Below are 57,068 nucleotides of genomic sequence, written 5' to 3' on the forward strand. Positions count from 1 at the left end.
CACAAGACCTTCGCCGAGGACCACCAAGAACTGGTCCTGGTGCGCGATATCCCTATCTATTCCACCTGCGAGCACCACTTAGTGCCGTTCTACGGCGTGGCGCACATTGGTTATATCCCAGGTAAAGACGGCCACGTCACCGGCTTGAGCAAACTCGCCCGCCTAGCGGATATGTACGCCAAGCGCCCCCAGGTCCAAGAGCGCCTGACCCAGCAGGTCGCGGATGCCCTGGTGGAGGTCCTTGGCGCGCAGTCCGTCATCGTGGTCATCGAGTGCGAGCATCTGTGCATGGCCATGCGCGGCATCCGTAAGCCCGGTGCGACGACGACCACCTCCGCGGTGCGTGGAGGCTTCAAGAATAATGCCGCCTCTCGTGCAGAGGTGCTCAGCCTGATTCGTAGCTAAATTCGGTTCACCATTAAAAGCCTTAAGGAGCACGCCATGCAGCAGGCAACCTCGGTTTCGGATCTGACCCGGAGCAATCGCACTCTGGTGATGGGCATCGTCAACGTTACGGAGGATTCCTTTTCCGATGGCGGCCGGTGGTTGGACTTTGATGCCGCCATTAATCACGCCCGCGAGCTCGTGGCGCAGGGTGCTGACATGATTGACGTCGGCGGCGAATCCACCCGCCCAGGCGCGGTCCGCGTGGAGGCGGACGTCGAGGAGCGCCGCGTGGTGCCCGTCATTCAGGCCTTGAGCAAGCTCGGCATCCGCACCTCCGTGGATACGATGCGCGCCTCGGTGGCACGTGCGGCGGCAGCGGCCGGCGTGGACATGATTAATGATGTCTCTGGTGGCCTGGCGGATCCTGAGATGTATCGCGCGATGGCCGAGGCCGGCGTGCCCGTGTGCCTCATGCACTGGCGTACGCTGCAGGAGGGCGCATTCGGCTCCGCGGCCGGCAGCGCGGATCACGGCGGCGATGTGGTGCGCGATGTGCGAGAAACCCTAGAACGCCTGGCGAATAACGCGCTAGACGCCGGCGTGCGCCGCGATAATATCGTGCTCGATCCGGGCTTGGGCTTTGCCAAAACCCCGCAGGATAATTGGGCGTTGCTCAAGGCCCTGCCGGAGTTCCTCGGCGGCGAATTCCCCCTCCTGGTAGGAGCATCCCGTAAACGCTTCCTGGCCGCCATTCGGGAGGATCGCGGCGTGGAGTCCAGCCCGCTGCTGGCCGATCCCGCTACCGCGGCCGTAACCTCCATTTCCGCCCAGATGGGGGCGTGGGGTGTGCGCGTGCATGAGGTTGCCGTCTCCCGCGACGCCGTGGATGTGGCGGCCGCTTGGAACGCCGGCAATGACTACACAGGCGGGGTCAACGCCAGCGGCAGCTATAGCAATGGCGCTGATGGCAATGGAATTATGAAGTCCACGGCTCTATCACGTAAACCTGAGGAGTAAATCATGGCAGACCGCATTGAACTCACCGGCCTGGAATGCTTTGGCTACCACGGCGTCTTTGAGGAAGAAAAGCGTACCGGCCAGCCTTTCATCGTGGATATCACCTGTTGGTCCGATTTCGCCGAGGCCGCCGCTACCGATGATCTGACCAAGACCATCAATTACGCCGAGCTTGCCGACGTCGCTGCAAACATCATCGAAGGCCCCGCCCGCGACCTCATCGAGACCGTCGCTAGCGAGGTGGCCGATACCATCATGGCCATCTTCGAGGGCCTGCACGCCGTCGAGGTCACGCTTCATAAGCCGAAGGCACCGATTCCGCGCACTTTTGCCGATGTCGCCGTGGTCGCCCGCCGCTCCCGCAAGCACGCGAGGACGCTCTAATGCGCGCGGTGCTATCCATCGGATCCAATATGGATGACCGCATGAAGCTATTGCGCACGGTATTCGACGAATTCGCCGGCGACATTGTTGCCGCCTCGCCGGTCTATGCCACCCCGCCGTGGGGAGTAACGGACCAGGATGAATTCCTCAATGCCGTGCTCATTGTGGATGTGGACGAGTCACCCAAGGAACTGCTGCGCCGCGGGCAGAAGCTCGAGGAGGCCGCGGAGCGGGTGCGGTTGCGTCACTGGGGCCCGCGCACGTTAGACGTAGACATCGTGGACATCGAGGGATACACCTCCGATGACCCGGAGCTCACCGTCCCGCATCCTTATGCCCACGAGCGCGCCTTCGTGCTGATTCCCTGGTTGGCGGCCGATGGTGGTGCTAGGTTGAGTGGGGAGGGCGTCGCCAAGCGGGTGGCAGCACTCGACCCGAAGGAGCGCGCCGATATTCGCCGGTTGGGCATGATGGAGGAGCTATGAAACGGACCTCGTTGGGTGCCCTCATTGGCACCGGGGTCTTCTTTGCCGCCGCCGCGGCCATCCTCACTACGCGCTTTTATGGCTCCATGCTGCACATCCCAGTGACGGTTTCGGCCACGCTGTGGCTCATGGCGGTCATCTGCTTAGTGCTGACCTGGAAGGTGGACCAAGCCACCGAGGACGAGCATGGCATCGGCCTAGATAGTTCGCAGCTTAATCCCATGACCATCACGCAGTTCATGCTGGTGGGCAAGGCCTCGGCGTGGACCGGAGCCATCGTGGGGGGAATCTATGCAGGCGTGGCCGTCTACGTTATCCCCAACGCCGGCACGCTTGCGGCCGCCTCCGATGACCTGGTGGGGGTCATTGCCTCGGCGCTCGGTGGCCTTGCCATGTGCGCTGCTGGCCTGCGGCTGGAGCGACACTGTGAGACCCCGCCCCCACCAGATGGGGTACAAACGGTACATTAGTGAGCATGACTGAGCCGCGCTCTTCTTCTCACACTACTTCCGCCAAGACGTCCAAGCCGGATCTGGGCCAGATCGGGCTCATCGTCCTCGTGGTGCTGGCCGTCCTAGCCAGCATCGTCATGCTGATTTCCGGCTCTGCCGCAGCGCTAAAGATTGCGCTCATCGCCGCCCTATGGGCCGCTGTGCTCGGCTTCTTCCTAGTGATGCGCTACCGCCGCCAGGCCGAAGAATCCGTGACCAAGCTGGAACTGCAGGAGCGCGCCCACCGCGCCGAGCTGAAGCAAGCCCGCGCGGCCGATGGCCAGCCCCTACCGGACCAGGAACTGCTCGATGAGATCCGCACCGAGCTGGCGTCCATCCGCAAGCAGATTGAGGATCTTTCCGGCCACGAATTCACCTATGAGCCGGCCGCCCTACACGCAGAAGCCCGCCGCATCATGCAGCTGGAGGCCCAGACCGCGGCCGCCGCGCGCCCGGATGCGGAGGAAGGCAACGTGGACTTCACCCAGTCTTCTTCCGGCGCCCCGTCCGCCGATGCTATCGCCGGCCGCCTGGGGAACCAGCCGTCCGCGGCGCACGCTGAGTCCAACCCACTCAATGACATCATTAGTGAAAAGACGCGCGCGCAGCGTACCTCCGGCAAGTCTTCTGGCGCCTCTACCTTTAATACCGGCGGTTTCCAGGCCGTGCGCTGGGATACCGGTGGCGATGACTCCCTGAAGACCACCCACGCTTCCGCCTCCAGCGAGCACCACGGCAGCCACCGTAAGCCGGAGGCTGCGACCACGGCCAATGACGAGACCCAGGACATCCCGCAGCAGCCGGCATCGCAGCGCGATGAGCGCGCGGAGTACCCGGGCTCCGGCCAGCACGTGGCCCCAGAAAAGTCCGAGCCAGTACGCCAGAAGGCGGCCCGCTCGCATCATCGCGCGGCTGCTGAGGAGCCGGAGTCGCGTGGCCGCCGCCGCAGCGACGATAAGCGCGAGGGCGCGGTCTCCGTGGCCGAGCTGCTGGCCCAGGCAAAGAATAAGAAGGATAAATAAATGCGCCCGCCACGCATGCGGGTAGCCCTCTTTGGCCGTAGCTTGGCTGGTATCAACCTGGCCGAAGAAATGGCGCGTGCCGGCCACGAGGTTGTTGAGATTTCCGATCCAGCAGAGCTTTCTTCCTGTGAAGCGCTCATCATTGCGGTGGGCGATGCCCGCCTAGATGCCGCAGTAGAATTACTGGAACCCCAAGTTCACCGCGGCCTCATTGCTATTCACACCTGCCTGTCGCGCGGCGTACAGGTTTTGGATCCGCTAGAGACTCGCGGCTGTGTGGTAGCCGCGCTTGCCCCTATCGTCTCTGGACGGTGGGCTGCAACCACATTGGATGAGCTAGGTGAAACCATCGTGGAACTCATCGCCGGGGAGTTTCATGCCGATGTTCTCGCATTATCGGACGTCGATCGTGCCCCCTTTGCTGCACGCGTCTACTACGCCGACATGCTGCACCGGCTACAGGTACCCGCGGCACGGGAAGCAGAATTTTTCGCCCCCACTGAGGAATGGCCACCGGTAGGCATTGGCTTTGATAGCCAAGAAGCCATCGCCGCTTACCGCGGCGCCACTGACCCCGGCTTGCGGCGCAGCTACGTGGAAGTTGCCCGCCGCCTAGGAGAGGTGGACGGCCGCGAAGAGCTAGAAATGTGGGCCCTACAAGAGGAGAGCCGATGAGCCTAGAGCTGGGAAACGCTACCGTCATCAACGATATTGAGCGCATCCGCATGGTCGGTAGTGCTTTTCACAAGACTGGCCGGCCGGTCGCCTTCGTGCCGCTGACTACCGGTGTGCACGCCGGTCATATCGCGCTGGTGCGCGCGGCGAAGCGCATCCGGGGCGCCGTTACCGTCGTGGCCCTGCAGTCCCCGCAGAAGGAGGACCTTGAGCTTCTGCGGGCCGAAGGAGTGGACATCGTGTGGGAGTACTCGCCCGAGTCCTTGTGGCCACACGGACGCCGCATCGCCGTAGCACCGGCCGACGCCGCCACCGCTCTCGAGCCGGATCTCAGCGGGGATCTCACGCTTTACCTCGCGCTCATTTTGACGCTTGCGCCAACCGACGTCCTTTTAGGCGAGAAGGACTACGAGCTTCTCCTTGCCATCCACCATGCGGTCCAGGACTTCCACCTAGGAGTCCGTGTGCAAGGCGTACCCGCTGTGCGCATGCCCGACGGCGTGGTAATGAGCCTGCGCAATACCCACGTGCCGGCCGAATCCCGCGAGCAGGCCGCGGCACTATCTGCCGCGCTCACCGCTGGCGCGCATGCCGCCGAGACCAGTGCGCAGAAGGTACGTGAGGTTGCCGCGGAGGTGCTTCGCGCCGCGGGGGTTGAACCCGAGTATCTCGAGGTGCGCGGTCGCGATTTAGGGGCCCCTCCCGTAGAAGGTGATGCCCGCCTGCTTGTTGCCGCGACAATCGGTGGCGTCCGGCTCATCGATAATGTGGGCCTGCCGCTGGGCATCGGTTTTAATAATATTGAAGAACACGAAGCCAAGGCCGAGCTCGAACGCGAACAGCAACGCGAGCAACAGCGCGCAGAAGATGCCGCTTCCCAACAGCTATCGGAGGACTAATGACCGATATCCAGATCCGCGACCTTGACCCGCGCGATGAGCCCCAGGCCATTTCCTTTGCCATTGAAGGCATGCATCTGCACTGGTTTGTGAAAAATCCTCGCTTCGAGCGCGCCTATGGCCGCTATTTTTGGGATTTAGAGCGCGCCAAGGCCACCGATATCTTGGCCGCTTACGATGGCGACCGCTTCCTCGGCGTGCTGCTGGCCTCCATGAAGGGCAAGCCCGCGTTGCCATATCCGTGGTGGCGCAAGGCATTTGTCCGCGCGGTGGAAATCTTTAATAATCTGCGCCCGGGCGGGCACCGCGATGATTACGATGCCGCCAATCAGGACATGCTGCTCAAGTACTTGGGCAAGCACCCCATTGATGGCGAAATCGGTTTCCTCGTCGCGGATCCCAATTCCGGCGTGAGCGGCGTGGGCACGGCACTACTTGAGGCCTTCGAATCCCGCCATTCCGGGAAGAATATCTACCTGTTTACCGATGACGGCTGTACGTACCAGTTTTATGACAGCCGCGGCTTTAACCAGGTAGGCGAGCGCACCATCGCGGTCAACGAGGACCGCGACTTGGTGTGCATGCTCTATGTGCGGCGCTTGGGCGCACCGCAGACCTAGCGCGCCAAGGCCCCCATCGGGTCCCAGGCCGGCAGGGTAGTCACGGACTCGGACTGCAAAGCCGCTTGGTATTGTTCCGGCAGTCGGGAAGGGTGTACGGCAATTTCGAAGACGAACTCGTCGAACCAGTCATCGGCCATGGTCCAAAAGCCCTTATCGGCCTTCTTTGGACCCCAGGAATTCTCCACGCGCCAGCTTTGTACTGCGCCGCCTTCGGCGATATCGGCGCCGGTAAACACCATCGCGTGGGTCATCATGGACTCGTGCAGGCGCAAACGCTGTGCCTTGTCCAGATCCATCTCCACGCCGTAGAAGGCCTCATAATCGTGCAGGTGCTTGGCCCACACGCCGTGCTCATCATCAGATTGCTGGTCAGTATCGCAGCCGAACCACACTGGCTGGCCATCGTTGATGGAGTCACGCGCGGCATCGCGCAGCACCTCCACCGGCGCGTTCAGATAGGTTACGCGCTCGCCGGCCACATTGCCCAGGTATTCCACGGTGTAGAGCTTGCCGTAGGCATTGCGGGGATCATTGACCACGCACACGTACTCACTGAGGTCTGCGGGCAGGTATTCCTTGGCAAACTCCTGCGGGGTAAAGGTGCCCGCGCGGTGGAACTCATCATCCTTATCGCGATATTGCCAGACAAAGTCCTCCGGCGGCAGGCCCAGGTTGGCGGTGAGGATACGGTAGACGTCGGCAAGCGCCTGCTTGTGCGCGCCCTCTTCGCCGCTGCGGATCCGGTGCGCGGCGCGGCGCAGCACGGTCTGCAGGTTACGGTTCAACATCGCCGTGGCCTCCGAAGAAGCGGTTTCCGGCATGGCGTACTGCGGTACTACACCGTATTTTTCCACCAGTGCGACAAACATGGACCACTGGCCGCCGTCATCGATCGGATCATCCATGAGCTTGGTTACGGTGCGGTCCGTAATATCGCGGTCCTTCAGCTCAGCCATGGCGCTAAGGAACCAATTGGCCTTCTCGAGCTTGTCAAAGAAGTAAATATAGGTCTGGGAAAGCTCAAAATCTTTAAGCTTGGCCTTGTCCATCAGCCCACCGCGCAGGGAATTCAGGCCGGCAAAAATCCAGCAGCGGCCCGAAGCCTTCTGGTCGGCCACGCCCCAGGAATCTAGCTTATGGCTGGTCACCCGGTTAAGGGTGTGCAGTACCTCGCGGTCGAGGCTGAGCTTATCGACGCCTTCCTGAGCCACCCCATTGCGTACCAAGCGCAGCGTGGCATCACTGGCGAGCTCAGCATTGGCGGCATGAACCTCGTTCGGGTTAATCTCGGTCATTTCTCGATTCTCCTTAGTTCATCCGGTCCCAGAGGGGAAGCTCAATCGGTTCGGTATCTAGCGCCTGAGAAAGCTCATCGCTCAGGTGCTCCTTGCGCACGGCGATGTGGAAGACGTTCTGGTCAAACCAGGCATCGGACATGGTGGCAAAGCCCTTGCCGGGCACATCCTCGCCGTCTTCCTTGCGTGGTGGCTTGGAGCCCCAAGAGTTCTCCACGCGCCAAGCTCGGTCCCCATCCACACCGGTGAGCGCCATCGCGTGGGTAGGCGCGGTCTCGCCGGAGGTAAAACGCTCCTCCTTAGTCATGGTGGAATCGATGCCGTAGAGGCCATCGGTATCCACCAGTCCCTCGTCCCATACGCCGTTGAGGAAAGAGAATTGACGGTTGACGTCGCAGCTAAACCACACCGGCTCGCCGGCGGCTAGGCTGCGTTTGGCGGTCTCCTTGAGCTCTTCCACGGTGACGTTTAAGTACTCTTGTGGCGCGCCACCCAGCACATTGCTTTCATCAGCGCTGCTAAATACGCGATGCTTGGGGTTGGTGGAACGGGGGTCATCAGCCAGCACCACGAACTCGTCGAGGTGGGGTAGGTATTTCTTGGCAAACTCGCGCGGGGTGGAGTGCAGGCGCACGAATTGCTCGTCCTTGGTGCGATACGCCCAGGTAAATTCCTCGGGCGGGGTGCCCAGGTGGATGGCCAGGATGCGGTGGAAATCTTTGCGTGCCTGAGCAAGGATGTCCTCGCGCGGGCCATCTAGCGCGGCGGCGCGACGCACCACCGTGGCGAGATCGCGGTTCATTTCCGCGGTATGTCCAGACGAGCGGACCTCCGGCATGACCTCGGCAGGTACCACGCCGTACTTGGCCACCAGGTTGCTAAAGAAGCACCACCAGCCGCCGTCGGCTCCAGCGTGGTCGAGCACTGCGGCCACGGTGCGCTCATCCCAACCAGCGTCCTTTTTATCCAGCAGCTGATTGAGAACCAGGTTGGCCCGCTCCAGCTTGTCAAAATACTGCAGGTAGGTGAAGGAAAACTCGAAATTATCTACGTTGAGTTCCTGCGCAGCGCGGTGGCGGAAGACGTTTAACGCAGCGAACATCCAGCAGCGGCCGGAACGCTTTTGATCCGTTACATCCAAGCTATCCAGCTTGGTTTCCGTGGTGGGGTATAAGGCGGTAATGCGGTCGCGGTCAAGCGCCGCCTTGGCCGCGCCAACGTTGGTGATGGCGTTGCGGGCCAGCCGCTGCCGTGAATCGGCCGCAGCCTCCTTGCGCAACTGGGACAGGTATTCCTTGGTGAGCAAAGTCATATTTCGGTTTTAGCAGACTAGAAATCCTGATGGGGCTGGTTGGGGGAAGAGCTAGAGAAATTCCGCCAGCTTTTCGACGGCCCCCGGAGTCCCCACTTCCTCCGGCAGCCACGGAACCTCGCGCACTGGGGTCTGCGGGAGCTTGGCGCGGAGAAGTGCGAGCGCCTCATCTTCGGCCGCGCGACGGGCGGCGAGGAATTCTCCCTGGTTGGCAGGGGTACGGCGGTTAACCAGCATGGACCCCACGCGCACGCCATTTCCGGTGAGGTCCGCGTGGAACTCGGCTGACTCGAGTACGGGCAGGCGCTCGGCGGTAAGGACAATATGGAAGACCGTGCGCGGTGAAGTCAGCGCCGCGCGCAGCTGGGAAAAGCGCTCGCGCCGCTGGAAAAGAGTGGCGCGAATTTCCTGATTGCGCCGGTCCACGGGGTCATTATTCGCGCTGTTGCCGGGCGACATTCCGCGTACTAGCGAGCCGAATTTATCGGATTTCTCGCGCCGGGAAAGTAAGCCATCGGTATAGGCGGCCATGATTTCTGGCAAAGCCATCAGCCGCGAGGTATGCCCAGACGGGGCGGTATCGAAGATGAGGAAATCGACGTCGGACTCTTCGCCGACGAGCGCCGCGATACGCTCCAATAGTGCTGCCTCCTGCGTGCCGGGCGATTGCCGGGCCAAGTCCAGGTGCTTTGTGACCTCGCCATGCAGATGCTCGGGCATGAAACGGCGCATCGCAGAACCTACCTGCGCAAGATGTTGTTCCGTGGCGCGCGCCGGGTCGAACTCGATGGCGGAGAGGGAAGGGGTGAGGGCCACGGGGGCATCGCCAAGCGCGGTGCCAAAGATGTGCCCCAAGTTGTGCGCTGGGTCCGTAGAGACCAAGCAGACGCGGTGATCGCGGGACAGGCGCAGCGCGGTGGCGGTAGCCAGGGTGGTCTTTCCCACCCCGCCCTTGCCCCCAAAGAACATGATGGGTGCAGTCTCTAACAACATTGAATATTCTCCAGCGGGGATCTTTCCATTCCCATGCGCGTATGCCAGGCGTGGAAATCCTCATAGACCAACGGCAAAAGCTCCAGGGTGTAGTAACTGGCCGGGTTGGGAATGCCCAGGGCCTCCGAGACCACCAGCATCATGAAGAGATCGTCTTCCTGCTGCTGGGCTTTGGCAAAACTGGCGCGGTACGGGGCCTGGTAGAACTCATTGAGACCAGCCCCGAACGCCCTAAGCTTGTCGAGCATGCTCGGGCAGCGGGGCGTCAAGATCATCATCGGACCACTCCAGTGGGGCCTCCTTGCGGGCACGAGAGATGGCACCGACGGCCTCCACAATGACCCAGATGGTGGCGACCACGATGATGGCGTCCATGCAGAACAGCAGCCAGTTCTGGCTAGTAAATAGCGACTTTAGCTGCAGGAGCGCGGCCCACAGGGACATGGCGGTAACGAAGATGAGCGGGATGACCACTGGCCACGTCGGCCGACGTAGGTGGGTGAGGATGACTACCACGATGGCCAAGGAGAGTCCTGCCATGAGCTGGTTGGTGGTACCGAATAGCGGCCAGATGGTCATGCCGCCCGAGCCATCCACGCCGGCGGAGAAGGTCAGCCCAAAGGCCAAGCCCACCGCAATGACGGTGGCGGCCAAAGCCTTGATGCGTACGCCTATGATTTCGCCGATTTCTTGGACCACCAAACGCTGCAGGCGCACACCCGAGTCCATCGTGGTAGCCGCAAAAAGCACGGCCATGGTGGCCAAGATGGTGCCGGAAAGGGAGGTAGGAATACCCAAGCCCTCATTCATGAGCGCGCCGCCGCCTTGCACAAAGGCGTCCACGCCGCCGGCGTTCCACTCGGAGTAGATTTCTTCCCACTGCGCGGCGGTCTTGAAGCCAGCGGTAGTAGCGATGATGGTGCCCAGTGCGAGCAAGCCCTCGCCCACCGCGCCGAAGTAGCCCACAAAGCGCACGTCGGTTTCTTTATCCACCTGCTTGGAAGAGGTACCGGAGGCCACCACGCCGTGAAATCCGGAGACAGCGCCGCAGGCGATGGTGACAAAGAGCAGTGGAAAGATGCCCGGGGTGCCGTCTGGTACGTTATCGCGCAACGCTGGCGCCATAATCGAGGGCCGAGTGATAAGGAAAGACCCGTACAAGATGGCCAAACCTACGAAAAGCTGCAGGCCGTTGATGTAATCGCGTGGCTGCAGCAGCACCCATACCGGCAGCATCGAAGCGATGAAGGCGTAGATGAATAACAAGATGATCCACACGCCGTTGGCGGGAATCCCCAGGACGGTATCCGGCAAGACCACGGGAACGCGGTCACCGATGATCATCAGCGCGTAGAGCGCGATCACACCCACGATAGATACCAGCGGTAGGTTCCACTTCAGGCGGTAGATGGCTTGGCCGATAAGTAGCGCGACGGCGATGGCGCCCCACGTGGGAATGACGGCCGTGGGAGTGGATACCAACAGGTTGGAGATGACCACTGCGAAGGCAGTATTCACCATCAAAAGCAACAGGAAAATGACGATGAGGAAGAGGTTGCGCCCGCGCTTGCCGATATAGCGCCCAGACAAGGTACCAATGGATTGGCCCTTGTGGCGTTGGGAGGCCCACAGAGCGCCGAGATCGTGCAAACCTGCGAAGAAGATGGTGCCGATGGTCACCCAGAGAAAGGCCGGTACCCAGCCCCAGATAACGGCTACGGCAGGACCGATGATCGGTGCTGCACCCGCTACGGAAGTGAAGTGGTGCCCCCACAGGGTATTTATTGGTCGGGACATAATCCACGCCGTCTTCCATGGTGTGGGCCGGGGTGGAGTAATTCGGGGATAGCCGGAAAATTCTTCGCCCTAGGAATTTGGAGTAGAGCAGATAGCCGGCGACCATCATCGCGATACCGATGACGGCGAGGACAAGAGAGTTCATAGTGTGTGTCTCCTCATAGACGGGCAGGTGGCGTGCATCACACGTGCGAATAGTATGCCATAACTCACATATGTGTTTGCCTGTGGGGGAGACCGATGGGTGGATTTATATTTGAAGGGTACCCGGAGACTTTTGGTTCAGTCGCCGTGGATAGACGAAAGCGCGGCCCTTGCTCGAGCAGGAACAAGGGCCGCGCGGTGGGTACTTAAACCAGGTGGTGGTTACTTCTTATCGACGCCGATATTGCCGTCCTTCTTCCACACCACAACCACTGCCGGGCGTGGGGTGGACTTGCCACCGTCAGGCCAGTGAGAGGTCTGCTTTTCAAAGGTGGCATCATCGGTTTCACCTGGGTGCTGGACGTTGACCATCACGCGCTCATCGGTGACGATGGGGCCACAGGTCTCGGCACCTGCCGGAACGGTAAGGAAGCACTTCAGCTCACCGCGGGTATCGCCCTCGGTGGTCACCGCGTAGAGGCCATCGTTGGACTCCAACGCGTTACCGTCGGTGGAGATCCACAGATTGCCGTGGCTATCGAAGGCCAGGTTATCCGGGCAGGAAATCGGGGAGACCTTCTCCTTGTCAAAACCACCGAAGTAGGTATTAGCCTCCTTCGGATCGCCACAGACCAAGAAGAGGTTCCAGGTGAACTTCTCGCCAGCGTGGTCATCTTCAATCTCCATGACTAGGCCGTTCTTGTTCTCCTTGATAGGAGCCCATTCCATAGGCTCTTCCTTGTTCTTCTTGGCGTTCTCGCCGGTAGCGCCACGGTACTTATTGTTGGTCAGGGCAACGTAGACCTTCTCCGAGTCTGGGTGGACCTGCATATCCTCAGGGCGGTCCATCTTGGTCGCGCCCACCTTATCGGCGGCCTCACGGGTGTAGACCGCAACCTCTTCTGCAGACATGCCGTCGACGTGGGACTCGAACTTATTGTTTTCCGTATCGGAGGTCAGCAGCTTAATCCACTTGCCCTCGCCGTCGAAGGCACCGTCTTCGGGCAGTACGCCGGAGCCGTCAATCTCGTCGGCTGGGGAGTTGCCCTCTACCTTGGCTACGTACAAGGTGCCGTGGTCCAAGATGGTGAGGTTGTGCTCGATGTCGCCCTCTTTGTACTTCTTGGTGGAGATGAACTTGTAGATGTACTCGAAGCGGGAGTCATCGCCGGCGTAGCACACCACGGTGCCATCGGAGGCGATGTGGATGTTGGCGGCCTCGTGTTTGAATCGGCCCAGAGCGGTGTGCTTGACCGGGGTGGACTTAGGATCTAGTGGGTTAATCTCGACGATCCAGCCGAAGCGGTTCGGCTCGTTCGGCTCCTTGGAGACGTCGAAACGCTTATCAAAGCGCTCCCACTTGCGCTGGGACTCGCCATCTTCCATGCCGAAGCGCTCTAGGGACTCCTGCGCCTTCTTGTCATCCAGCTTGGCGTGAGCGAAGTACTGGTCAAAGTTCTCTTCGCCGGAGAGCATGGTGTTCCACGGGGTGATGCCACCGGAGCAGTTACTCAGAGTGCCCTTGACCTTCTTGCCCGTCTTATCGGCGGAGGTCTTTACAAAATCGGAACCGGCAGCCGGGCCGACCAAGGTGAATTCGGTGGTGGCGGTAATGCGGCGGTTGAGCGGGCCAAACTCGCGCTTGAGCTCACCGGTGTTTCCTACCTTGGATACTTCCACGATGGAGTGGCCGTGGCCAGCCCAGCCAATCTTGGCCTGCTCTTTGGTGGGGTTGTCCGCATCGTAGTTGGGGAACATCTGCGGCTCGGTGGTGTACTCGTGGGAGCAAACGTAGATAAGGCGGTTGTCATCGTCCGGGTGCTCGATGAGGCCGGCGAAGTCATTGTTGAATCCGAACTGCTTCTCTGCTGCCTCGGCGGTCTGATTCTTGTCATCGAATTCCGGCGCGTCCTTAAACAGCGGATCGCCCCACGCGATGAGCACGGACTGCTCGTAGCCATCCGGGATGACTACTTCGTCCTTTTCATTCGGCTGTACTGGGTCAAACTTCATGCCCTCTGCGGAGGTTAGCTCGACGTTCGCCTCAGAGGTCTTGCCGCCCTTGCCCTCGGAAGAAGACGCCTCAGTAGAAGCATCGTCAGGGCTAGAGCAGGCAGCCAGCGCGGCGCCGCCGCCGACGGTTACGACGGACAGGCTGCCCGCGCGCAGGGCGGTACGACGGGAGAACTGGTCACCGAAGTACGGGTTATCGGACTTGTTCTCGCACTCTCCAAAGCAGGCATTACCGCACTTGTAGGTGCAAGTCAGGCTGGAACGAGAGGATGTGAAGAGACTAGAGAGAAGATTGCGGCCCTTAAGCGCCATGGGTAGTGCTCCAAAAATGTCGAAAAATATTGATTACATATGGGGACAGTCATATATAAAAGGTCATCTTCGTAACTGTGTGTTGACCCCGAGGTGACAGTGAAGTGAATTATGCGTAAATCCTTTCCCGGGAGAGGGTGGCGTGGGCTAAATCGCGTGCTGCGGTGGGGATCGACTACCCTTGGCTAACGTGAGCGAGCAGAAGAATAATGAAGTAAACGATGTCCCTGAGCAGCTGCGCATCCGCCGCGAAAAGCGCGATCGCCTGCTGGAATCCGGCGTAGAGGCCTACCCGGTAACCGTTGAGCGCACCATCTCTTTAAAGGATTTGCGCCATGATTTCCGCGTCGTGGCTGAAGGCGAAGAGCCTGGCAACGAAGAGGGCGTAACCTACCTGGCCCCTGGTGAGGAAACCGAGGTCACCCATGCCATTGCCGGTCGCCTTATTTTTATGCGCAATACCGGCAAGCTGTGCTTCGCCACCTTGCAAGATGGCGATGGCACCCAGGTGCAGGCCATGCTTTCCCTCGCAGAGGTAGGCAAAGAGCGTCTCGACGCCTGGAAGTCCGACGTCGACTTGGGCGATTTCATCTCCGTGCGCGGCCGCGTGATTTCTTCGCGCCGCGGCGAGCTGTCCATCATGGTCTCCGAATGGACCATGGCCGCTAAGTCCTTGCGCCCGTTGCCGGTGTCCTTCGCCGATATGGCTGAAGATACCCGCGTGCGCCAGCGCTATAACGACCTCATTATCCGCGAAGATGCCCGCAAGAACGCCATGATTCGCGTCAAGGTCATGCGCGCGCTGCGCAATTACCTGGAAAGCCAGGACTTTGTAGAAATCGAGACCCCGATGCTGCAGACCCTGCACGGTGGCGCAGCCGCTCGCCCGTTTATCACCCACTCCAATGCGCTGGATATTGACCTCTACCTGCGCATCGCTCCAGAGTTGTACTTGAAGCGCGCGGTCGTGGGCGGCATTGACCGCGTCTTTGAAATCAACCGCAACTTCCGCAATGAGGGCGTTGACCGCTCCCACTCGCCAGAGTTCGCCATGCTGGAGACCTACGCTGCGTGGGGCGATTACAACGATTGTGCCCGCATGACGCGTGAGTCCATCCAGGCTGTTGCCCGCGATGTCTTCGGCTCGACCACCGTCACCCTTGCCGATGGCACCGAGTTCGATTTCGGTGGCGAAGAATGGCCGGAAATCGAGATGTACCCCTCCCTGAATGAGGCCCTGCAGCGTAAGTTCCCGGGCCAGCCGGAGGTCACCATCGATACTGACGTCGAGACGCTCAAGGGCATTGCAGACGTCATTGGTCTCGACGTCCCTAAGGACGGCGGCTGGGGCCACGGCAAGTTGGTCGAGGAAATCTGGGAGGTCCTGTGCGAGGACCAGCTCGAAGGCCCTATCTTTGTCAAGAATTTCCCGGTTGAGACCTCCCCGTTGACCCGCCAGCACCGTTCCGAGCCGGGCGTGACCGAAAAGTGGGACCTCTACGTGCGCGGTTTCGAGCTGGCAACCGGCTACTCCGAGCTCGTGGACCCGGTTATCCAGCGCGAGCGCTTTGAGGATCAGGCCCGCCTGGCCGCCGGTGGCGATGATGAGGCCATGGTGCTGGATGAGGACTTCCTCGCGGCTATGGAGCAGGGCATGCCGCCTACAGCCGGTACGGGCATGGGCATGGACCGTCTGCTCATGGCCTTGACCGGCCTGGGCATCCGCGAAACCGTGCTCTTCCCGCTGGTCAAACCCGAGCAGAAGTAGCACCTAGCGTCCTATCGCTTGGCCGTCAGCCCGCGCGGGCTGACGGCTTTGCTATTTCCTGCTCATGTTCGTTCCTGCACCCCTGCTGCAAAAGACCAGCGCAGTTTCTCACCGCATGGAAAAATGCGAGGCATGAAAAGAATTCTCCCTATCCTTGCCCTACCTGTATTGGCCGTTGGGCTTGCGTCATGTTCCTCTGCTGACAGTAACGAGGAAGCGCCCCAATTCCGTCCACGGATGACCGAAAGCACCGCAACTAGCTCGGCGGAAGCTTCCTCCCCAGAGAGCACAGCGGAAGACACTACCGAATCAGAAAAGAAGGTGGATTCCTCGGGGCTGACCATGCGTTCGGCCGAGGACTTTTTGGCGAAGGGCCCCGAATACGCGCAGTCGAAGGTGTGGGGAGTTAAAAGTCCCGATGGAAAAGTTTCGTGCTCCTTTAAAGAGCTCTCCGCAGGCCCGTGGTGCACCGTGCAGTTCGCAGATCCACCCCTAATGCCAGACCCAAACCAGCCGCAGTGGGAGGCTAATATGGTCAGCTTCAAAAAGGGGGAGGGATTCTTCCCATCTGGCGCGGTGGATCCAGGTGATATGACTCCGTCGAAACAGCTCAAGGCAGGGGAGAAGGTAGAAATTGAAGGCGTTACCTTCGAGGCACCAAACTCGGATGAGTTCACGGTCACAGCGAAGGGACATCATTTCACCGTAAAAGACAACGGTCAGTACTACTCCGATACCTTCCCACCTAAGCCCGATTCCAATGGCAACGCCAAAATGGGCACTATCTGTGGGCAGATGGATACAAAATGGGGACGAAAGAACGTCTACGTGCAAGTCGATGGCACGAACTGCACCAAAGCTATGCAGGTCGTAGATAGCTACGTGAACCACGACTTTAAGCCGGAGGAAGTAAATACCCGCGGCTTCCTCAGGCTCGAAGGTTGGGCGTGCGATGTATCCGCGCCAAAGTTCTTAGATGACGCAAAGCCGGAAAACCGCTTGCCCAAATGCGTGGATTCGAGTGGCAGCGGGCGAGTAGTTCTCCTGGATATCTAAGTTTTTAGCGCACGAGTGGGCCGGCGGATTTATCGCCCCGCAGGCGCTTAATGATGTTCTCGGCCGAAATCAGGCACATTGGCACACCGACGCCCGGCACGGTGGTAGCCCCCGCATAGTAGAGGCCGTTTACCTTGCGTGAGGCATTGCGTCCGCGCAAAAACGCCGACTGTCGCAGCGTGTGTGCCGGTCCGATGGAGCCGGCCGACCAGGCATGGTAGCGCTCGGCAAAATCGGCCGGGCCGAGCGTGCGCTTGACGACGACCCTCTCTCGCAAATCCGGCACTCCGGCCGTGGCCGCGATGCGGTTGAGGGCGGCGTCGGCAATCGCAGCAACGCGCTCGGACTCCTCAGCGTGATAGGCATTGCCAAACCCGGGCGCCTCCGCGGCCGGCACCGGCACCAGAATGAAGAGATTTTCGTGGCCCTCGGGGGCGACACTTGGGTCGGTGGCGGAGGTCTTGGACACGTAGATGGACTCGGAGGCCCCCAACGGCCGGGAGGGCTCTGGGCCGGAATAGACGGCGCGGAAATCCGGATCCCAGTCCTTGCTAAAGAGCAACGTATGGTGTGCCAGCTCGGGCAGCTTGCCCTTCACCCCGGCCAAGATGAGCACGGTACCCAGGCCCGGATTGCGCCGGCCCCAGTAACGCTCCGGGTAGGTGCGCAGCTGCGGCGGCAAAAGCTGGGTCTCGGTGTGGTGCAAGTCCGCTGCGGAGACCACGATATCGGCGTGGATGGCGCCCTTGTTCGTGCGCACGCCCGTTACCTGCCGATTAGATACCTTGATGGAGGTAACCTCCTCGCCCAAACGGAAGGTGGCGCCAAACTTCTTCGCTTGTCGGTAGACGGCCTGGACCACGGCGGCGAAACCACCTTGTGGGTAGCGCACCCCCTCCACCAGGTCGGTGTGGCTCATCAGGGAATATAGGGCTGGGGCGGCGGCCGGCTCGGAGGATAAAAAGACCGCCGGATAACTCAGAATCTGGCGCAGGCGGGCATCAGCGAAGTTACGGCCCACGTGCTGCTGCAGGTTTGCCGCAAGCAGCGCCACGAGGCGAGAAAGCCGGGTGCGAATATCGCGGTGCACCAAATTGAGCGGCGCGGAGAAGGTGGTGTAGAGGAAGTGCTCGAGCGCCATGTCATAGGTATCGCTGGCCTGCGCCAAGTACTGCCGGACCTTGTCTCCCGCGCCGGGTTCCAAGGACTCGAACAGCGCGGTGACTTCCTCGATACCGGAGTGCACGTCTACGGGCGCATCCCCATGAAAAACACGGTAGGCGGGGGAGAGGTCCACCAGATCTAGCTCCGCCTCGGTAGAGGTGCCGCAGAGCGCAAAGAAATGATCGAAAGCCTCGGGCATGAGATACCAGGACGGGCCCGTATCCCAGCGAAAGCCGTCTTCTGCAAAGCTGCCGGCGCGGCCTCCCACCTCATCCAGCGAGTCCACCACGGTGACCTCGTATCCTTCGCGGCCGAGCAAGGCGGCGGTGGCGAGTCCAGCGATGCCGGCTCCGATGACGACGGCGTGCATGACGTTCTCCTTAATCTTCGGCTGGGTGTGGGGCGTGCTTGCTGTGGCCGCGGCGGCGCACTGCGCGGGCCGCTAACCAAGCCTTGGTGTGGTTGGGCACGGATACGCGCGTGGTGGCGAGGTCCGTAGCAGGGGTTGCGGCGAGGCGATTGGTCAGCTCGGCAAAGATATCCGCCGCCGCGCTCACACCAACCCGTGCGGAGGCAGGTAGCAAGTCGATGGTGAGCGCGGCGGTAGCAAGCTCCTGGCGGATCTCTGCGATGAGCGCGGACTTGGTGGCCTCATCAATCCGGCCGGATGGGGCCTGCTGAAAATAGGTGCGCCCCAAAGTAGAGCTATCCTCGCCCAAATCACGCAGGAAGTTTATCTTCTGGAATGCCGAACCTAGCGCGCGGGCGCCGCGTTCCATGGCAGTGCGGTCGGCGGGTGAAACGCTTTCCTCGGCTAGGAAAATCTGTAGGCACAAAAGCCCAATGACTTCCGCCGAGCCGTAGATATAGTCTTGCAGCTCGGCCGAAGAATACTCGCGTTGTTTAAGATCCGCGCGCATGGAGTGAAAGAAGGCAGCAAGGTACTCGCGGTGGAAGCCGCAGCGGCGAGCAGTGATGGCATAAGCGTGCACTATCGGGTCGGTGTGCAGTCGCCGTTGCGGTGCGGCCAAGATGGTCTGCTCGTAGGCGTCCAGCGCGGCGGCGGGGTCGGTGTAGGCTTGGGCAGCGGCGCCGTCGACAAGCTCATCGGCAATGCGCACCACCGCGTATAAGTGGCGGATATCGGCGCGCACCCGCCCGCGCAAGAGCCGCGTGGCCAGCGAGAAGCTGGTGGAGTAGCGCCCCATAACCTGTGCGGCCGCGCGGGAGGCCGCTTGGTCATAGCGAGTTAGCATATCTGTCAACGTAGCATGCAGCCTATTAACGGTTCGTGGCGCGCGGCTGCCCCTCCGCGAACCCGGCGGCGGACTGCACGCCCACAGTGGCGCGTTCGTGGAAGCTAGCCAAGGAATTGGCGCCGGCGTAAGTGCACGAGGAACGGACGCCAGAAATGATTCGGTCCACTAGATGCTCCACGCCGCCGTGCTCGGGGTCGAGGTAGATACGAGAGGTAGAAATCCCCTCTTCAAACATCTCGCGGCGGGCGCGCTCGAAGGCCTCCGTATCGGAGTTGCGGCCGCGCACTGCCCGGCGCGAAGCCATGCCAAAGGATTCCTTGTAGAAGGCGCCATCGGCGTCCTTGTGCAGGTCACCTGGGGATTCAAAGGTTCCGGCGAACCAGGAGCCGATCATGACATTGGAGGCACCGGCGGCCAGAGCAAGAGCGACATCGCGCGGGTCGCGCACGCCGCCATCGGCCCAGACGTGGGCGCCAACCTCGCGGGCTGCCGCAGCGCACTCCAGGACGGCCGAGAATTGCGGGCGGCCCACACCCGTTTGCATGCGGGTGGTGCACATCGCGCCTGGGCCCACGCCGACCTTGATGATGTCCGCGCCGGCGGCCACCAGTTCGCGCACGCCCTCCGCTGTGACGATATTGCCGGCAGCAATGGGAAGCCCCAAGTCCAGCGCTTTTACCTTGCGCAGCGCGCTGAGCATGCTGTCTTGGTGCCCGTGTGCGGTATCAATGACTAGGACGTCGGCTCCCGCCTGCGCTAGGGCACGGGCGCGGCCTTCCACATCGCCGTTGATGCCCACGGCCGCACCAATGTGTAACCGGCCCTGCTTGTCGACGCCCGGCTTATACATCTTCGCCCTCACCGCCCCCTTCCTGGTGAGGATTCCGGCCAGGGTGCCATCCGGGTTGACCACCGGTGCCAACTTCCGCGAGGTTTTGCGCAGCTTGGTGAAGGCCTCCTGTGGGTCAATGCCCACCGGCAGCGTTACCAGATCCGTGGTCATCAATTGGCCGACGGCGGTGAAATTATCCTGCCCGCGCAGATCCTTCGGTGTGATAATGCCGATGGGCATGTCCCCGTCGACCACGATGGCCGCGCCATGAGCGCGCTTGTGCAAAAGGTTGCTGGTATAGCCCACGGTATGGTGCGGCTTCACGATAATGGGGGTGTCATAGACCAAGTCAGCCGCTTTCACGGAGGCGATGGTCTCTGCGGCCGCATCCAGGGATAGGTCCTGTGGCAGGATAGTGAGCCCGCCGCGGCGCGCGATGGTCTCGGCCATGCGGCGACCGGCCACGGCGGTCATATTGGCCACGATGAGCGGGATGGTATTGCCAGTGCCGTCCTCAGTGGTGAGATCCACCGACTGGCGCGAGCCCACCTCGGAGTGGCTGGGCACCATGAACACATCGGAATAGGTCAATTCGTACGGCGGGCGGGAATCCTGGAGAAAACGCACTGGGATGGCCTCTCTATATATTCGGGTGGCGCGGTCTGACCGCGCGGAGGAAGACATTAAAATTATACTCCCCGGCTTTCCCCATATCGGCGGCCTCAGTATCCTATCTGGGTGTCTCAGAAACCAGATCCGCACATTTCCGCAGAGGTAAAAATCAACCTCACCATCCTCGTCCTTGGTGCGATGGTGATGATCCTGAACGAGACCGCCCTTTCGGTGGCATTGCCTGCCATCATGGCGGACTTTGACATCCCGGCTACCTCCGCCCAGTGGTTGCTTACCGGTTTCCTGCTCACCATGGGCGTGGTCATCCCGACCACCGGCTTTCTCATGGATAAATTCACCACCCGCCAGATCTTTCTCGCCTCCGCGGGTGTATTCCTTGCCGGTACAGTCTTTGCGGCACTCGCCCCAGCCTTCGGCATCTTGCTGGTGGGGCGCGTTTTCCAAGCGGCGGGTACTGCGTTGATGATCCCCACCTTGATGACGGTGGCGATGACCCTCGTCCCGCCGCAGCGTCGCGGCAGCGTCATGGGCATTATCTCCGTGGTCATTTCCGTGGCCCCAGCGCTCGGACCTACGGTGGGCGGTCTGGTTCTTAGCATGTTCACCTGGCACGTCATCTTCTGGACCATGGTTCCGCTGCTCGGCCTCATCGGCGTCGCCGGCTACCTCCGCCTAGTCAACGTGGGCGATAAACGCGATACCCCGCTGGATTTCCCCTCAGTTATTTTGTCCGTCCTTGCCTTTGGCGGGTTGGTATATGCCGTATCGTCCCTAGAAAATATTCTGGAGGGCGAAGGCCTCATAGACATCCTCGTCCTCGCCATAGGACTTGTGGCCTTGGCGCTTTTTACCCTCCGGCAAGTGCGCCTGGCTAAAGACGATCGCGCCCTGCTGGATATGCGACCATTTAAGGTTCCGAACTTCACCGTGGCGGTACTCGGCATGCTTTTGATGTTCGGGCTATTGCTTGGCGTGGTCAATGTCCTGCCCATCTACCTGCAGACCTCTTTGGCGGTAAGTTCCCTGGTCACCGGGCTCGTCGTCATGCCCGGCGGCTTGCTGCAAGGCGGCATCTCCCCGATGGTAGGCCGCCTCTATGATGTCCACGGGCCCCGTCCGCTGATGATTCCAGGTGCCCTTCTCCTTGCCGCGGGTACGTGGCTGATGACCCTGCTCACTGAGGACAGCGCTGTGTGGATGGTCATTGCTATGCACGTCCTATTCGCCCTCGGCATTGCGCTCATGATGACGCCACTGATGACGACGTCCCTGGCCTCCCTGCCGGATGAGCTCTACTCACACGGCTCCGCCATCCTTAATACTTTGCAGCAGCTGGCGGGCGCGGCCGGCACTGCCTTTTTGATGACGTTCCTTAGCCGTGGCACCAAGGCTGGCCTGGCACAAGGCATGAATGATGCTGCTGCCACCGCTCACGGTGCGCACTGGGCATTCCTTTTTGCAGGCGTGCTCTCGCTGGTGGTTATTGTGCTGGCCCCCTTCCTCAAGCGCGTGCCGTCGACGGAGTAGCCACTAGGACAGGCATAAGGCCCGCACACGCTATGCGCGGCGGGCCGGAAACTCTGAGAGTGCGATTTAAGAGGCGCACAGCGGCAGGTTCAGCCGCTCGTTTTCAGCCTTATCGCCCCACACGAGGAACGCGGATTGGGTGCCTTCAACGGCCATGACGTAAGTAGGAACATCCGCGGTGGTCTCATAGCTTTGGATGGTGCACTGGTCATTGGAAAGCTCCACCGGCTCGGCGTCGGGAAGCATGGCATCGCGCTCTTCTATGCTGGGGTAGTAGGTCACGATATAGCTAAACCCATCGCCCACGCAGGAAATCTTGGCCTCCTGGCCAGACTCCGGCTCACGCGAGGAACACTTTGCCCCATCGAAGCCCTCCTGGCCACTACGGGAGCTCACCAGGTTCGGGTACGCATCCGCCAGGTTTTGTTCTTTGTCATTCCAGCTGGGGTAGGACAAGAAGAACCACAGCGCCGCCGCGGCAGCAATCGCGGCCACCGCCAACACGCTAATCAACGCAATGAGACCGCCCTTGCCCTTCTTCTGCGGCGCTGGCGCCATGGGCTGTTGCCCCATGGGTTGCTGCCCCATGGGCTGGGCCATCGCCTGCTGCTGCGGCTGCGGCTGTGGCTGTGGCTGTGGCTGCGGCGGGGCGAATTGCTGCTGGGGGCGCGGTTCGGGGGCTTGCACGCGCGGGATCTGCGCGGTATCGAACTCTCCCTGCGGGCGCAGATGCGCCACCACATCCTTGGCGCTATCCGCCGTGCCGGTGGCCTTATAGTCCGGGCACTTGCGCGCGACGAGTTGCTCGAATGCCTCTACCGCTTCGCCGTGCTCCTCGGGAGACGGGCCGGCCGCGGCCAGTACCGAAATCTGCCGTTGCTTGTCGACGCCCACCCGGGCCTCCCTCAGCCCATGGACCGCAAAGTCTGCCTGCTTGCGAGAGATCAAAAAGTCCACCGCACCGGCCAGGGGGCCAAAGATCTCCGCCGCGTCCGTGCGGCTGAGATTATTGGGTATTTGCGAAAGCTGGGTGCCGACAAACCCCTCGCGTACAATAAACTCTTGCCCGTCTGCGGTAGTGCCCGTGCCTACCAGCGGTGCGATAGCCGGGTGATGCAATCCATGTAACGCGGTGGACTTTTCCACCATGCCGGTGATTCCTGGGGCGAAAATCTCCACGCTCAACGGCTGATGCGTGGCCCCGTCTTCCACGGCGAAGAGCGTGGAGGAAGGAGCTTCATCCACTACTGCCAATTCGTGCAGGTTGTGTTGGGTGGCGAAGAACTCAGGAAGTTGCGGCACGGTGGAGATTTCCTTAAACAGTGCGGAAGAGGGGCGGGGAACAATAAAACGATTCCAGATTACATGCCCGTGCCCCTGTTCGCTACCGGCGTACACCCGTGTGAGCTGCGAAGATGGGGAATTATCGCGGTATTGCGGGCATCTGGGAGTAAAACCGGAAATGATCGGCGGATTGCCGCGTTAGAGTGGGTGACACATTAGAAGCGAAAGTATAGGGGAATCATGTTCGAGAGGTTTACCGATCGTGCTCGCCGCGTCATCGTTTTGGCGCAGGAAGAAGCACGCATGCTTAACCACAATTACATCGGCACCGAGCACATCTTGCTCGGCCTTATCCATGAAGGCGAAGGCGTCGCTGCCAAGGCACTGGAATCCATGGGTATTTCCCTGGAGGATGTCCGCCGTGAGGTCGAGGAAATCATCGGCCAGGGTAGCCAGCCACACACCGGCCACATCCCCTTTACTCCACGTGCCAAGAAGGTTCTTGAGCTCTCCCTGCGTGAGGGCCTGCAGATGGGACACAAGTACATCGGTACTGAGTTCTTGCTGCTGGGTCTCATTCGCGAGGGCGATGGCGTCGCCGCGCAGGTGCTGACCAAGCTCGGCGCCGACCTGCCACGCGTGCGCCAGCAGGTTATCCAGTTGCTGTCCGGCTACGAAGGTGGACAGCAGGAGGGCGGCTCCTCCAATGGTCAAGGCTCCGGTCCAGTCGGTGCAGGTGCTGGCGCCGGCGCTCGTGGCGGCTCCGGTGGTTCCGGTGAGCGTTCCAATTCCCTGGTGCTTGATCAATTCGGCCGCAACCTCACCCAGGCTGCCAAGGACGGCAAGCTTGATCCTGTCGTTGGCCGCGAGTCCGAGGTAGAGCGCATCATGCAAGTGCTCTCTCGCCGCACAAAGAATAATCCGGTCCTCATCGGTGAGCCGGGCGTTGGTAAGACCGCCGTGGTCGAGGGCTTGGCGCTCGACATCGTCAACGGCAAGGTCCCGGAAACCCTCAAGGACAAGCAGCTCTACTCGCTTGACCTAGGCTCCCTGGTGGCCGGCTCTCGTTACCGCGGTGACTTCGAGGAACGCCTGAAGAAGGTCCTCAAGGAGATTAACCAGCGCGGCGATATCATCTTGTTTATCGATGAGATCCACACCTTGGTCGGTGCTGGTGCTGCTGAAGGTGCTATCGATGCAGCTTCCTTGCTCAAGCCAAAGCTGGCCCGTGGCGAGCTGCAGACCATCGGTGCTACCACCTTGGATGAGTACCGCAAACACATCGAAAAGGACGCCGCCCTCGAGCGTCGTTTCCAGCCGGTTAAGGTAGACGAGCCTTCCCTGGATGACACCTTCTTGATTCTGAAGGGCCTGCGCGATAAGTACGAGGCTCACCACCGCGTGTCTTATACCGATGAGGCGCTGCACGCTGCAGCTTCCCTCTCGGATCGCTACATCAATGACCGCTTCTTGCCGGATAAGGCCGTCGACCTTCTCGATGAGGCTGGTGCGCGTATGCGCATCAAGCGCATGACCGCGCCAAAGGGCCTACGCGAGGTCGATGACCGCATCGCGGAGGTCCGCAAAGAAAAGGAAGCGGCCATCGATGCCCAAGACTTCGAAAAGGCAGCTGGCCTGCGCGATAAGGAGCGCAAGCTGGGCGAGGAGCGCGCTGAGAAGGAAAAGCAGTGGCGTTCCGGTGACCTCGAGGAAATCGCCGAGGTTGGCGAGGACCAGATCGCAGAGGTGCTGGCGCACTGGACCGGCATCCCTGTCCTGAAGCTGACGGAGAAGGAATCCAACCGTCTGCTCAACATGGAAGAAGAGCTGCACAAGCGCATCATTGGCCAGGACGAGGCGGTCAAGTCCGTCTCCCGCGCCATCCGTCGCACGCGTGCAGGCCTCAAGGACCCGCGCCGTCCATCCGGCTCCTTCATCTTCGCCGGCCCGTCCGGTGTGGGTAAGACCGAGCTGTCGAAGTCCCTGGCTAACTTCCTCTTCGGTTCGGATGATGACCTCATCCAGATCGATATGGGCGAATTCCACGACCGCTTCACCGCTTCTCGTCTCTTCGGTGCCCCTCCGGGATACGTCGGCTACGAAGAGGGCGGCCAGCTTACCGAGAAGGTTCGCCGCAAGCCATTCTCCGTCGTGCTTTTTGATGAGATTGAGAAGGCCCACAAGGAGATCTACAACACCTTGTTGCAGGTGCTAGAGGATGGCCGGCTTACCGACGGCCAGGGTCGCGTTGTTGACTTCAAGAACACCGTTCTCATCTTCACGTCGAACTTGGGTACCCAGGACATCTCGAAGCCGGTGGGCTTGGGCTTTACTGGCTCTTCCGAAAATGATGCGGATGCTCAGTACGATCGGATGAAGCAGAAGGTCAACGACGAGCTGAAGAAGCACTTCCGCCCGGAGTTCTTGAACCGTATCGATGACATCGTTGTTTTCCACCAGCTCACTCAGGAGCAGATTGTGGAAATGGTCGAGCTGCTCATCGGCCGCGTGGCCAAGCAGCTGGAGGAGCGCGATATGGGCATCGAGCTCACGCAGAAGGCCAAGGACCTGCTGGCTAAGCGAGGCTTCGACCCAGTATTGGGTGCTCGTCCGCTGCGCCGCACCATCCAGCGCGAGATTGAGGATCAGCTCTCCGAGAAGATCCTCTTCGGCGAAATCGGCGCCGGTGAGATCATCACCGTCGACGTCGAGGGCTGGGACGGCGAGTCCAAGGACAACACTGGCGCGAAGTTCACCTTCAGCCCACGCCCGAAGCCTCTGCCGGAGGACACCGAGGAGCCGCAGCTTGACGACGCCGAGGTGCGCGAAAACGACGCCGACTCCACCGATGCCGGCGAGCCCGACACCATCACCCCGGACGTTCCGGGCGATGGCGGCTCCACCGCCGCCGGAACCGACCTAGAGTCCGGCTCCGGTTCCGACTCCGATGACGATGGCCATAACCCGCCGCCAGCAGGCGCCGGCCAGCCGATGTAGTGGCGCTATAGCGCCTTAAAGCCGCCCAGCCCTCGCTTTCCCTGCGAGAACTGGGCGGCTTTATTTGCGCCCAGGAATCTATTTATGCTGTGCAGTTAGTGGGTGCCGGTTTGCCCTCAAAGCGGTCAAAGAGATACTGCAACCCGACCGGCATCTCTAGGTACAAGGGCACGGCGTGGTCGATTCCAGTGCGTGGAATCGTTGCGGTGCCGGGTGCGGCTACGAAATCGATGGTTCCGCCCATAGAGCAGTACGCTCCAGCAGTCCTGCGTACCTGGTCATGAGAGATTAAATCATCACTAGGTGAGCTAGCCATCATTACCGGTGCATTTGGCACCGCTTTGCCCAGGTTTTGGCGCTCTAAAGTTTCCTTAACGACAGGTTTGCGTTCCACAATCTCGGACAAGGATTCCCCGGTGCGGGTAAGCATTCGGGTATTTGTAAAGCCCCACATGAGAACAGAATCGCCCGTGCAGCTGGTGGCCGCGGAACGTAAGAAGTCAATGCCTCGTGGGTTGAGTTCCGCCAACACTGCATCGCGGAATTCTGGGCTACGCTCAGAAAAGCCATTAATGGCATAGCCCAGCACGTGGGCGATAGCTGAACCGTCAATGCTGCGCATAGTCTCCGGCAGGTCCGTTGGCGGCGCGCCAGCGTATGTGCCGGCTACGTTGAGGTCAGGAGCGTAGCGTTCGGCATACTCGGCTGCGGAGAGCGAGGCGCCGCCGCCCTGCGAATAGCCCGCAAAGCCAATAGGGGCGTCCTTCGGGGCGTGCGCGAGTTCTAGGCCGGAGCGGGCGGCGTCGAGAAGCGCGTGTGCTTCTTCAATGTGGTTTACATACGTGTGGTGTCCTGGCATGCCCAACCCAATAAGGTCGGCAACGATAACGCGTGCCCCGTGGCGCAGGGCCATCATATAAAATGAGTACTCGTAGCTGGCATTAATGGTGGGAGAGCCCACTTTGCTCAGGCCCACCGACCCCAGCTGCATGCCCGCGCGCGACGGCGCGCATTGGTCGCCCTGCCCACGCGTGCTTGGTCCGAAGACGATGGTCGGGCGCTCGCCCTTGCCACGCCACGGTGCAGTGGGCTCGTACAAGGTAGCCGAGGCTTGCACCGGCTTGCCGGCATCGGTGGTGGTGTCATATGTAAACACCTGCGCCTGGCCCGCCGATTCTGCCAGGTGCGGCGCCGGGTGAGCTGAAGTCACCGCCGCGTTTGCAGCTGGCGGCAGAAAGAGCGACCCGAGGATTAGTGAACAAACTGTGAGGAGTCTCATACAAATCTTTTCCATATCCAAAACCTACTGCGCAGTAGGAACGGTGGAAGTGGAATTGCTAAAATAAATGCTTATGGGACTTCAGTATCGTTCAAGAAAAAAGACCGGCAAGAATAGCTGGATCAACGTCTCTGGATCCGGCGCGTCGATGTCTACCAAGGTAGGGCCGGTCACCTTTAATTCCCGCGGCGGCATGTGGGTGAACCTGCCGGGCGGATTCAATTTCCGTGGCCGCTGGCGTTAACCAGATCACACGCCCTGGATCGCGACCTGCGATTATAGCTGGCCATTATTAACCCCCTAAATAGGGAGGTGGAACAGGCCAGCGCCGTTTTGCTCGGCGAGGCCGTCGGCAAGCAGCGAAGCCAACGCCCGGGAGCGCTGTGCCGCATCGGGCCAGACCACGTCAATCTCGGACTGTGGTACCGGCCGCTCCGCCGCGCGCAGCACGTCCAGAATCTTGCCGCGCACCTGTCGGTCCGTGCCGACGAATTTCTGCACGCGCTTTTTCGCCTGTGCCTGCTCCTCTGCACTGGGCTGCGGCCGGCCAGCGAGCTGCCACGCACAGCTCGCGCGCAGCGGGCACTGCTCGCAGGAAGGATTCTTTGCCGTGCACACCAGCGCTCCCAATTCCATGAGCGCGGCCGAAAAACGCGGCCCATTCTCGGCCGGCAAAAGCTCTGCGACGGCCGCCAACTCCCGCTTCGATGGCTGCGGAGCAAGGAATCGGCCCTCTTCTGCGCGGGTATACACCCGCCGCACATTGGTATCGACCACCGGTACGTTTAGCCTGAAATGAAAACAGGCCACGGCGCGCGCGGTGTAATCCCCAATGCCAGGCAGGCGCAGCAATTCATCGACGTCCGCCGGTACCTCGCCTTCGCCGATGGCCGCGGCACATTCCCACAGGCGCAGCGCGCGCCGCGGGTAGCCCAGCTTGCCCCAGGCGCGCAAGACCTCCGCTCGAGTAGCCTGGGCAAAATCTGCCGGGGTGGGCCAGCGCCGCATCCAGTCCTCCCACACCGGAGCCACGCGCGCGACCGGGGTCTGCTGGCTCATGACCTCACTGAGCAGCACACCCCACGCGCTTGTGCCAGGCCGGCGCCAGGGCAGGTCTCGTTCATTGGCATCGAACCAGGAAAGAAGAGCTTGCGAATCCATCGTGGGAGATAGTCTAGGGCATTAGAATATGGCCTATGCCTTTACGTAATATTGCCCACGAACCGCAGGCCGTATGGGAGGCCCTCAAGGCGGGAAATCAGCGCGTATTGGACGGCGAGACCGTCGACGTGCGCGAGATTTATAACCGCGAGGGCCTAACTCACGGCCAGGACCCTCGCGTGGTGGTTATTTCCTGTTCCGACTCCCGCGCCCCTATCGAGCACGTCTTCAATATCGGCTTCGGCGATGCCTTTGTCATCCGCACTGCCGGCCACATTCTTGACGACGCCGTCCTAGCCTCCCTCGACTACGCCCTTGCTGCCCTCAAACCCAACCTGCTGGTAGTCCTCGGCCATCAATCTTGCGGCGCGGTGGGCGCGGCTACCGGTTTCGTATCCGGCGGCGAGCTGCCCACCGGCCTGCAGCGCCCCATCATCGAGAAGGTTGCCGCCTCCGCACTGGTGGCGGGCCCAAATGCCACGACTGACGACGTCGAGCGGGAGCACACCCGCCAGACCGTCGCCCAGCTGGTGGCCAGCGTGCCCAACGTCCGCCGTCTGCTCGACGAGGGTGCCCTGGGCGTTATCGGCGCGCGCTACCTGCTGGAAGATTCCAGCGTGGAAACCCTGCAGACCTTCGGGGTGGACTAGCCCGCCTGACACGCGGCGCGGGCTTAGCGCACCGGCCCGTGCCCACCGCTTAAAATTGACAGCGTGACGCAGAAAAAGCCCCTACCAGAAGAGATTTACAAGCGCCGACGAGTAGCGGCGCTCATCATCGTACTCGTGCTGGTCGTGGTGCTGATCTGGGCGGCTGTGGCTGCTTTCGGGGGCAGCAGCGATGAGCCGGCCGATACCGCCGCACCCGCGCCTACGCCGGAGCAGACCTCATCTTCTGCTGCCCCAGAAACCTCCGCAACCTCCGCGGAGACGTCGGCCGAGGGGGCGTCGGAAAGCGAGTTTGCCGAAAGCGAGCCCTCCAGCTCCGCGGCCGCGAGCTCCGAGGCAGCAAAGAAAACCTGTGACCTGGCAGACCTCCAGGTGCGCACTTCCATGTTGAACTACTCTGTGCCGGAGGGTGAACTGCCGAAGTTCTTCATGACAGTCACCAACCCCACGGCCGCAGATTGCAAGATCGACCTAGACAAGAACCTGCTGCGCTTCGAGGTCTACAAGATGGCCGATAACGAGCGCGTGTGGTCCGATACGGATTGCTATGCTTCCGTGCAGACCGGCTCGCAGACTTTCCCGGCCGGCAAGGACGTAAAATTCGAGGCCGAATGGTCCCGCCAAGCCTCCAAGCCGGGCGAATGCACCAATCGCCCAACGGCTGAACCAGGCGCCTACTTCGCCCACACCATCATCGGCGATAACTCCTCCCCGCCGCAGGACTTCACGCTGCGCTAGGCGCTAGCCCGCCACCGCAGCGATGGCCTGCCCTAGCGTCCCAGCTTGGTGGACGCGAATGCCGTCTACTGGCTCGATTTCCCCGCGTGGGACAATCGCGTTCTTATAACCCAGCCGCGCGGCCTCCATTAAGCGCCGCTCCACATTGGGCACTGGACGCAACTCGCCGGCCAGGCCCACCTCGCCAATGACAACCGTCTTGGCCGGCAGCGGTTGCTCGTGCAACGAGGACCACGTCGCCAACGCCACCGCCAAATCCGTCGCGGTTTCCGTAATGCGCATGCCGCCGACCGTGGCGACGTAGGCATCTTTATCATTGGTGCGCTGGCCGGCGCGGGCCTGGAGCACCGCGAGCACCATCGGCACGCGGTTGGAATCTAACCCGGTAACCACCCGCCGCGGGTTTTTCGCCACCGGTCCACCGTCAGCGCCTGCACCTCCGCCAGAATCGGCCGCACCCCGTCCATCGCGACCGTCACGGCCGAGCCATCCGGCGTAGCACCGCGGTGCGAGAGGAATAGCCCGGAGGGATCCGCTACCTCCCGAATGCCGCCGGAGGTCTGCTCGAAGCAGCCCACCTCGTCGGTGGCACCAAAGCGATTTTTGATGCCGCGCAGCATGCGCAGGCTGGATTGGCGGTCGCCCTCGAAGTTTAAGACGACGTCGACAAGGTGCTCCAGCACGCGTGGCCCGGCCACGTTGCCGTCCTTCGTGACGTGGCCGACCAGTAGCACCGGAATGCCCGTGGATTTCGCCAATGACGTCAGCGCGGCCGTTACCGCGCGCGATTGTGCCACGCCACCGGATACACCCTCCACACCTACGGCATGCATGGTCTGTACCGAATCGACGATGATGAGGCTAGGCTGCAGCTTATCGACGTGCCCGAAGACCCCATCCAAGTTGGACTCGGCCGCCAAATACAAAGTTTCCTGCAAGGCGCCGGTGCGCTCGGCGCGGGAGCGGACCTGGCCGGCGGATTCCTCGGCCGTCGCGTAGAGCACGGTGCGGCCGAGCTGTGCCCACCGCGAGGCTACTTCCAGCAGTAGCGTGGATTTGCCCACGCCGGGCTCGCCGGCCATAAGCACCACCGAGCCCGGCACGATGCCGCTTCCCAGCACGCGATCCAACTCGCCGATACCGGTGCGCACCGTCTTTGTTGCCTGCGCCCCAATCTTGGTAATCGGCTGTGCCGGACTCGACGGGGCTACGCCCTTGCTTGCCGACGCCCCCGTCCCCGCCACCACGGGCGCCTTTTCCTCCAACGTGCCCCACGCACCGCAGTCCGGGCATCGCCCGAGCCATTTGGGCGAGACGTAGCCGCATTCGGAACAGGTATGGATGGGGCGGGTTTTCTTGGCCATGGCTTCTAGCCTAAAACACACAGACGCTCCCAGCCCGAAGCGGGCTCGGAGCGGGGCAGGAAAGTGGTATGGCTTAGTTCTCCGGAGCCTCGGAGGAGTAGCCCTCGGAGGACTCGACGTCGCGGTCGAACTCGCCGGACTGCATCTGGGTGGCAGCGATGGTGGCGTTTACGTCGATGGAGCCATTGGAGAACTCGAAGGTAACCGGGCGGTCACCGGCGTAGCCGAAGTCATCATTCTTCAACTTGGTGGCGATGTACTGGACGGTTTCGGAATCCTGCTGGGGGTTAGCTTCCAGGTTCTTCTGAGAATCAGCGATGATGGACTCATCGCGGTGCAGCGGCTGTGGCTGCTTCATCTCAACGCGCTGGCCATCGACCTTCACGGACTCCAAGGAAATGACATCGGTGTCGTAGCCCTGGTTAATGGCGCTGAACTTCAGTGCAGCAGTGCCGTCCGGCTCTACCAGGATGGTGACATCGCGAACTGCAGCCTTATTATCTTCCGTGCTTGCAGAAGCGCCATCGACCGCAGCCACTTTTTCAGCGGTCTGGGTGACATGACCCGCCGAGCAAGAAGCCAACGCCAGAGCGGAGACGGCGGTAACGGAAATAATGGCACCGCGGCGGGCGGCGGACTTCAGGGACTGCACGTTGAGCATCCTCCATCAATTGCGATCACAGGGCTTGTCAACGCTTTAGCCTAGTCCCTTTCGCAATAAAGTACACAGTTGTCCCAAATCGGGCGGGTAGACCGTGGGGGTATACGGGGGTATCCGCAGTCGGGGTGACCGTGCGTGATAAAATAGCGGCCTTAGTCAACCGGGATAAATCGGGAACACAAGGAGTGGCAATGGAGTATAAGGTCGGCGAGGTCGTCGTCTACCCGCACCACGGTGCGGCCGTCATCGAGGATATCGAGACCCGCGAAATGGGCGGCGAGACGCTCGAATACCTGGTGCTGCACATCAACCAGTCCGACCTGGTCGTCCGCGTGCCCATCAAGAACGCCGATAACGTCGGCGTGCGCGACGTCGTGGGCAAGGAAGGCCTAGAAAAGGTCTTTTCCGTGCTGCGTGACGAGGACGTCGAAGAGGCCGGCAACTGGTCCCGCCGTTATAAGGCTAACCAGGAGCGCCTGGCTTCCGGCGATATTAATAAGGTCGCCGAGGTCGTGCGTGACCTGTGGCGCCGTGACCAGGATCGCGGCCTTTCGGCCGGCGAGAAGCGCATGCTTGGCAAGGCCCGCACCATCCTGGTAGGTGAGCTCGCACTGGCCAAGCCGGTCGATGAGAAGAAGGCCGACACCATGATGGAAGAAATCGATGCCACCATCGAGCGCCACCGCGCCGCCGGATTGGTAGATGATAAGTCCATCACCACCGATATCGACAACGACATCGATCTCGATGACCTCTCCTTCGACGACGAAGACTAAACCGCGCGTCATCGCGCTCATCGCGGCCGCAGGCCAGGGAACTCGCCTCGGCGCCGAGGTGCCCAAAGCTTATGTCGAGCTGCGCGGCCGCACCCTCTTGGAACGCTCCGTGCGAGCATTGCTGGCCTCCGGGGTAGTCGATGAAATTATCGTCCTGGTCAGCCCGGACATGGAGGCTGAGGCCGCGCGTATTATCGGCCGCATCGACGCCGTTGGTGCTACTGACGCTGCAAGCGCCGCCCCGATTCGCCTCGTTCACGGTGGCAGCGAGCGCGCCGATTCCGTGTGGGCCGGCCTGCAAGCAATCCCGGACGAGGATGCCGTGGTGCTCATCCACGATGCGGCCCGTGCGTTGACGCCGCCGGCGATGGTGCGGGGCGTCGCCAAGCGGGTGCTGGAAGGCGCTCCCGCGGCCGTGCCGGTGGTTCCGGTGGCCGATACCATCAAGGAAGTCGCGGATGAGGCCGTGTTGAGCACCCCCGATCGCTCCCGCCTGCGCGCAGTGCAAACCCCGCAGGCCTTCCGCCTGTCCGCGCTGCGCCAGGCCAACCTCGATTATTGGGCCCAGCAGCCCGAATTTACCGCCACGGATGACGCCAGCCTCATGGAATGGCACGGCGAGCGCGTGGCAACCGTGCCGGGCGATACCCTGGCTTTCAAGATCACCACGCCCATCGATCTCACCCTGGCCCACGCCCTGACCGAGGAGACCCATGACTAATCCGATTATCCCGCGCGTTGGAATTGCCACCGACGCCCACCAAATCGAGGCCGGCAAGGATTGCTGGATCGCCGGCCTGCTCTTCGAAGGCGTTGACGGGTGCGAGGGCCACTCCGATGGGGATGTTGTAGCGCACGCGCTTGTCGACGCCCTTTTATCCGCCTCCCACCTCGGTGACCTCGGCTCCTTCGTGGGCGTCGGCCGCCCCGAATACGATGGCGTTTCCGGCGCGAAGTTGCTGCGCGAATGCCGCCAGCTCCTCGAATCTGAGGGCTTTATCATCGGCAACGCCGCCGCCCAGCTCATCGGCCAGACCCCCAAGATGGGTCCGCGCCGCGAAGAGGCCGAGGCCGTGCTGAGCGAAATCCTCGGTGCCCCCGTGTCCGTATCTGCTACCACGACGGACCACCTGGGGTTCACCGGCCGTAAGGAGGGGCGTGCGGCGGTTGCTACGGCCGTCGTCTGGCGCGCCTAGCCCACCGCACTAACCCCGCGCACGCGTCAATTAGACTAAGTGGCGTGAGTACTTTGCGCATTTATGACACAGCCACCCGCAGCCAACGCGATTTCGAGCCGATCCGCCCCGGCCATGCCTCGATTTATCTGTGCGGCGCCACCCCGCAGGCCCAGCCGCACATCGGGCACCTGCGCTCCGGCGTCGCTTTCGACATCCTGCGCCGCTGGCTGCTCGCCCAGGGCTATGACGTAGCCTTGGTGCGCAACGTCACCGATATCGATGACAAGATCCTCACCAAGGCGGCCGAGAATAATCGCCCCTGGTGGGAGTGGGTATCCACGTATGAGCGCGAGTTCACCAAGGCCTATAACACCCTGGGCGTGCTTCCGCCTTCGGTAGAGCCGCGCGCGACCGGCTTTGTCACCCAGATGGTCGACTATATGCAGCGGCTTATCGACGCCGGCTTTGCCTACCCCGCCGAAGGCTCCGTCTACTTTGACGTTGCCGCATGGACCAAGGCCGAAGGCTCGGATTATGGTTCGCTGTCCGGCAACAAGGTAGAAGAAATGGAACAGGGCGAGGGCGAAGATTCCGCCAAGCGCGGCGCCCAAGACTTTGCCCTGTGGAAGGCCGCGAAACCGGGCGAACCCAGCTGGCCCACCCCCTGGGGCGACGGCCGACCGGGCTGGCACCTGGAGTGCTCGGCCATGTCTACCTATTACCTGGGCTCCAATTTCGATATCCACTGCGGCGGGCTGGACCTGCAGTTCCCGCACCACGAGAACGAGATTGCTCAGTCGCACGCGGCCGGCGATAAGTTTGCCAACTACTGGATGCACAACCACTGGGTGACGATGTCGGGCGAGAAGATGTCGAAATCGCTGGGCAACGTGCTCTCTATTCCGAATATGCTCGAGCTGGTGCGTCCGGTGGAGCTGCGCTACTACCTGGGCTCGGCGCACTACCGCTCCGTGCTGGAGTATTCCGAAGCTGCGCTGACCGAGGCCGCCGCAGGCTACCGCCGCATCGAGGACTTCCTCGCTCACTTCGATGACCTGGAGCTAGGCGAGTGGACACAGGGCTTTGAAGACGCGATGAATGATGACATCGCGGTGCCCAAGGCTCTGGCGGAAATCCACACCACCGTTCGCGCTGGCAATAAGGCCCTTGCCGCCGGCGATGAGGCCGGGGCGCGCACGCTGGCCGGCCAGGTACGGGCGATGGCACACGTACTTGGCTTTGACCCGCTGGAGTGGGAAGATGGAGCGCAAGCTAGCGGGGCGGATGCCGCGTTGGATGCGCTGGTGCAGGCTGAACTGGAGCGGCGCACCCAGGCGCGCGCGGACAAGGACTTCGCTACTGCCGACGCCGTCCGTGACCGCCTCGCGGCCGCCGGCATCACCATCACCGATACCCCAGACGGCCCGACCTGGTCGCTGGCGCAGCGTTAAGCACTCCGAAAGGACAATAAACTATGGCACGTACCCACGGCCGCGGTGGCGCGGGAATCCGCAAGACCAATAAGAAGGGCGCAACCAAGGGCTCCGGCGGCCAGCGCCGCAAGGGCTTGGCCGGCAAGGGCCCGACGCCCAAGGCAGAGGACCGCATTTACCACGCCAAGCACAAGGCCAAGCTGGAGCGCGACCGCCGCAACTCCGGCCGTCACCAAAAGGAGACCGCCGAGATGGTCGTGGGCCGCAACCCAGTCATCGAGTGCCTGCATGCCAAGGTTCCGGCCACCACGCTCTATATCGTGGCCGGTACCCGCAACGATAAGCGCCTGTCTGAGGCCGTGGCCATGTGCAATACCCGCAATATCCCCATCATCGAGGTGCAGCGCCACGAGATGGACCGCATGACCGGCAACGGCATGCACCAGGGCATTGGGCTGCAGATCCCGCCGTATAAATACGCCGATGTCGACGAGCTCATTTCCCGTGCGGCCGAAAGTGCGCGTCCGGGTATGTTCGTAATCTTGGATAACATCACCGACCCGCGCAACCTCGGCGCGGTGATTCGCTCTGTGGCAGCTTTTGGTGGCGACGGCGTCATCATCCCAGAGCGCCGCTCCGCATCCGTGACTGCCGTGGCGTGGCGTACCTCGGCCGGCACGGCGGCGCGCCTGCCGGTCGCCCGCGCGACGAATATCACCCGCACCGTACAGCAATTCCAAAAGAGCGGCTACCAGGTCGTCGGCCTAGATGCCGGCGGCGAGCACACGCTGGATACATATAACGGCGCGACGGACCCCGTGGTCATCGTCATCGGTTCCGAGGGCAAGGGGATTTCTCGCCTCGTGCGGGAAAACTGCGACGTCATCATGTCCATCCCTATGACGGATTGGGTCGAGTCCCTCAATGCTTCCGTCGCGGCCGGTTCTGTACTTTCCGAATTCGCACGCCAGCGCCGCGCGGCCCAGTAGTCTCTAGCGAGAGTTTCTAGCCGCCTTCTGCCCAGGGCGGCAGCCACCTAATGGTGCCATTCACCCGGGCCAGGCGGCCGCGAACTGGCGGGGCGTTGGGGTCATCGTCGTTGACGCCGTTGTGGTACGGGCAGGCGATGGTGAGGTTTTCGGGGTTTGTCTCGCCGCCGTGGCGCCAGGCGGTGAGGTGGTGGACTTGGCATTCGTCGGCGGGATAATTGCACTGGGGCCAAGGACAAGTGGGATTTTCCGCGGCCGCCATGGTGCGCTGCTTGGGTGAGGCGAGCCGCTCCGTGCGATACAGATTCACCGGGCCTTTAACGGGATGGATGAGGGTGACATAGCCATGCTCGGTAAATGCGCGGCGCACGAGGTCTGCGCCGGTCATCCGGGCGCCATTGGTGAGCTGCAGTGTCACGTCATCGCCCGCGCAGTCGACGACGCGGTCGAGCTCGTCCAAGCGCAGCACCACATTGGTGGTCACGGACGCACCGGAGGCGGCGGTCTTGCCCTGGAAAATCTTGCGCACCGAATCTAGCGGGGCATCTTTATCCAGCGCGGCATGCATATCCGCAATATCGGCGGATTTGCCGGTAATCGTCATAGTCCAGGGGCCCTCGGCGCGGCGGTAGAGCTTGACACCGGGTGTGCGCTGCGGCGGGCCTTTAATCTCGCGCACGCGTTTACGCCCCCGCTTTTCGACGTCCGAGGTATCCCCCTTCATCCCACACAACTCCCGACGCAGCGCCCAGGCCTGACGCTTATTTCTCAGCCGAGTGGCGTAGCGCTCGATGGCCAGCAGCGCGGTAAGGCTGTGCCCATTGGTGCGAGCGGCGGCGATGGATTCGCGCTGGAGGCGGCTAAACGCGGTCGGGCCGAAGTAGGTATCGGCGAGGGCGAGCAGGCGGGTGGCGGTGGTGTCGGGGCAGCCGGCCTCGATTAGCGCGCGCTGAGTTAGGCCGTGGCAGTCGGCGATGATGTCCATGCCGGCGGCTAGGCCTGTCAAGAAAGTGTGCAGCGCGTTCATGGCTCCACACATTAGGTGCGGGACGCGAGCTGGGGCGAGGGATAAGGCGCGCCGCTGTGGATAACTAGGACTGCGCGGTGCCGAGGCCGAAAAAGTCGCGGACCTTATCCACAGCGCGGAAGGAATCTGTATTGGGGCCTATGCGCGGGTCGGTTCTCATGCTAGAGGGAATCACGTGGCCAAGGCCCTCCATGGTCCATAGTTCGACGGGAAAATCGCCGGCGTATTCGGTGGCGGTGACATCCGGGGCGGGGTGGTAGTCGCGCGGTGGCTGGCAGCCATTGGCCAACGCAAAGTACTCCGCGGTGGCAGGAGCGGAGAGCACGCGGCCGCGGGTGCGCTCGGCGTCCAGCCCGGCCACACCGCCTTCATAAGGCGCATATGGGTCCGCGGTGCCGTGGAAAAACAGCAGCGGCGTGGGCCGGTAGCCATCCGGGTTGCTGGGCGCGTGGTTATCGCCCTCGCCCAAGGTGGAGGCGAAGATGCAGGCGCGGGTGAGGGTAAAGGGAGCGTCGAAAAGCAGGCGGAGCACCATCTGACCGCCATTGGAATAGCCGCAAGCAAAGGTGCGCGCGGTGCCGAACTCGCGCTGCATAGCTTCAACGAGATACGTGGCGAAGGCGATGTCATCAACGTTCTCCGTGCGGGCGGTGACCGGTAGGATGCTGCGGCAATCATTGAAATGGCGATCCACGCCGTCGGGGTAGACGAGGATGGTGTTGGTGGCATCGGCAAGCTCGTCGAAGGTGCCATTGGTAAAGCGGCGCATCACGTTGCCGGATTGCAACGAGCCGTGGAAGAAGAGCAGCAGGTCTGGATGCGGGCCGGGATTATCCGGTGTGATGATGAGGAAGCGGCGGGTGCGGCCATCCACATCCGCGGTGCGGCGGTGTACGTGCATAGCCGCCCAGTTTAGTCGGCGTGGTGCTCCTCGGCCGTGGTGTGGCAGTCGGCGTGGAAGCGTTTAGCGGCGACCTCGTCGCGCACTGCGCTTTTATTGCGCCGCCAGCCGATGAGCCGGCACACCAGATAGATGACAAAGGAAATGGTGGTGACGAAGACCGAGACCGGAAGACCAGGCGCGAGCGATAAGATGAAGCCGCCTACGGCCGACACCTCGGCGAAAATGGTGGCCCACATGACCGCGCGCAGGGGCGAGGAAGTAATCTGCACGGCCGCTGCGCCGGGGGTGATAAGCAGCGCCATGACGAGCAGTGAACCAACGATTTGTACCGACTGCGCGGCCGCTAGGCCCACGAGTACGGCGAAGGCGACCGAGATGAAACGGGTCGGCACGCCGGCCGCCTGGGCCATAACTGGGTCGGCCGAAGCGAAGAGCATGGGGCGCCACAGGATGGCTACGGCGGCGAGGATAACCACGGTGGTTGCGGCCAAAAGCCATACCGAGGCCGAGGATACGCCGACGATCTGGCCGGTCAGCAGCGTCATCGCGGTATTCGCGTTGCCGGGGTAGAGGTGCAGAAATAGCACCGACAGTCCTAGGCCAAAGCTCATGACCACGCCGATGGCGCTGTCTTGCTGGCCCTTAAAGCCCAGTACGGCGAGGATGATGGCGGCCACGATGGCCCCGGCGACCGCGCCAAAGCCTAAGTTGAGACCGAAAAGTAGTGCGGCGGAGGCACCCATGAGCGCGAGCTCGGAGGTGGCGTGGACGGAAAAGGACATCTGGCGCAGCACGATGAGCGAGGTCATCACGCCAGAAAGAATGCCTAGCAGCGCGGAGGCGATGAGCGAGGACTGTACAAAATCAACGCTGAGCAGGTACTGGGTGTCTTCTATGAAGCTAGACAACGATAAGCCTCCCATCGACGTTTAAGACGTTGACTTTGGAACCGTAGAGCTCGGAAAGGACATCGGAGCGCATGACCTCATCTACCGCGCCGAAGGTATGGCCGCCGGGAGCAAGGTAGAGCACCTTATCGGTCACTCCGAGTACCGGATTGATGCCATGGGTGACAAAGATGATGGAGGTGCCGCGCTCGCGGCGTAGCGCATCTAGCTTCTCCACGGTGTCTTGCTGGCGCGCCGGGTCGAGCGAGAGCAGCGGCTCATCGGCAAGGATGAGCTCTGGGTCATTGGCCAGCGCTTGGGCCTGGCGGATAAGTTGCTGCTGGCCGCCGGATAGCTGTCCTACGCGGCGGTCGCGCAGGCCGGTGGCACCTACCTCGGCGAGGAGCTCGTCGACGCGGTGGCGGGGAGGGCGGCGGCGTCGGAAAGCGCCGTGCGCAAGGGAGAGCGATACTAAGTCGCGGGCGCGCAGGGGCAGGTCGGCCGGGAACATGCGCTGCTGCGGGATGAATCCGACGCGGCAGTCCACGTCGACGCTGCCGGCCGTGAGTTTGCGGGTGCCCAAGATGGTGCCGAGCAGGGTGGATTTGCCCACGCCATTGGGGCCCAAAACGGCGATAAACTCGCCGCGGTCAACGGCGAGGTTAAGGCTGGACCACAGCGGGGCAACCGCTGCGTCATGAAATTGGATGAGCACTAGAGCTTCCCCAGGGAGTCGGTGACCTCGTCATAGTAGGTCCAGAACTCCTTGCCATCCGGCGGGGTCTCGCCGATTTCGACGATATTGACATCCGCATCCTCCGCGGCGGACTTGATACGGCCGGCGGTATCGGTTTCGGTCTGCGGGTTAAAGATGAGAAGGTCCACCTTGTGGTCCTTGATGGCCTTGGTGAAGACGGCAAGATCGGCCGCGGTGGGCTCGCCCTCAGAAATGGTGGCCTTGCGGTAGCCCTCTGGGGTGACGTCCTTGCCGGAGGTGTACTTCATGATGTAGTCCGCAATCGGCTCGGTCTGGGCGTAGGAGAGATCGCCCGGTAGCTCCTTGAGCTTGTCGCGCAGGCGGTTGACGTGGGAGTCCACGCGCTCGGTGCTGGCGTGCGCATCGGTATTGAGCTCATTGATCTGGTCCGCGATATTACCGGAGACCTCGTCGAGCGCAGCTGGGTCGTACCAGATGTGCTCGTTGCCTTCGATATTGGTGACCTTCTTTGGGTCCTTCTTGGCGGTGGCCTTGGCGGCGTCGATGGTCATGACATTGGGGTCATCGGCCAGCTTGCCGTGGTCGGTCAGCGGCAGGGCGGAGATGATGTTGTCTTGCTCGGAGACGGCCTGGTAAATCCAAGAATCGTAGCCGCCGCCGTTGACTACGAGCAGGTCCGCGTCTTCGGCCTTGGCGATATCGGCCGCGGAAGGCTCGAAGTGGTGGGGATCGACGCCATTGCCCTCCACGATGGGTTTGACCTCAATGTCCACGCCGGAGGCGGTATCGGCCACGGCTTGGGCAACATCGGCCCAGATAGAAGTGGAAGCGACGATAGAGATTTTCTTCTGAGCGCCGGGCTCGGCGGCCGAGTCTTGAGAGTCAGAGGAGGAGCAAGCGGTGGCGGTGAGGAGGAGGCCGCCGGCCGCGAGGAGGGCGGCGGTTGCGCGAAGTGAGTTATGCATAGCTCCCAGTGTGCTGTTGATGGTAATTGTTGTCAATTGAATATGTATTGAAAACGCGGCCGCGGGGTAAGCTTACGGCCATGGTGAAACGCAGCCCCACCCGCAAGACGCTGGCCTCGCTGGCCGCCGAACTGGGTGTTTCGCGCACGACGGTGTCCAATGCCTATAGCCGGCCGGACCAGCTCTCGGCCGCGACGCGCGAGCGCATTCTGGCAGCGGCGAAAGCGCGGGGGTACCCCGGGCCGGACCCCACGGCTCGTAGCCTGCGCACCCGCCGTGCGGGCGCGGTGGGCGTGCTGCTGACTGAGCACCTGTCCTATGCCTTCGAAGACATGGCCTCGGTGGATTTCTTGGCCGGCATGGCGGAGGCCTCGGCCGGCGCGCAAAGCATGCTTACCCTCATCCCGGCCGGCCCGGAGGGGGAAGCGGAAGCGACCAGCCTGGTCGGCTCGGCTGCCGTGGATGGCTTTGTGGTTTATTCCGTGGCGGCTGGGGATGCCTACCTGGAGGCGGCGCGCGGGCGCGGCCTGCCGGTGGTGGTCTGCGATCAACCGACGGATTCGGGCCTTCCTTTTGTAGGGATCGATGACCGAGCCGCGATTGCTCCGGCCGCCCGCGCGCTGGTGGAGGCCGGCCACCGCAAGATTGGCGTGCTGGCCATTCGCCTCAAACGCGAGCGCCACGATGGCCCCATTTCATGGGAGGAGTTGCAAGAGGCCGATATGCACGTGCAGCACGCCCGCGTCATGGGCGCTATGGACGTCTTTGCGCAGGCGGGGATCGCGCCGGAAACCGTGCCCGTGGTCACCCAGCACATCAACGATGCGCAAACCACGCGGGCGGCCGCGCAGTTGCTTCTCGACGCCCACCCTGACCTCACCGCAGTCCTGTGCACCACCGACTCCATGGCGCTGGGCGTGATGACCTATGCGCGCGAACGAGGCATCGATATCCCCGGCGAGCTTTCCGTCACCGGCTTTGATGGCATCGATGCGGCGCAGCGCCTTGGCTTGACGACCATCATCCAGCCCAATAAGGCCAAAGGCGCCGCCGCCGGCCACATGCTCTCTAACCTCATCGCCGCCGCGGATAATGCGGCCGCGGCCGTGCCGGCGGTGTCGCGGCGGGTACTGCGGACGAATTTCGCGGCGGGGCGGACCGTGGCACCACCGCGTTAAGTCGGGGCAGGCCGGGGTTTACCGGCTAGGCGTCGTCGCCGCGGGAGTGACCTATATGGGCCGCGCGGGCGGTGGCGAGCTCAGTGAGGAAGTGGGCGACGGCGTCGACGTCGGCAAGCTGCACTACGGCTGCAGTATCGCCCTCGCCGACCTTGACGCCGACGTCCGGCGGCTGGTGGAGGGCGCGGAAACCGTCCTCGTCGGTGACATCATCGCCCAAAAAGACCATGGCGGTGGCGCCGGTACGCTCGCGTAGCTCGTCTAACCACGTGCCCTTGGTGGCCTGAGTGGCAGAAAACTCCACGACGGACTTACCGGCCGTGCGTGGGAAGCCGCCCGGGTCGAGTGCGAGACCGGCTTCATAAGCCTGGGCGGCAGCTTCTGGGTCGGTATCCTCGAGCGCCCGCAGGTGCAGTACGCGCTGGAAAGGCTTGACCTCGATATCCGCGCCTGGGAAGCGCTCCATAATTGCGCGGATCTCGGTTTCCTTGGCGGCCAGATGCTCGCGCATCGCGGGAGTTAGATCCGTTTCTTCCCAAGAGGATTCGGCGCCATGGGATCCGCCGAATAGCACGGGCTCGCGCAGTGGACACACGCGCTGCAGGCCTGCGAGGTGGCGGCCGGACAGCACGGCCGCGGTGGTATGCAACAGGTGGGCTAGCTTATCCAAGGCGCGCAGGGAGTGTTGGTTCATCTCGACGTCGTAGATGGCCGTGGCAAAGGGGGAGAGCGTGCCGTCAAAATCCGAGACCACCGCGAGGTGCTCGGCGGCGGCAAGAGCCTTGATAGTGGTGGAAAGCGTCATGGCTTCCAGCCTACGTATTTAATTGCCGAGGGAAACCAACTTGATAGACGGCGAGTCCACCTCATCTGTAACCAGCTCTAAGACCAGCTGGTTATTGCTATTGACGGTGTAGTGGAAATCGCGGCCAGTGGAAATCAAGTTGCGCAGCAGGTTATCGGCCCACACGGACGCGCCATGGCAATCCTGGGCGGTCTCGTCATAATCCACCTCATCAAAGTGCAGGCGGTTGCCGTCCTGGATATTTTGGCGCTCCTCATCGGCGGAATAGGTCACCTTTCCCACCATTTGGGTGCAGCCGGTGGTGCCTACCAGCGTAGATTCACCAAAGCTCAACGTGGGTGCCTGCGGGATGGATTCGGGGATGGTAGAGGCAGCATCCGGGGTGGTGTTGATGGAGACTACCTGCCACTGTTTATCCAGGATCTGCTCATCACCAGGGGCCTGGGGCTCTTCTTCGCCGGAGCCGCAGGCAACTAGCAGCGTGGCGGCGCACGCAGCGGCGAGCGGAGTAATGAGGCGGGCACAGCGAGGCATCATGCGCCAGCCTCCTCGGCGTCGGCATGGCGCAGGCAGCTCAGGAAGGACTGGGACCATAGCTGTACGTCGTGCTCAGTGACCTGCTGGTGCATGGCGAGCATGCGCTGGGACATGGCAGAGGGGGCATCGTCAAGCGCGGTGAGCGCATTGAGCAAGGCGGCCTTGACGGACTCGATATCGAAGGGGTTGCACAGGTAGGCCTGGCTGAGCTCATCGGCAGCGCCGGCAAACTCGGAGAGCACTAGCGCGCCCGAACCATCGTCGTGGCAGGCCACGTATTCCTTGGCCACCAGATTCATGCCATCCTTGAAGGGGGTGACCAGCATGACATCGGCCATCCGGTAATAGCTGCGCAGCAGGCTTTTAGCCACGCCCCGGTGCTGGTAGTGCACCACCGGGTGTCCCACGCGGGCAAAGCGCCCGTTGATGCGGCCGACGGCCTCTTCCACCTTGGAGCGGGTGGCCTTGTAATGATCAAGTCGCTCGCGCGACGGCGTGGCCAGCTGCACCATTGCTACTTCTTCCGGGTCGAGTGCTCCGGACTCCAGCAGCTCCTCAAAAGCAGTCAGCCGCTGCAGGATGCCCTTGGTGTAATCGAGGCGATCCACTCCCAGGATAATGCGCTTGTGCGAGCCCAGCTCTTCGCGCAGCTTGGCGACGTCCCGCTCATCCTCCGCAGTGAACCTGGCAAAGTCCTTCGCGGCGATAGAGATGGGAAAAGCCCCCACGCCGATGGTGCGTCCCTGCGGTAGGTGAATATGTGCGGTGACCTCGCGGGTACTGGCCTCGCCTTCCACGTCGAGGCCGTGGCGGTGGGCGAGCTCGAGGAAGTTGCGGGCATTGGCCTCCAAGTGGAAGCCAATGAGATCCGCGCCGAGCAGCCCGCGCACGAGTTCCTCGCGCCACGGCAGCTGGCGGAAGAGATCGGCAGAGGGGAAGGGGATATGCAAGAAGAACCCGATGGTGAGATCGGGGCGCTTTTGGCGCAGGATGCCGGGCAAAAGTTGTAGCTGGTAGTCCTGGACCCACACGGTGGCACCCTCGGCGGCGACCTCGGCTACCTCATCTGCAAAGCGCAGGTTGACCTCGCGATAGGCGTGCCACCAATCGCGGTCGTAGGTAGGGGTGACGATGAGATCGTGGTAGAGCGGCCACAGGGTGGCATTGGAAAAGCCCTCATAAAAGCCCTCGAAATCGGACTCGGTGAGCTTGACCGGATGCAGCAGCACGCCGGCATCGGTGCGGAAGGGCTCAGGTGCGGTGTCAGTCACGCCGGGCCACCCTACCCAGCAGCCCTGATGGGACTCCAGGACCGGGGACAAGGCGGTGACCAGTCCGCCTGGCGAGGGTGTCCACGTATGGCTGCCATCGGGCCGGGTTTCTAGATCAACCGGCAGGCGGTTGGCCACCACCACGAAGTCATTGCCATGCTCACTCATGGTGCAAGAATAACTTAAGACTTCTTAGCAGACTTCTTTGTTGCCTTCTTAGAGGCCTTCTTCGTCGCTTTCTTCGTGGCCTTCTTGGTCGACTTCTTTGTCGATTTCTTGGTGGACTTTTTGGTCGACTTCTTCGTGGACTTCTTGCTGGATTTCTTGGTCGACTTCTTCGGGGCGGCATCGGCCTGCTCCGCCAGTACCTTCTTGTGTACCAAGCCCTTGGGCTCCACGCCCAGCATGGACATCAGGGTCACGCCGTCGAGGAAGTCCTGGGCGTAGGTGGCCACGATGCGGCGGGCTGCGCGGGAGGTCTCCTCCTCAAGGGCGTGATTCTGGTCAGCCTGTGGGTGGGTGTCTTGGACCTTGGGTGGCACGACGTGTCCTCCTGAACGTTGTGGAAACTACTTAAGCGCTTGCAAGAAAAGCTATCAGAGCAAATATTGTACGCTACCGGCGGCGTTTAGGGCCGCTCGGGTCCGGATTCGGTGCCCGGCTGCTCCGGTTTCTGGGCACGAAACGTTTCGGTGCCCGGCACGGTATAGGTGGTCTTCTCGTGCTGCTGCGGCTGCGCCGGCCACTGAGAATCCTCCGGCCACAGGTCCGCGGCGGAGCGGGTATGCGGCCCGTGGTTTTGGGCCTCGTGGCGCGGGTGCTGCTGCGGCGGCTTCGGCCCGCGCTTGGGTGGTAACTCCGGGCGATTGACGCGCGGGGCAAATGGGGACATCGGCACACGCGGGATTCGCGGGGCCTTGCGGGCCAAGTGCGTGGCCTTGTGGAAGGAGAAGCGGCCGATGCGCTTGAAAGCGGAGTAGGGGCGGAAGTACTGCGGGCGGCGCAGGCGGCGGGCCACGCGCTCGCCTAACACCACTCCGGCGGCCAGCGCGCCGGAAATGGCTAGCGCCATTGCCATGTTGGTAAAGCCGGTAATCATCTGCTCATTGAGCGAGGCGTACATGCCGCGGTAGAGCATGAGGCCGGGGAGCATCGGCGTATAGCCCACGATCATGGTGATAAGCGGCGGGATGCCCCAACGGCGCGACATCAAGCCGCCGGCCAGGCCGACGACCACAGCGGACAGGCCCGAGGCAATCACCGGGCCGATGCCAAACGGCACCACCACGAAGTAATAGAAGATCATGCCGGCCGCGGCGGTAAGCCCCGACATGGTGATCTCGATCCAGGCAGCCCCGCAGGCTAGCGCAAAGGCGGCGGAGCCGGTGCCACCGAGCACCACCAGCAGCGGAATCTCGTGGTAGACCGGCGGGGCCAGCGTGGCCAGCGGCGGCAGGTTAAAGCCCAGCGAATCAGCCAGCTGGATGCCCACGCCCACGCCAGCGATGATGGCGCCGGTAGATAGCAGCGCCTCAAAGAAGCGGGCGGAGGAGGTTACGGGGGCGCGCGTGATGCCGTCGACCAGCGATTGCACCAAGGTTAGACCCGCTACCAGCACGATGATGCCGGAGGCGATGATCTGTGCCGGCGAGAAATTAATGCCGAACGAGGCCGCCACGTTGTACAAAATGGCGGCAGGGAAGACAGCGAAGAAGCCACCGACCACATTCTGATAGAAGGGCGGCAAGCGATAGTTGGCCAACCAAGCGTTCAGACCCATGATGAAGGCGGAAACCACAAAGGCCACCACGCCGACGAGCAGATCGCCGCCGAGCATCATGGAAATCAGGCCACCCATCGCGCCCCAGCCGAGCATGACCGTGGCCGGCTTATAAGGGGCGGGCATGCGGTCAATCTCGTCGAGGCGCTGCTCCGCCATGGCCGGTGGCATCTGGCCGGAGTGGATAGAGCGAATGAGCTTATCGACGGCCGAGAGCTTGGAAAAATCCACGCCAATGCTCGGCACCACACGGAAGACGTGCAGGTTTTGGCGCTGCTCGCCGGTGCCGATGGTGGTGTGGATGGTGATGGTATTCATCAAGATATCCACGTGGCAGTAGTGCAAGCCATAGGAAGATGCCGCCAGGTGTACCTGGGCGCGGGCATCCGAGTTAGCCGTACCGGCGCCGATGAGGATTTCACCAATGCGGGCGGCGATCTCCATGACGCCGGTGACCTGGGCGGCATCATGGAGATCGACCGGGGCGAGTGGCGATGGCGGCGGTGCGGCTTTAGCCGCGTCGATGATGGCTACTTGGCCCGAGGAAGCGCGCAGGCGCTCCCGCATAGCGGACAAAAATGACACGGAAATAACCCTCGAAAAAGCGCTGAGAAAGTGGGATAGATTCTGCCTGAACTTTAGCCCCTGTACCCTGTCAATGCATAGATGGGGGACCGGCTTTCCCTTTAGCGTTGGTGCTCGGGTACTATGCAACGAGCGGGATATCTCCCGCGGTGCTGGAGTGGCGCAATTGGTAGCGCAACGCACTTGTAATGCGTAGGTTGCGAGTTCAAGTCTCGTCTCCAGCTCAAAAGGAGGCTGGGTCCAGCGTGGGCCTAGCCTTCGTGGTGTTTTGTGGGGGCATCAATAAGCCCAAAAAGCCGGTCAACCATGCGTTGGCGGTTAGCGGGGGAGAGCTTGCGCTGGTTGAGGTGATCGTGCACCCACAGCCCCGTACTAAGCAACATGACGAGTAGGTCATCCTCGTCCGTCTCGGCGGCGGAAGGATCCACCATCCACCGTGCATCCACATCTGCCCACTGGGCAGAAAAATCTGGGTGGGTCTGGGAGTGCACGCACATCAACAGCTTGACGAGGGGATCTTTTTTACCCATGGATAGCACCAAGGCGCGGGAGCGCTCGGCCAAGCTGAGCTCGCTGGCAGGGTGGCCGCCGGCTAGTTGCTCGAGCTCTTCTTCCCAGCGCTCAGCGCAAAAGCGGTGACAATCTACCAGCAGGTTGTGGCGGGTAGGAAAGTGGTAGATGAGACCGGACTTGGACATGCCGGTCGCCTGCGCCAGGGAGTCATAGGTAAGGCCGGAGACATCCTCGGCGGCGATGATGTCGAGCGCAGCTTCAAGGGCTGCGGTCTTTTTGTTGATTCGCGGCATGGGGATCTCCTGATTTGGGGTTATCGCGGAAGCACCAGGCGGTTATCGCGGCTAGGAGTAAGGCGAAGCAAGCCAGGCCGCCGATGGTGGAAAGATACCCGGCATTGTAGGCGCTGGCGGCGGTCGCGTGGGAAGCGGGGTGATGCAGCGCGTCGGTTCCTAGTTCTGCGAGGTGAGGTGGGAGTTCGCGGGCCATGAGTAAAGGCACGAGGGTGCCGGTCAGGGCAATGGAAATCAGGGTGCCAAATTCATAGGAGACCGCCTCTACGCCAGCGGCCATGCCGGTGCGGTGGAGGGGCGCGGCATTGATGATGGCGGTTGAGGATACGGACATGGCAAGGCCCGCGCCTAGGCCGGTGAGGACGAGCGCGACAACGAGTAGGGCAAGCGCCTCGCCTCGGGTTGCGAGCAACAGGATCATGCCGGTGGCCATAAGGAGGAATCCGCCGCTTATGAGCGGGAGGAATCCCAGGCGATGCAATGTGGCGCCGCCCAGGATGGAGGTAGGGATGGCAGATAGCGCCATGGCGGAGATGATAAGGCCGGCGTGGAGGGGTGAGAGGGCGTCGACAAGCTGCAGCTTTTGGGTGCTGAGTAGCTCCAGGCCGGACATACCGAACATGGCACCGCCGGCCGCTAAGGCCCCGCCGCTGAAGACGCGGGAGCCAAAGATGTCGAAGGTCAGAAGGGGATCTGACAAGCGGGTCTGGCGGTGGGCAAAGGCGAGCGCGCCGCAGACGAAGACGGCAGCCGCAGCGACGCTCACCGGCCACGCGTGTGGCAGGGATTTTATGGCCAGTACCAGGCTGGTAAGAGTGATAAGGGAATACAGGGACGAAGGAAAGTCCCAGTGTTTAAGGGGGTTTGGGGCGTTTGGCGGAGCTAGGAGCAAGGTCAACGCGAGGGCAAGGGCCACGACCGGGACATTGAGTAGGAATACTGAGCCCCACCAGAAGTGCTCCAAAAAGAAGCCGCCCACGGTGGGGCCGGCCGCCGCGCCGATGACGGCGACGGAACCCCAAATGCCAATGGCCGTGTTGCGCTCCACCTCATCGGGAAAGGTAAGGCGGATAAGCGCAAGGCTCGACGGCATCATGATGGCGGCGCCGCAGCCGAGGAAGGCCCGGCTTAGGACCAGCGTCCAGGCGCTGGGGGAATAGGCGGCGAGTAGGGAGGCGCCGCCAAAAATGGCCAGACCGATGAGGAACATCCGCCGGTGGCCGGTGCGATCACCTAGCGTGCCGGTACCGAGAAGGAGACCGGAGAGTACCAACGCGTAGGCGTTGATAATCCATAGTTGCTGGGTATCGGTGGTATGCAATTGCTGCGATAGTTGCGGCAATGCGGTGTAGAGGATGGAATTATCCAGCCCAACCATGAGTAACCCCAGAGAGATGACGGCGCAGAAAGACCACCGTTGTGCGGCCGTGGAGGCCGGAGCGGTGCGGCTTCGTGCGCGGGGCGGGTGGATACTCATAGCAGAGTAAACAGTACCGAACGGTCGTTATAGTTTACAGTCGAAGATAGGTTAGTATTACCTTCCTCACAGCTGGACGCAGTGTGTGAGTGTATAGGAGAATAGTGGACTTTCCTGCGGTGTAAGTAGCACAGTGGTATTAGCACCAATTAAGAGTTAAGGATGATAATTAATGGCACGTAACTATGCAGAACAGCTAGTTGACACCCTAGAAAAGCAGGGTGTCGAGCGCATTTATGGCCTAGTCGGTGACTCTCTGAATCCGATCGTGGATGCAGTACGTCGCTCCTCCATCGAGTGGATTCACGTCCGCAATGAGGAGGCTGCAGCCTTCGCCGCTGAGGCAGATTCCCTGACCACCGGCAAGCTGGCAGTATGTGCTGCATCCTGCGGTCCGGGCAACACTCACCTCATCCAGGGCCTGTATGACGCCCACCGCAACGGCGCCAAGGTTCTGGCGCTGGCTTCCCACATTCCATCCCGCCAGATCGGCTCCAAGTTCTTCCAGGAGACCCACCCAGAGGCAATCTTCCAGGAGTGCTCTGGTTATTGCGAGATGGTCAATTCCGCAGAGCAGGGCGGTGTTGTCCTGCACCACGCCATTCAGTCCACCATGGCGGGCAACGGTGTTTCCGTGCTGGTCATCCCGGGCGACGTCTCCATGCAGGACGCCGACGATGACTCCTTTGTGGAGTCTAAGATCTCTACCGGTCGCCCGGTTGTCTTCCCAGACCCAGCCGAGGCTGCGGCCCTGACCCAGGCCATCAACGAGGCTAAGACTGTCACCCTCTTCGTTGGTGCTGGCGTCAAGGATGCCCGCGAACAGGTGCTGAAGCTGGCGGAGAAGATTAAGGCTCCTATCGGCCACGCCTTGGGTGGCAAGATGTACATCCAGTACGAGAATCCATTCGATGTGGGCATGAATGGCCTGCTGGGCTACGGCGCAGCACACGAGGCCACCCACGAGGCTGACCTGCTCATCCTGTTGGGCACCGACTTCCCGTACAACGACTTCCTGCCGGATGCCAATGTGGCACAGGTGGACATCAACGGCTCCCACATCGGCCGCCGCACCAAGATTTCTTATCCGGTTACCGGCGATGTAGCCGCTACCATCGAGAACATCCTGCCGCACGTGGATGAGAAGAAGGACCGCTCCTTCTTGGATAAGATGCTCAAGAAGCACTACGGCAAGCTGGAGCACGTCGTGGAGGCCTACACCTCCAACGTGGAAAAGCACACCCCGATCCACCCAGAGTACGTTGCAGACCTCATCGATAGGAACGCGGATGAAGACGCCATCTTCACCGTCGATACCGGCATGTGCAACGTGTGGGGCGCTCGCTACATCACTGCCAACGGCAAGCGCGAGCAGATTGGCTCCTTCCGCCACGGCACCATGGCCAACGCCCTGCCACAGGCGCTGGGTGCACAGGCCGCTAACCCTGGCCGCCAGGTCATCACCTTCTCTGGTGACGGCGGACTATCCATGCTGATGGGTGAGCTGCTGACCGTAAAGCTCCACAACCTGCCTATCAAGATGTTCGTGTTCAATAACTCTTCCCTGGGCATGGTCAAGCTGGAGATGCTGGTGCAGGGTCTACCGGAGCACGAGACCGACCACGAGTCTGTCAACTTTGCCAAGATTGCAGAGGCTTCCGGTATCAAGCACTTCCGCATCGAGGATCCGAAGGAAGCTCCGGAGCAGATCAAGAAGGCGTTGGCCTACAACGGCCCGGCTCTTATCGACGTCGTTACTGACCCCAACGCCCTGTCCCTGCCACCAACGCTGACCATCGAGCAGCTCATGGGCTTCTCCAAGGCCGCAACCCGCACCGTTCTGGACGGTGGTGTGGGCCAGATGATCACCATGGCAAAGTCCAACCTGCGCAACATCCCACGCCCGCAGGACTTCTAAATAGCGCGCCGCGTTAGTTACCACGCTCTTCCTCACTAGGGGAGGGGCGTGGTTTTCTTTTGCGGCGACCAGGGCGAGCATCTATGTTCACAGGATTCAGCCAGAAACTCTTCAGTAGGCTGGGAAGCAAGCGTGTCATGATTGCGTGATAGAAATTCGCAACCTTTAAGGGAGTCTGAGGAGAACATGGAAGACAAAAAACTCGCCAAGGTTCTTGTCGTCGATGACGAGCCCAATATTGTGGAGCTGCTCACCGTATCGTTGAAGTTCCAGAACTTCGAGGTCTTCAGCGCCAATTCCGGCCACGAGGCGCTGCGCGTAGCCCGTGAGGTAAACCCTGATGCCTACATCCTGGACGTGATGATGCCGGGCATGGACGGCTTCGAGCTGCTAGGAAAGCTGCGTCAGGAGGGGCTGGACGGCCCGGTGCTGTACCTCACGGCAAAGGATGGGGTGGACCAGCGCATCCACGGCCTGACCATCGGTGCGGATGATTATGTGACCAAGCCATTTAGCTTGGAAGAGGTCATCACCCGCCTGCGCGTCATCATGCGCCGCGGTGGTGCGGCGGAAGAATCCACCAACGACGCCACCATGAGCTACGCAGATTTGACGCTTAATGATGACACCCATGAGGTCACCAAGGCCGGTGAGCTCATCGAGCTTTCCCCCACCGAGTTCAATCTGCTGCGCTACCTCATGCAGAACAAAGAAGTGGTGCTGTCTAAGTCCAAGATTTTGGATAACGTGTGGCACTACGATTTCGGCGGCGATGGCAACGTGGTCGAGTCCTATATCTCCTACCTGCGCCGCAAGATTGATACGGGCGATACCCAGTTGATCCACACCGTGCGCGGCGTGGGTTATGTACTGCGCACCCCGCGCTCCTAAAGTGCTGTGGTAATGGAAGATTCACAGGAGACCCAGGGCCAGGCGCCTGCGCCAGCGGCAGCGCGCCCGCAATCCATGTGGCATGAAGGCCTAGGGCAAGACGAGGGGGAGGACAAGTCCTCCAAGCGGCGGATGTTTTCCCAGATTCCGCAGGCAATGCCGCTGCGTACGTGGTTGGTCATCCTCCTTGTCGTAGTCTCTGGGCTGGGTATTACAGGCTCGTCCTTTGCGGTGAACTCCATTATGCGCAATGTGCTCTTTAATAACGTCGATGATGAGCTGCGCTCCGCATCGACTACGTGGGCACGCGATATCAGCAATGACTTCTTTATCGGTGATCACACTAAGCGCCCGCCTACCGAATACGTGGTGCTGAACTACCTGCCCAATGGCACCATCCGCTATTCGGGGCCGTCTTCGACCACACCGAATGCGGAGAATATCCCGCTTGGCGGCTATCCCACCACCGTTGGGTCCATCGAGAACAATACCAAGTGGCGCGCGCTGGCTTTTGCGGATTCTAATGGCGTCATCACGGTCATCGCTAAGGATATGACCCATGAAAAGGAAATCCTGCACGGCCTGGCGATGGTGCAGGTGACCATCGCCGCCATCGCCTTGGCCGCCATTGCGGCCGTGGGTTTCTGGTTTATCCGCAGGGCGTTGCGGCCGCTGCGGGTGGTGGAAAAGACGGCGTCGGAAATCGCGGCGGGCGACCTGGACAAGCGCGTTCCCAAGTGGCCGCTGCATACCGAGGTGGGCCAGCTGGCCGCCGCGCTCAATATTATGCTGGGGCAGCTACAGCGCTCCGTCGTGCGTGCGCAGGACAAAGAGGAACAGATGCGCCGCTTCGTAGGTGATGCCTCGCACGAGCTGCGCACGCCGCTTACTAGCCTGCGCGGCTATACCGAGCTTTATCGCTCCGGTGCCACCAAGGACGTGGACATGGTCTTTTCTAAGATCGATGATGAATCGAAGCGCATGTCCCTGCTGGTGGAGGATTTGCTGGCGCTTACCCGCGCCGAGGGTACACGCCTCGACCTGCGTCCGGTGGATCTATTGGAACTGGCCCTGTCCGTAGGCTCGTCCGCGCGTGCGGCCTTCCCCGGCCGCGAGATTTCGGTGGCCAATGATGCCAAGTCCATCCCCGTGGTCAATGGTGATGCCAGCCGCCTGCACCAGGTGCTGCTTAACCTAGTGACCAATGGCATCCGCCACGGCGGCGAGGGGGCCACGGTGACGCTGCGCCTGCGCCGTGAAGCCAATGACGTGCTGATCGATGTCATCGATGATGGCAAAGGCATGTCCAAAGAAGATGCGGCGCATATCTTCGAGCGCTTCTACCGCGCGGATACCTCGCGCACCCGCGATACCGGCGGTTCCGGCTTGGGCTTGGCCATCGTGCACTCCCTAGTGGAACAGCACGATGGCAGCATTAGCGTCGACTCCGAGCTCGGCCGCGGCACCACCTTTACGGTGCGCCTGCCCGCGCTTGCCGACGCCCCCTCTGAGTCCTAGTCCTCCTCCCGAAAGCCTTCCTCGTTGCAGCCCAGGTGCTGGCGGATGCGGGCGGCCGCCTCATCCATCGCGGCATCGTCGGTGTTATCGGCGTCGAAGGCCTTGGCAAAGTCATACTCTTCCATCTTCTCGGTAGGGAAGAGATGGATGTGGGTATGCGGGACGTCGAATCCGGCGATGATATAGCCAGTGCGCGGGGTATTGAACGCGGTCTTGATGGCACCGCCGATTTCCAGGGCGACCTCGTTGAGGTGGGCCCAGGTCTGCGGATCCAGGTCGGTCCACTTATCTACTTCCTCGATGGGCACGACCAGGGTGTGGCCGTAGCGCAGCGGCTCGATGGAGAGGAAAGCCACGCAGGTCTCATCGCGGTAGACAAAGCGAGCGGGTAGTTCACCGTTAATGATCTTGCTAAATACAGAAGCCATGTGTGCCAGGCTACCCGCTGGTTATGATGGTGGGCATGCGCATTCTCGTAATTGGTTCGGGCGGCCGTGAACACGCCCTTGTGAAGGGCCTGTCCGCCGACCCCCAGAGCACCGAAATCCACGCCGCGCCGGGCAGCGCGGCCATGTCCACTCTCGCCACGGTCCACCCGGAATACTCCCAGGTAGATGACGTGGATCGCATGGTAGAACTGGCCCGGGATATCGCCGCAGATCTCGTCGTCATCGGTCCCGAGGTGCCGCTCGTTGCTGGCGTGGCAGACGCCCTGCGCGCCGCCGGCATCGCGGTCTTCGGCCCCAGCAAGGAAGCAGCCCAGATCGAGGGATCCAAGGCCTTTGCCAAGGACGTCATGGAGGCGGCAGGCGTTAAGACCGCTCGCGCGGAACAGCTGCGCCCAGGTGCGGCCGAGGAAGACATTGAGGCCGCGCTCGACCGCTTCGGCCCACAGTTTGTGGTCAAAGACGATGGTCTTGCCGGCGGCAAAGGCGTGGTGGTCACCGCGGACCGCGCCGCTGCCCGCGCTCACGTAGATACCGTCCTTGCCGCCGGCAATCCGGTGTTGCTGGAGTCTTTCCTCGATGGACCTGAAATTTCGCTTTTCTGCCTGGTTGACGGCGAGACCGTCGTCCCGCTGCTGCCAGCTCAGGACCACAAGCGCGCCTATGACAACGACGAAGGCCCCAATACCGGCGGCATGGGGGCGTACACCCCGTTGCCGTGGCTGCCGGAGGAGGGCGTGCAGCGCATCGTGGACGAGGTTTGCGTCCCTGTGGCCAAGGAGATGGTATGCCGCGGCACCCCATATTCCGGCCTGCTTTATGCCGGCTTGGCGTGGGGCGAAGAAGGCCCGGCCGTAGTCGAGTTCAACTGCCGCTTCGGCGATCCCGAGACCCAGGCCGTGCTTTCCCTTCTCAAGTCCCCACTAGCAGAGGCCCTCCACGCCACCGCGACTGGCACCCTGGCCGAGCTCGCGCCGCTGGAATGGGAGGATGGCTTCGCCGTTATCGTAGTCATGGCGGCAGAAGGCTACCCGGCCTCCCCGCGCAAGGGCGATGCCATCTCCGGAGCTGCGCTGGATGATCCGCAACGCGTCCTGCACGCCGGCACCGTTCACACAGACGGGGCCTACCACACCGCGGGCGGTCGCGTGCTTAGCGTGCTGGGAAAGGGATCCACGCTGGCTGAAGCGCGAGCAGACGCCTACGCCACCGTCGACGGCATCGAGTTTGCGGGTGGTTTTGTCCGCCGGGACATCGGCAAGCGAGCAGAAGACGGTGAGATTTCTCTCTAACCCTTCACCCCGCGGTGGGGCAGGCATGGAATAATAGTCACGTGGCTGAAAAGAAGAAGATTTCCAACGTCCTGTCCTCCCGCTATGCCTCCGCAGAGCTGTCCAACATCTGGAGCCCGGAGCATAAAATCATCCTGGAACGCAAGCTCTGGATTGCGGTTATGCGCGCCCAAAAGGATTTGGGCGTAGACATCCCCTCCAAAGCCATCGATGCCTACGAGGCCGTGGTGGAAGACGTGAACCTCGAGTCCATCGCGGAGCGCGAGCGCGTGACCCGCCACGATGTGAAGGCCCGCATCGAGGAGTTCAATGCGTTGGCCGGTTATGAGCACATCCACAAGGGCATGACCAGCCGTGATCTCACCGAGAACGTGGAACAGCTGCAAATCCACACCTCGCTGGAGATCATCCGCGATAAGGCCATTGCCGTGGTCTCCCGCATCGGCCGTCATGCCGCCGAGTACCAGTCCCTGGTTATGGCCGGCCGCTCCCATAACGTGGCCGCGCAGGCCACCACCCTGGGCAAGCGCTTTGCTACGGCCGGCGATGAGATGCTGCTGGCCATCGAGCGTGTCGAAGACCTTCTTGCGCGCTACCCGCTGCGCGGCATTAAGGGGCCGATGGGCACCTCCCAAGACATGCTGGATCTCATGGGCGGCTCCGAAGACAAACTTGCCTCCCTGGAGACCGCCATCGCGGATTACCTGGGCTTCCACCGCATCTTCAACTCCGTGGGCCAGGTCTACCCACGCTCCCTCGACTTCGACGCCATCTCCGCCCTAGTGGAGCTCGGCGCCGCCCCGTCCTCGTTGGCCACCACCATCCGCCTGATGGCCGGCAATGAGACCGTCACCGAAGGCTTCAAGGAAGGCCAGGTCGGCTCTTCTGCCATGCCGCACAAGATGAACGCCCGCTCCTGCGAGCGCGTTGGTGGCCTGCAGGTCATCCTCCGCGGCTACCTCACCATGGCCGCAGACCTGGCCGGCCAGCAGTGGAACGAAGGCGATGTCTTCTGCTCCGTCGTCCGCCGCGTCGCGCTTCCCGACGCCTTCTTTGCCCTCGACGGCCAATTCGAAACCTTCCTCACCGTCCTCGACGAGTTCGGTGCCTTCCCCGCCATGATTGACCGCGAATTGGAGCGCTACCTGCCCTTCCTGGCTACCACCCGCATCCTCATGGCGGCCGTGCGTGCCGGCGTGGGCCGCGAGACCGCCCACGAGGTCATCAAGGAAAACGCCGTAGCCGTTGCGCTCAATATGCGCGAAAACGGTGGCGAGCAGGACTTGGTCCAGCGCCTTGCCGCCGATGACCGCCTGCCCATGGACGAGTCCGACCTCGAGGCCGCCCTGGCCGATAAGCACGCCTTCATCGGCGCTGCCGAGTCCCAGGTCAACCAGGTGCTCAACCGCATTAACGCCTTGGTAGGCGAGCACCCCAAGGCCGCCGC

52 protein-coding genes, 1 tRNA gene and 2 pseudogenes (2 of these 55 cut by a window edge) are annotated in these 57,068 nt (G+C 61.9%); 28 read left to right on the plus strand and 27 right to left on the minus strand.

Translation table 11 applies throughout. The features are described 5' to 3' along the window. The 9 genes in view from folE to WMP97_RS08540 are tightly spaced (at most 36 nt apart) and all read left to right on the plus strand, a layout consistent with a single transcriptional unit that may run on beyond the window. Positions 1-405 carry the 3' portion of a GTP cyclohydrolase I FolE gene (gene folE / locus WMP97_RS08500; protein ID WP_023019934.1) on the plus strand. 189 nt of this gene lie to the left of the window's left edge, so the window shows 405 of its 594 coding nt (coding positions 190-594); its start codon lies beyond the left edge, outside the window; the stop codon is at positions 403-405. A gap of 36 nt (positions 406-441) precedes the next feature. Then, a complete protein-coding gene (gene folP, locus WMP97_RS08505) occupies positions 442-1,404 on the plus strand; it encodes a dihydropteroate synthase (RefSeq protein ID WP_340440282.1) in 963 nt (320 codons plus the stop codon). A 3-nt stretch (positions 1,405-1,407) separates the two neighbouring features. Next, a complete protein-coding gene (folB, locus tag WMP97_RS08510) occupies positions 1,408-1,788 on the plus strand; it encodes a dihydroneopterin aldolase (protein ID WP_284835460.1) in 381 nt (126 codons plus the stop codon). Further along, on the plus strand, positions 1,788-2,273 hold the full coding sequence (gene folK / locus WMP97_RS08515; RefSeq protein WP_340440283.1) for a 2-amino-4-hydroxy-6-hydroxymethyldihydropteridine diphosphokinase: 486 nt from the start codon (positions 1,788-1,790) through the stop codon (positions 2,271-2,273). Before folB ends, folK begins: the two co-directional genes overlap by 1 nt. Further along, positions 2,270-2,743, plus strand: coding sequence for a DUF3180 domain-containing protein (locus WMP97_RS08520; protein WP_023019930.1), 474 nt, complete (start codon positions 2,270-2,272; stop codon positions 2,741-2,743). Before folK ends, WMP97_RS08520 begins: the two co-directional genes overlap by 4 nt. A 5-nt stretch (positions 2,744-2,748) precedes the next feature. Continuing rightward, positions 2,749-3,786, plus strand: coding sequence for a cytochrome P450 (locus WMP97_RS08525; RefSeq protein ID WP_239208083.1), 1,038 nt, complete (start codon positions 2,749-2,751; stop codon positions 3,784-3,786). Continuing rightward, complete coding sequence (locus WMP97_RS08530) at positions 3,787-4,461, plus strand: hypothetical protein (protein WP_340440285.1); 675 nt, start codon at positions 3,787-3,789, stop codon at positions 4,459-4,461. It begins immediately after the preceding gene. After that, positions 4,458-5,360, plus strand: a complete 903-nt coding sequence (locus WMP97_RS08535; RefSeq protein WP_340440286.1) for a pantoate--beta-alanine ligase — start codon at positions 4,458-4,460, stop codon at positions 5,358-5,360. The genes WMP97_RS08530 and WMP97_RS08535 overlap by 4 nt, the downstream gene beginning before the upstream one ends. Continuing rightward, a complete protein-coding gene (locus WMP97_RS08540; protein WP_316328036.1) occupies positions 5,360-5,980 on the plus strand; it encodes a GNAT family N-acetyltransferase in 621 nt (206 codons plus the stop codon). The genes WMP97_RS08535 and WMP97_RS08540 overlap by 1 nt, the downstream gene beginning before the upstream one ends. Here WMP97_RS08540 and WMP97_RS08545 read toward each other — a convergent pair. The 6 genes and pseudogenes from WMP97_RS08545 to WMP97_RS08570 all read right to left on the minus strand — a co-directional run bounded on the left by WMP97_RS08545 (position 5,977) and on the right by WMP97_RS08570 (position 13,849). After that, positions 5,977-7,278, minus strand: a complete 1,302-nt coding sequence (locus tag WMP97_RS08545) for a C1 family peptidase (protein ID WP_239205461.1) — start codon at positions 7,276-7,278, stop codon at positions 5,977-5,979. The two genes, WMP97_RS08540 and WMP97_RS08545, sit on opposite strands and share 4 nt — an antisense overlap. A 13-nt stretch (positions 7,279-7,291) precedes the next feature. Then, the gene (locus WMP97_RS08550; protein ID WP_340440289.1) at positions 7,292-8,590 is read right to left on the minus strand and encodes a C1 family peptidase; all 1,299 of its coding nucleotides are present in this window, start codon (positions 8,588-8,590) and stop codon (positions 7,292-7,294) included. A 51-nt stretch (positions 8,591-8,641) separates the two neighbouring features. After that, positions 8,642-9,583: an ArsA family ATPase gene (locus WMP97_RS08555; protein WP_340440290.1), complete on the minus strand. Its 942-nt coding sequence runs from the start codon at positions 9,581-9,583 to the stop codon at positions 8,642-8,644. Then, positions 9,574-9,831: a cory-CC-star protein gene (locus WMP97_RS08560; RefSeq protein WP_239205465.1), complete on the minus strand. Its 258-nt coding sequence runs from the start codon at positions 9,829-9,831 to the stop codon at positions 9,574-9,576. Before WMP97_RS08560 ends, WMP97_RS08555 begins: the two co-directional genes overlap by 10 nt. Continuing rightward, a pseudogene (locus tag WMP97_RS08565) lies at positions 9,815-11,525 on the minus strand (carbon starvation CstA family protein). The gene WMP97_RS08560 and the pseudogene WMP97_RS08565 overlap by 17 nt, the downstream one beginning before the upstream one ends. Before the next feature lie 221 nt (positions 11,526-11,746). Beyond that, the gene (locus WMP97_RS08570; RefSeq protein ID WP_340440293.1) at positions 11,747-13,849 is read right to left on the minus strand and encodes a PhoX family protein; all 2,103 of its coding nucleotides are present in this window, start codon (positions 13,847-13,849) and stop codon (positions 11,747-11,749) included. A gap of 190 nt (positions 13,850-14,039) precedes the next feature. On the opposite strand from WMP97_RS08570, the gene lysS reads away from it, so the two are divergent. Next, a complete protein-coding gene (lysS, locus tag WMP97_RS08575) occupies positions 14,040-15,617 on the plus strand; it encodes a lysine--tRNA ligase (RefSeq protein WP_086588204.1) in 1,578 nt (525 codons plus the stop codon). Between the two features lie 237 nt (positions 15,618-15,854). After that, on the plus strand, positions 15,855-16,673 hold the full coding sequence (locus WMP97_RS08580) for a hypothetical protein (RefSeq protein ID WP_340440295.1): 819 nt from the start codon (positions 15,855-15,857) through the stop codon (positions 16,671-16,673). A gap of 4 nt (positions 16,674-16,677) precedes the next feature. Here WMP97_RS08580 and crtI read toward each other — a convergent pair whose 3' ends face one another. From crtI to WMP97_RS08595, 3 genes are read right to left on the minus strand one after another with little or no spacing between them, the layout of a single operon-like run. Beyond that, positions 16,678-18,207 carry a phytoene desaturase family protein gene (gene crtI / locus WMP97_RS08585; RefSeq protein WP_023019917.1) on the minus strand — a complete coding sequence of 510 codons (1,530 nt, stop codon included), beginning with the start codon at positions 18,205-18,207 and terminating at the stop codon, positions 16,678-16,680. Positions 18,208-18,217: 10 nt separating this feature from the next. Next, positions 18,218-19,093 carry a phytoene/squalene synthase family protein gene (locus WMP97_RS08590; RefSeq protein ID WP_340440297.1) on the minus strand — a complete coding sequence of 292 codons (876 nt, stop codon included), beginning with the start codon at positions 19,091-19,093 and terminating at the stop codon, positions 18,218-18,220. A 25-nt stretch (positions 19,094-19,118) separates the two neighbouring features. Continuing rightward, the gene (locus WMP97_RS08595; RefSeq protein ID WP_301716381.1) at positions 19,119-20,555 is read right to left on the minus strand and encodes a GuaB1 family IMP dehydrogenase-related protein; all 1,437 of its coding nucleotides are present in this window, start codon (positions 20,553-20,555) and stop codon (positions 19,119-19,121) included. Positions 20,556-20,666: 111 nt separating this feature from the next. Here WMP97_RS08595 and WMP97_RS08600 point away from each other — a divergent pair, with 111 nt between their 5' ends. Continuing rightward, on the plus strand, positions 20,667-22,088 hold the full coding sequence (locus WMP97_RS08600; protein ID WP_340440299.1) for an MDR family MFS transporter: 1,422 nt from the start codon (positions 20,667-20,669) through the stop codon (positions 22,086-22,088). A gap of 66 nt (positions 22,089-22,154) precedes the next feature. Here WMP97_RS08600 and WMP97_RS08605 read toward each other — a convergent pair whose 3' ends face one another. Beyond that, positions 22,155-23,390 carry a serine/threonine protein kinase gene (locus tag WMP97_RS08605; protein ID WP_301732980.1) on the minus strand — a complete coding sequence of 412 codons (1,236 nt, stop codon included), beginning with the start codon at positions 23,388-23,390 and terminating at the stop codon, positions 22,155-22,157. A gap of 222 nt (positions 23,391-23,612) precedes the next feature. Here WMP97_RS08605 and WMP97_RS08610 point away from each other — a divergent pair, with 222 nt between their 5' ends. Beyond that, the gene (locus WMP97_RS08610; RefSeq protein ID WP_239205481.1) at positions 23,613-26,369 is read left to right on the plus strand and encodes an ATP-dependent Clp protease ATP-binding subunit; all 2,757 of its coding nucleotides are present in this window, start codon (positions 23,613-23,615) and stop codon (positions 26,367-26,369) included. An 82-nt stretch (positions 26,370-26,451) separates the two neighbouring features. Here WMP97_RS08610 and WMP97_RS08615 read toward each other — a convergent pair whose 3' ends face one another. After that, positions 26,452-27,579, minus strand: coding sequence for a lipase family protein (locus WMP97_RS08615; protein WP_232212554.1), 1,128 nt, complete (start codon positions 27,577-27,579; stop codon positions 26,452-26,454). A 142-nt stretch (positions 27,580-27,721) separates the two neighbouring features. On the opposite strand from WMP97_RS08615, the gene WMP97_RS08620 reads away from it, so the two are divergent. Further along, complete coding sequence (locus WMP97_RS08620) at positions 27,722-27,892, plus strand: DUF4236 domain-containing protein (RefSeq protein WP_080970400.1); 171 nt, start codon at positions 27,722-27,724, stop codon at positions 27,890-27,892. Between the two features lie 56 nt (positions 27,893-27,948). Here WMP97_RS08620 and WMP97_RS08625 read toward each other — a convergent pair whose 3' ends face one another. Then, positions 27,949-28,809, minus strand: coding sequence for an A/G-specific adenine glycosylase (locus WMP97_RS08625; RefSeq protein ID WP_340440301.1), 861 nt, complete (start codon positions 28,807-28,809; stop codon positions 27,949-27,951). A 35-nt stretch (positions 28,810-28,844) separates the two neighbouring features. On the opposite strand from WMP97_RS08625, the gene WMP97_RS08630 reads away from it, so the two are divergent. Further along, entirely contained in the window at positions 28,845-29,459 is a 615-nt protein-coding gene (locus WMP97_RS08630; RefSeq protein WP_340440303.1) for a carbonic anhydrase, read from the plus strand. 63 nt (positions 29,460-29,522) lie between these two features. Next, positions 29,523-30,215, plus strand: a complete 693-nt coding sequence (locus WMP97_RS08635; protein ID WP_340440305.1) for a hypothetical protein — start codon at positions 29,523-29,525, stop codon at positions 30,213-30,215. A gap of 3 nt (positions 30,216-30,218) precedes the next feature. Here the strand turns inward: WMP97_RS08635 and radA are convergent. Next, positions 30,219-31,579: pseudogene (gene radA, locus WMP97_RS08640) on the minus strand (DNA repair protein RadA). Positions 31,580-31,652: 73 nt separating this feature from the next. Continuing rightward, complete coding sequence (locus WMP97_RS08645) at positions 31,653-32,240, minus strand: hypothetical protein (protein WP_200288644.1); 588 nt, start codon at positions 32,238-32,240, stop codon at positions 31,653-31,655. 191 nt (positions 32,241-32,431) lie between these two features. Between WMP97_RS08645 and WMP97_RS08650 the strand changes: the two genes are divergently transcribed. Genes WMP97_RS08650 through rlmB form a run of 5 tightly spaced genes read left to right on the plus strand, consistent with a single transcriptional unit; the run spans position 32,432 to position 36,616 of the window. After that, a complete protein-coding gene (locus WMP97_RS08650) occupies positions 32,432-33,016 on the plus strand; it encodes a CarD family transcriptional regulator (RefSeq protein WP_005325718.1) in 585 nt (194 codons plus the stop codon). Continuing rightward, the gene (gene ispD, locus WMP97_RS08655; protein ID WP_023019905.1) at positions 32,988-33,737 is read left to right on the plus strand and encodes a 2-C-methyl-D-erythritol 4-phosphate cytidylyltransferase; all 750 of its coding nucleotides are present in this window, start codon (positions 32,988-32,990) and stop codon (positions 33,735-33,737) included. The genes WMP97_RS08650 and ispD overlap by 29 nt, the downstream gene beginning before the upstream one ends. Continuing rightward, positions 33,730-34,212 (plus strand): 2-C-methyl-D-erythritol 2,4-cyclodiphosphate synthase, encoded by a 483-nt coding sequence (gene ispF, locus WMP97_RS08660; RefSeq protein ID WP_023027768.1) that lies wholly within the window; start codon positions 33,730-33,732, stop codon positions 34,210-34,212. The genes ispD and ispF overlap by 8 nt, the downstream gene beginning before the upstream one ends. 44 nt (positions 34,213-34,256) lie before the next feature. After that, entirely contained in the window at positions 34,257-35,645 is a 1,389-nt protein-coding gene (gene cysS, locus WMP97_RS08665) for a cysteine--tRNA ligase (protein WP_023019903.1), read from the plus strand. A gap of 23 nt (positions 35,646-35,668) precedes the next feature. Further along, positions 35,669-36,616 carry a 23S rRNA (guanosine(2251)-2'-O)-methyltransferase RlmB gene (gene rlmB / locus WMP97_RS08670; RefSeq protein WP_023019902.1) on the plus strand — a complete coding sequence of 316 codons (948 nt, stop codon included), beginning with the start codon at positions 35,669-35,671 and terminating at the stop codon, positions 36,614-36,616. Between the two features lie 16 nt (positions 36,617-36,632). On the opposite strand, the gene WMP97_RS08675 is transcribed toward rlmB, so the two are convergent. From WMP97_RS08675 to WMP97_RS08695, 5 genes are all read right to left on the minus strand, one after another. Beyond that, the gene (locus WMP97_RS08675; RefSeq protein ID WP_340440307.1) at positions 36,633-37,643 is read right to left on the minus strand and encodes an HNH endonuclease signature motif containing protein; all 1,011 of its coding nucleotides are present in this window, start codon (positions 37,641-37,643) and stop codon (positions 36,633-36,635) included. A gap of 64 nt (positions 37,644-37,707) precedes the next feature. Continuing rightward, positions 37,708-38,544 carry an alpha/beta hydrolase family esterase gene (locus WMP97_RS08680; protein WP_023019900.1) on the minus strand — a complete coding sequence of 279 codons (837 nt, stop codon included), beginning with the start codon at positions 38,542-38,544 and terminating at the stop codon, positions 37,708-37,710. Between the two features lie 11 nt (positions 38,545-38,555). Then, complete coding sequence (locus WMP97_RS08685; protein ID WP_200288649.1) at positions 38,556-39,470, minus strand: metal ABC transporter permease; 915 nt, start codon at positions 39,468-39,470, stop codon at positions 38,556-38,558. Beyond that, entirely contained in the window at positions 39,448-40,149 is a 702-nt protein-coding gene (locus tag WMP97_RS08690) for a metal ABC transporter ATP-binding protein (protein WP_023019898.1), read from the minus strand. The genes WMP97_RS08685 and WMP97_RS08690 overlap by 23 nt, the downstream gene beginning before the upstream one ends. Next, on the minus strand, positions 40,149-41,117 hold the full coding sequence (locus WMP97_RS08695; protein WP_340440309.1) for a metal ABC transporter solute-binding protein, Zn/Mn family: 969 nt from the start codon (positions 41,115-41,117) through the stop codon (positions 40,149-40,151). The genes WMP97_RS08690 and WMP97_RS08695 overlap by 1 nt, the downstream gene beginning before the upstream one ends. Positions 41,118-41,197: 80 nt before the next feature. On the opposite strand from WMP97_RS08695, the gene WMP97_RS08700 reads away from it, so the two are divergent. Next, positions 41,198-42,295, plus strand: a complete 1,098-nt coding sequence (locus tag WMP97_RS08700) for a LacI family DNA-binding transcriptional regulator (protein WP_239205503.1) — start codon at positions 41,198-41,200, stop codon at positions 42,293-42,295. A gap of 25 nt (positions 42,296-42,320) precedes the next feature. Here WMP97_RS08700 and otsB read toward each other — a convergent pair whose 3' ends face one another. The 5 genes from otsB to thrE form a co-directional block, all read right to left on the minus strand. Then, positions 42,321-43,100, minus strand: a complete 780-nt coding sequence (otsB, locus tag WMP97_RS08705) for a trehalose-phosphatase (RefSeq protein ID WP_340440312.1) — start codon at positions 43,098-43,100, stop codon at positions 42,321-42,323. 18 nt (positions 43,101-43,118) lie between these two features. Next, a complete protein-coding gene (locus WMP97_RS08710) occupies positions 43,119-43,637 on the minus strand; it encodes an META domain-containing protein (protein ID WP_239205507.1) in 519 nt (172 codons plus the stop codon). After that, the gene (locus WMP97_RS08715; RefSeq protein WP_340440314.1) at positions 43,634-45,076 is read right to left on the minus strand and encodes an alpha,alpha-trehalose-phosphate synthase (UDP-forming); all 1,443 of its coding nucleotides are present in this window, start codon (positions 45,074-45,076) and stop codon (positions 43,634-43,636) included. The genes WMP97_RS08710 and WMP97_RS08715 overlap by 4 nt, the downstream gene beginning before the upstream one ends. Positions 45,077-45,090: 14 nt before the next feature. Continuing rightward, positions 45,091-45,450 carry a hypothetical protein gene (locus WMP97_RS08720; protein ID WP_023019892.1) on the minus strand — a complete coding sequence of 120 codons (360 nt, stop codon included), beginning with the start codon at positions 45,448-45,450 and terminating at the stop codon, positions 45,091-45,093. 86 nt (positions 45,451-45,536) lie between these two features. Beyond that, entirely contained in the window at positions 45,537-47,273 is a 1,737-nt protein-coding gene (gene thrE / locus WMP97_RS08725) for a threonine/serine exporter ThrE (protein ID WP_340440315.1), read from the minus strand. 151 nt (positions 47,274-47,424) lie between these two features. Here thrE and WMP97_RS08730 point away from each other — a divergent pair. Next, positions 47,425-47,497, plus strand: a tRNA-Thr gene (locus WMP97_RS08730). Between the two features lie 27 nt (positions 47,498-47,524). Here the strand turns inward: WMP97_RS08730 and WMP97_RS08735 are convergent. Together WMP97_RS08735 and WMP97_RS08740 are read right to left on the minus strand one after the other, a co-directional pair. Next, positions 47,525-48,079, minus strand: a complete 555-nt coding sequence (locus tag WMP97_RS08735; protein WP_284835443.1) for a TetR/AcrR family transcriptional regulator — start codon at positions 48,077-48,079, stop codon at positions 47,525-47,527. Next, complete coding sequence (locus tag WMP97_RS08740) at positions 48,045-49,556, minus strand: MFS transporter (protein ID WP_340440317.1); 1,512 nt, start codon at positions 49,554-49,556, stop codon at positions 48,045-48,047. The genes WMP97_RS08735 and WMP97_RS08740 overlap by 35 nt, the downstream gene beginning before the upstream one ends. 172 nt (positions 49,557-49,728) lie before the next feature. Here WMP97_RS08740 and WMP97_RS08745 point away from each other — a divergent pair, with 172 nt between their 5' ends. From WMP97_RS08745 to WMP97_RS08755, 3 genes are all read left to right on the plus strand, one after another. Continuing rightward, positions 49,729-51,474 carry a pyruvate dehydrogenase gene (locus WMP97_RS08745; RefSeq protein ID WP_248100165.1) on the plus strand — a complete coding sequence of 582 codons (1,746 nt, stop codon included), beginning with the start codon at positions 49,729-49,731 and terminating at the stop codon, positions 51,472-51,474. Between the two features lie 186 nt (positions 51,475-51,660). Further along, positions 51,661-52,365: a response regulator transcription factor gene (locus WMP97_RS08750; protein WP_023019887.1), complete on the plus strand. Its 705-nt coding sequence runs from the start codon at positions 51,661-51,663 to the stop codon at positions 52,363-52,365. 12 nt (positions 52,366-52,377) lie between these two features. After that, positions 52,378-53,883 (plus strand): sensor histidine kinase, encoded by a 1,506-nt coding sequence (locus WMP97_RS08755; RefSeq protein ID WP_023019886.1) that lies wholly within the window; start codon positions 52,378-52,380, stop codon positions 53,881-53,883. On the opposite strand, the gene WMP97_RS08760 is transcribed toward WMP97_RS08755, so the two are convergent. Further along, positions 53,880-54,311 carry an HIT family protein gene (locus tag WMP97_RS08760; RefSeq protein ID WP_023019885.1) on the minus strand — a complete coding sequence of 144 codons (432 nt, stop codon included), beginning with the start codon at positions 54,309-54,311 and terminating at the stop codon, positions 53,880-53,882. The genes WMP97_RS08755 and WMP97_RS08760 overlap by 4 nt on opposite strands. 35 nt (positions 54,312-54,346) lie before the next feature. On the opposite strand from WMP97_RS08760, the gene purD reads away from it, so the two are divergent. Further along, complete coding sequence (gene purD / locus WMP97_RS08765) at positions 54,347-55,621, plus strand: phosphoribosylamine--glycine ligase (RefSeq protein ID WP_034655982.1); 1,275 nt, start codon at positions 54,347-54,349, stop codon at positions 55,619-55,621. A 41-nt stretch (positions 55,622-55,662) separates the two neighbouring features. After that, positions 55,663-57,068, plus strand: partial view of an adenylosuccinate lyase gene (gene purB, locus WMP97_RS08770; RefSeq protein WP_023019883.1) — the 5' portion only. Its footprint extends 25 nt past the window's final position; 1,406 of the gene's 1,431 nt are visible here — the first part of the coding sequence; the start codon lies at positions 55,663-55,665; its stop codon lies off the right edge, out of view.

Source organism: Corynebacterium sp. KPL4072 (assembly GCF_037908395.1).
Lineage (GTDB): Bacteria > Actinomycetota > Actinomycetes > Mycobacteriales > Mycobacteriaceae > Corynebacterium > Corynebacterium kefirresidentii.

Coding starts and splice junctions, on each gene's coding strand:
- WMP97_RS08740 (WP_340440317.1), bottom strand. CDS start 49,556: ATGAGTATCCACCCGCCCCGCGCACGAAGCCGCACCGCTCCGGCCTCC.
- WMP97_RS08750 (WP_023019887.1), top strand. CDS start 51,661: ATGGAAGACAAAAAACTCGCCAAGGTTCTTGTCGTCGATGACGAGCCC.
- WMP97_RS08645 (WP_200288644.1), bottom strand. CDS start 32,240: ATGCTCAACGTGCAGTCCCTGAAGTCCGCCGCCCGCCGCGGTGCCATT.
- WMP97_RS08580 (WP_340440295.1), top strand. CDS start 15,855: ATGACCGAAAGCACCGCAACTAGCTCGGCGGAAGCTTCCTCCCCAGAG.
- WMP97_RS08555 (WP_340440290.1), bottom strand. CDS start 9,583: ATGTTGTTAGAGACTGCACCCATCATGTTCTTTGGGGGCAAGGGCGGG.
- WMP97_RS08625 (WP_340440301.1), bottom strand. CDS start 28,809: ATGGATTCGCAAGCTCTTCTTTCCTGGTTCGATGCCAATGAACGAGAC.
- WMP97_RS08695 (WP_340440309.1), bottom strand. CDS start 41,117: ATGCATAACTCACTTCGCGCAACCGCCGCCCTCCTCGCGGCCGGCGGC.
- WMP97_RS08650 (WP_005325718.1), top strand. CDS start 32,432: ATGGAGTATAAGGTCGGCGAGGTCGTCGTCTACCCGCACCACGGTGCG.
- folB (WP_284835460.1), top strand. CDS start 1,408: ATGGCAGACCGCATTGAACTCACCGGCCTGGAATGCTTTGGCTACCAC.
- rlmB (WP_023019902.1), top strand. CDS start 35,669: ATGGCACGTACCCACGGCCGCGGTGGCGCGGGAATCCGCAAGACCAAT.
- WMP97_RS08610 (WP_239205481.1), top strand. CDS start 23,613: ATGTTCGAGAGGTTTACCGATCGTGCTCGCCGCGTCATCGTTTTGGCG.
- WMP97_RS08520 (WP_023019930.1), top strand. CDS start 2,270: ATGAAACGGACCTCGTTGGGTGCCCTCATTGGCACCGGGGTCTTCTTT.
- WMP97_RS08755 (WP_023019886.1), top strand. CDS start 52,378: ATGGAAGATTCACAGGAGACCCAGGGCCAGGCGCCTGCGCCAGCGGCA.
- WMP97_RS08680 (WP_023019900.1), bottom strand. CDS start 38,544: ATGCACGTACACCGCCGCACCGCGGATGTGGATGGCCGCACCCGCCGC.
- folK (WP_340440283.1), top strand. CDS start 1,788: ATGCGCGCGGTGCTATCCATCGGATCCAATATGGATGACCGCATGAAG.
- folP (WP_340440282.1), top strand. CDS start 442: ATGCAGCAGGCAACCTCGGTTTCGGATCTGACCCGGAGCAATCGCACT.
- WMP97_RS08590 (WP_340440297.1), bottom strand. CDS start 19,093: ATGCTAACTCGCTATGACCAAGCGGCCTCCCGCGCGGCCGCACAGGTT.
- WMP97_RS08630 (WP_340440303.1), top strand. CDS start 28,845: ATGCCTTTACGTAATATTGCCCACGAACCGCAGGCCGTATGGGAGGCC.
- WMP97_RS08735 (WP_284835443.1), bottom strand. CDS start 48,079: ATGCCGCGAATCAACAAAAAGACCGCAGCCCTTGAAGCTGCGCTCGAC.
- otsB (WP_340440312.1), bottom strand. CDS start 43,100: ATGACGCTTTCCACCACTATCAAGGCTCTTGCCGCCGCCGAGCACCTC.
- WMP97_RS08700 (WP_239205503.1), top strand. CDS start 41,198: ATGGTGAAACGCAGCCCCACCCGCAAGACGCTGGCCTCGCTGGCCGCC.
- WMP97_RS08545 (WP_239205461.1), bottom strand. CDS start 7,278: ATGACCGAGATTAACCCGAACGAGGTTCATGCCGCCAATGCTGAGCTC.
- WMP97_RS08570 (WP_340440293.1), bottom strand. CDS start 13,849: ATGGCGCTTAAGGGCCGCAATCTTCTCTCTAGTCTCTTCACATCCTCT.
- WMP97_RS08760 (WP_023019885.1), bottom strand. CDS start 54,311: ATGGCTTCTGTATTTAGCAAGATCATTAACGGTGAACTACCCGCTCGC.
- WMP97_RS08560 (WP_239205465.1), bottom strand. CDS start 9,831: ATGCTCGACAAGCTTAGGGCGTTCGGGGCTGGTCTCAATGAGTTCTAC.
- crtI (WP_023019917.1), bottom strand. CDS start 18,207: ATGCACGCCGTCGTCATCGGAGCCGGCATCGCTGGACTCGCCACCGCC.
- WMP97_RS08745 (WP_248100165.1), top strand. CDS start 49,729: ATGGCACGTAACTATGCAGAACAGCTAGTTGACACCCTAGAAAAGCAG.
- WMP97_RS08540 (WP_316328036.1), top strand. CDS start 5,360: ATGACCGATATCCAGATCCGCGACCTTGACCCGCGCGATGAGCCCCAG.
- WMP97_RS08535 (WP_340440286.1), top strand. CDS start 4,458: ATGAGCCTAGAGCTGGGAAACGCTACCGTCATCAACGATATTGAGCGC.
- WMP97_RS08530 (WP_340440285.1), top strand. CDS start 3,787: ATGCGCCCGCCACGCATGCGGGTAGCCCTCTTTGGCCGTAGCTTGGCT.
- WMP97_RS08715 (WP_340440314.1), bottom strand. CDS start 45,076: ATGAGTGAGCATGGCAATGACTTCGTGGTGGTGGCCAACCGCCTGCCG.
- ispD (WP_023019905.1), top strand. CDS start 32,988: ATGACCTCTCCTTCGACGACGAAGACTAAACCGCGCGTCATCGCGCTC.
- WMP97_RS08685 (WP_200288649.1), bottom strand. CDS start 39,470: ATGGGAGGCTTATCGTTGTCTAGCTTCATAGAAGACACCCAGTACCTG.
- ispF (WP_023027768.1), top strand. CDS start 33,730: ATGACTAATCCGATTATCCCGCGCGTTGGAATTGCCACCGACGCCCAC.
- WMP97_RS08525 (WP_239208083.1), top strand. CDS start 2,749: ATGACTGAGCCGCGCTCTTCTTCTCACACTACTTCCGCCAAGACGTCC.
- WMP97_RS08620 (WP_080970400.1), top strand. CDS start 27,722: ATGGGACTTCAGTATCGTTCAAGAAAAAAGACCGGCAAGAATAGCTGG.
- WMP97_RS08675 (WP_340440307.1), bottom strand. CDS start 37,643: ATGAACGCGCTGCACACTTTCTTGACAGGCCTAGCCGCCGGCATGGAC.
- purD (WP_034655982.1), top strand. CDS start 54,347: ATGCGCATTCTCGTAATTGGTTCGGGCGGCCGTGAACACGCCCTTGTG.
- WMP97_RS08710 (WP_239205507.1), bottom strand. CDS start 43,637: ATGATGCCTCGCTGTGCCCGCCTCATTACTCCGCTCGCCGCTGCGTGC.
- WMP97_RS08550 (WP_340440289.1), bottom strand. CDS start 8,590: ATGACTTTGCTCACCAAGGAATACCTGTCCCAGTTGCGCAAGGAGGCT.